Source organism: Mycobacterium celatum (assembly GCF_002101595.1).
Classification (GTDB): Bacteria; Actinomycetota; Actinomycetes; order Mycobacteriales; family Mycobacteriaceae; genus Mycobacterium; species Mycobacterium celatum.
Map to the genome: position 1 here is coordinate 1 of NZ_LQOM01000047.1, position 57,671 is coordinate 57,671.

Annotated in this window: 17 protein-coding genes and 1 pseudogene (1 of these 18 running past the window's edge); 7 read left to right on the forward strand and 11 right to left on the reverse strand. The window is 67.4% G+C overall.

The genetic code is table 11. The annotated features are described in order from the left end of the window. Together AWB95_RS20330 and AWB95_RS20335 are read left to right on the forward strand one after the other, a co-directional pair. Window positions 1-13,017: non-ribosomal peptide synthetase (locus AWB95_RS20330; RefSeq protein ID WP_085168572.1), on the forward strand; the 13,017-nt coding region annotated here is incomplete at its 5' end. Between the two features lie 16 nt (window positions 13,018-13,033). Then, window positions 13,034-13,990, forward strand: a complete 957-nt coding sequence (locus AWB95_RS20335; protein WP_084707051.1) for a TauD/TfdA family dioxygenase — start codon at window positions 13,034-13,036, stop codon at window positions 13,988-13,990. Between the two features lie 20 nt (window positions 13,991-14,010). On the opposite strand, the gene pks2 is transcribed toward AWB95_RS20335, so the two are convergent. Both pks2 and htpG read right to left on the reverse strand, forming a co-directional pair. After that, window positions 14,011-20,349 carry a sulfolipid-1 biosynthesis phthioceranic/hydroxyphthioceranic acid synthase gene (gene pks2 / locus AWB95_RS20340; RefSeq protein WP_085168573.1) on the reverse strand — a complete coding sequence of 2,113 codons (6,339 nt, stop codon included), beginning with the start codon at window positions 20,347-20,349 and terminating at the stop codon, window positions 14,011-14,013. 249 nt (window positions 20,350-20,598) lie between these two features. Then, window positions 20,599-22,527, reverse strand: a complete 1,929-nt coding sequence (gene htpG, locus AWB95_RS20345) for a molecular chaperone HtpG (RefSeq protein WP_062538994.1) — start codon at window positions 22,525-22,527, stop codon at window positions 20,599-20,601. A gap of 167 nt (window positions 22,528-22,694) precedes the next feature. On the opposite strand from htpG, the gene AWB95_RS20350 reads away from it, so the two are divergent. After that, window positions 22,695-24,440, forward strand: coding sequence for an AMP-binding protein (locus AWB95_RS20350; RefSeq protein ID WP_373280751.1), 1,746 nt, complete (start codon window positions 22,695-22,697; stop codon window positions 24,438-24,440). Between the two features lies 1 nt (window position 24,441). Here AWB95_RS20350 and AWB95_RS20355 read toward each other — a convergent pair whose 3' ends face one another. Together AWB95_RS20355 and AWB95_RS20360 are read right to left on the reverse strand one after the other, a co-directional pair. After that, on the reverse strand, window positions 24,442-25,899 hold the full coding sequence (locus tag AWB95_RS20355) for a class I adenylate-forming enzyme family protein (protein WP_062538993.1): 1,458 nt from the start codon (window positions 25,897-25,899) through the stop codon (window positions 24,442-24,444). Then, on the reverse strand, window positions 25,896-26,825 hold the full coding sequence (locus tag AWB95_RS20360) for an acyl-CoA dehydrogenase family protein (RefSeq protein ID WP_062538992.1): 930 nt from the start codon (window positions 26,823-26,825) through the stop codon (window positions 25,896-25,898). The genes AWB95_RS20355 and AWB95_RS20360 overlap by 4 nt, the downstream gene beginning before the upstream one ends. A 239-nt stretch (window positions 26,826-27,064) precedes the next feature. On the opposite strand from AWB95_RS20360, the gene AWB95_RS20365 reads away from it, so the two are divergent. Next, complete coding sequence (locus tag AWB95_RS20365) at window positions 27,065-28,255, forward strand: RNA-guided endonuclease InsQ/TnpB family protein (protein WP_062538991.1); 1,191 nt, start codon at window positions 27,065-27,067, stop codon at window positions 28,253-28,255. A gap of 74 nt (window positions 28,256-28,329) precedes the next feature. Here the strand turns inward: AWB95_RS20365 and AWB95_RS20370 are convergent, their stop codons facing one another. From AWB95_RS20370 to AWB95_RS20380, 4 genes and pseudogenes are all read right to left on the reverse strand, one after another. Continuing rightward, on the reverse strand, window positions 28,330-29,481 hold the full coding sequence (locus AWB95_RS20370) for an acyl-CoA dehydrogenase family protein (RefSeq protein ID WP_085168574.1): 1,152 nt from the start codon (window positions 29,479-29,481) through the stop codon (window positions 28,330-28,332). 2 nt (window positions 29,482-29,483) lie between these two features. Continuing rightward, window positions 29,484-29,954, reverse strand: a complete 471-nt coding sequence (locus tag AWB95_RS24185) for an acyl-CoA dehydrogenase family protein (RefSeq protein ID WP_428838836.1) — start codon at window positions 29,952-29,954, stop codon at window positions 29,484-29,486. A 9-nt stretch (window positions 29,955-29,963) separates the two neighbouring features. Beyond that, a pseudogene (locus AWB95_RS24190) lies at window positions 29,964-30,587 on the reverse strand (acyl-CoA dehydrogenase family protein); the annotation flags it as partial. Then, window positions 30,584-31,645 carry an acyl-CoA dehydrogenase family protein gene (locus AWB95_RS20380; RefSeq protein ID WP_085168575.1) on the reverse strand — a complete coding sequence of 354 codons (1,062 nt, stop codon included), beginning with the start codon at window positions 31,643-31,645 and terminating at the stop codon, window positions 30,584-30,586. The pseudogene AWB95_RS24190 and the gene AWB95_RS20380, both read right to left, overlap by 4 nt. A 68-nt stretch (window positions 31,646-31,713) precedes the next feature. Here AWB95_RS20380 and AWB95_RS20385 point away from each other — a divergent pair, with 68 nt between their 5' ends. Beyond that, complete coding sequence (locus tag AWB95_RS20385; RefSeq protein ID WP_062540726.1) at window positions 31,714-32,535, forward strand: LLM class flavin-dependent oxidoreductase; 822 nt, start codon at window positions 31,714-31,716, stop codon at window positions 32,533-32,535. 57 nt (window positions 32,536-32,592) lie between these two features. Here the strand turns inward: AWB95_RS20385 and AWB95_RS20390 are convergent, their stop codons facing one another. After that, a complete protein-coding gene (locus AWB95_RS20390; protein WP_062540725.1) occupies window positions 32,593-33,306 on the reverse strand; it encodes an SDR family oxidoreductase in 714 nt (237 codons plus the stop codon). Continuing rightward, window positions 33,303-34,118, reverse strand: coding sequence for a FadR/GntR family transcriptional regulator (locus AWB95_RS20395; RefSeq protein WP_062540724.1), 816 nt, complete (start codon window positions 34,116-34,118; stop codon window positions 33,303-33,305). The genes AWB95_RS20390 and AWB95_RS20395 overlap by 4 nt, the downstream gene beginning before the upstream one ends. 103 nt (window positions 34,119-34,221) lie before the next feature. Between AWB95_RS20395 and AWB95_RS20400 the strand changes: the two genes are divergently transcribed. Further along, window positions 34,222-36,561 carry a CaiB/BaiF CoA-transferase family protein gene (locus AWB95_RS20400; protein WP_085168578.1) on the forward strand — a complete coding sequence of 780 codons (2,340 nt, stop codon included), beginning with the start codon at window positions 34,222-34,224 and terminating at the stop codon, window positions 36,559-36,561. A gap of 12 nt (window positions 36,562-36,573) precedes the next feature. On the opposite strand, the gene AWB95_RS20405 is transcribed toward AWB95_RS20400, so the two are convergent. Further along, window positions 36,574-37,308, reverse strand: a complete 735-nt coding sequence (locus AWB95_RS20405; RefSeq protein WP_085168576.1) for a GAP family protein — start codon at window positions 37,306-37,308, stop codon at window positions 36,574-36,576. Between the two features lie 807 nt (window positions 37,309-38,115). Here AWB95_RS20405 and AWB95_RS20410 point away from each other — a divergent pair. Beyond that, on the forward strand, window positions 38,116-57,671 hold part of the coding region annotated (locus AWB95_RS20410; RefSeq protein WP_085168577.1) for a non-ribosomal peptide synthetase (this coding region is incomplete at its 3' end). The annotated region continues 96 nt past the right edge of the window; 19,556 of 19,652 annotated nt are visible.

Consider the following 57,671-nt stretch of genomic DNA (forward strand, 5'->3'; position numbering starts at 1 on the left):
CTGTTGGAGGACCTCAACACGGCCTGGGCCCAGCACCGCGGCGGGCAGCCGGTGCTGTTGCCGCCGTGGGGCACGTCGTTTGCCCGCTGGGCGGCGCTGCTCACCGAGTACGCGCACCGCCCCGACGTGGTGGAACAGGCCGAGGCGTGGAAGCAGGTGGCGGCGGCCCCGAACGCGCTGCCCGCGGTGCGTCCGGACGTGGACACGCTGGAAAGCGCGGGACTCCTGTCGGTGTCGCTGGATCCCGAGACCACCGCCATGCTGCTCGGCGAGGCGTCGGCGGCGTTTCACGCCGGGGTGCACGAAATCCTGTTGATCGCATTGGCTTTCGCGGTTGCGGAGTTTGTGAGCGACGACAGTGCGCCGATCGGCATCGACGTGGAAGGTCACGGCCGTCACGAGGAACTGAGCCCCGACGTCGACTTGTCCCGCACCGTCGGTTGGTTCACCACCAAATACCCGGTGTCGGTGACGGTTGGCCGGCTGGACTGGACGCAGGTGGCCGAGGGTGACGCCGCGCTGGGGGAGCTGATCAAGGACGCCAAGGAGCAACTGCGGGCCCTGCCGCACCCGTTGACCTACGGCCTGCTGCGCTATCTGAACCCCGACATCGACCTGGCCGGGCCGGATCCGCTGATCGGGTTCAACTATCTGGGGCGGCTGGACGCCACGGCGGGCGACGGCTTCGACGACTTGTGGCGGATCTCCCCGGACGGTTGGGCACTGGCCGGCGTCGCCGCGGCCGTTCCCATGCCGCTGGTGCACACCGTCGCGGTCAATGCCGGCACCGTCGACACCGGCACCGGCCCGCAGCTGTACGCCGACTGGAGATGGGCGCCGTCGGCGCTGGACCGCACACAGGTCGGCCGGCTGAGCAGCCTGTGGTTCGAGGCCCTGGCCGGTATCTGCGCGCACGTGCGCGGCGGCGGCGGCGGGCTGACACCGTCGGACATCGCGCCCGCGCGACTGACTCAGCAGCAGATCGACGAACTGCAGCGGCAATACCAGATCGCCGATGTGTTGCCGCTGACCCCGCTGCAGCAGGGTCTGCTGTTCCTGGCCGGCACCGCCCAAGGCAGCGACGACGTGTATGCGGTGCAGTTGGCGATCACGTTGAGCGGTCCGCTCGATCGTCATCGTCTGCGCAACGCGGTGCAAACGGTGGTCAACCGGCATCCGAACCTGGTGGCCAGATTCTGCGACCAGTTCGACGAGCCGGTGCAGATCATCCCCGCCGACCCCGTCGCGCCGTGGCGCTATGTCGAGCTGGACGGCGTCGACGTCGAGGACCGGGTCCAGCAGCTGTGCGCCGCCGAGCGTGCCGCGGTCTGCGATCTGGCCGGCCAGCCGGCCTTCCGGGCGGCGTTGATCCGCACCGCCCCCGATCGCCACCGGTTCGTGCTGACCAATCACCACATCGTGTCCGACGGCTGGTCCCTGCCCGTGCTGTTGCGGGAGATTTTCGCCGGCTTCAGCGGGCAGCGACTGCCCGCGCCCGGGTCCTATCGCAGCTTCCTCACCTGGCTGGCCGATCGTGACCTCGACGCTGCCCGCGCTGCGTGGAGCGACGTGCTCGCCGGCTTTGACACCCCGACGCTGGTGGGCCCTGCGCACAAGATGGGGCTGGGTACCCGGGGGGTCAAGTCGTTCCAGGCGCCCGAGGAGACCACGCGTGCGGTCAACGAGCTGGCACGGTCCTGCCACACCACCGTCAACGTGGTGCTGCAGGCCGCTTGGGCGCAGCTGCTGATGTGGCTGACCGGCCAGCACGATGTCGCCTTCGGCACCACCGTCTCGGGCCGGCCGACCGAGCTGGTCGGCGCGGACTCGATGGTCGGCCTGTTCATCAACACCGTCCCGGTGCGGGCGCGCATCACCGCGGCGACCACCACCGCCGAGCTACTCGACCAACTGCAACACGCCCACAACCACACACTCGAGCACCAGCACTTGGCGCTCAACGAGATTCACCGCATCACCGGTAAAGACCAACTGTTCGACACCATCTACGCCTACGAGAACTACCCGATCGACACCGGCGCATTGGCGGGCGAGCACGAGTTGGCCGTCACCGGCTTCACCAGCCGCGAATACAACCACTACCCGCTGACGATGCAAGCCCTGCCGGGCCACGAACTGGCCTTCCGCCTGGAATACGACACCGACGTCTTCGACGCGGCCGGCATCGAGGCGCTGGTCGGCCGGTTGCAGCGGGTGTTGGCGGCCATGACCGTCGACCCGGGGCGGCGGTTGTCGGCGATGGATCTGCTCGCCGACGGTGAGCGCGCACTGCTGAACGGCTGGGGCAACCAGGCCGCACTGGCCCGGCCGGCGACGGGCTCGTCGGTCCCCGAGTTGTTCGCCGAGCAGGTAAACCGTCATCCCGAAGCGGTGGCGATCAGCTGCCAAGGCCGCATGATGACCTATCGCGAGCTCGACGAGGCGGCTAATCGCCTGGCGCACTTGATGATTGGTCACGGCGCGGTTCCGGGTGCCTGTGTGGGGCTGTTGTTGTCGCGGTCGGTCGAGGCGGTCGTGGCGATCGTGGCGGCGCTCAAGACCGGGGCGGCGTACTTGCCGATCGACCCCGAGCACCCACGGACCCGGATCGGCTTCATGATCGAGGACGCCGCGCCTGCGGCGGTGCTCACCACTGCGGAGGTGGCCGACCGGCTCGAGGGGTTTGATGTGGCAGTCGTCGACGTCGACGATCCGCGTGTCGACGCCCAGCCGAGCACCGCGTTGCCGGCGCCCGGCCCGGACTCCGTCGCGTACCTGATCTACACCTCGGGTACCACCGGGGTGCCCAAAGGCGTTGCAGTGACGCACCGCAACGTCACCCAGCTGCTCGCCTCGCTGGATGCGGGGCTACCGGCGGCGGGCGTGTGGTCGCACGGCCACTCGCTGGCATTCGACGTGTCGGTGTGGGAGATCTTCGGCGCGCTGCTGCGCGGCGGGCGCGTGGTGGTGGTGCCCGACGAGGTGGCCGGCTCGCCAGACGACTTGTGCGCCTTGCTGACTGGTGAGCACGTCGATGTCCTCACCCAGACCCCGTCGGCCGTGCGGATGCTTTCCCCCGAGGCGTTGGACGCGGCGGCGCTGGTGACGGTCGGCGAGGCCTGCCCGGCCGAGGTGGTGGACCAATGGGCACCCGGGCGGGTGATGGTCAACGCCTACGGCCCGACCGAGACCACGATGTGCGTGGCGATCAGCGCGCCGCTGACAGTCGGCTCCGGCGTGCCGCCGATCGGGTCGCCGGTTGCCGGGGCGGCACTGTTCGTGCTCGACGCCTGGCTGCGCCCGGTGGCGGCCGGGGTGGTCGGCGAGCTGTATGTGGGCGGCGCCGGAGTGGCAGCGGGTTACGTGCGCCGGCCAGGGCTGACCGCATCCCGGTTTGTCGCCTGCCCGTTCGGCGGTGCAGCAGTATCGGGCACACGGATGTATCGCACGGGGGACTTGGTGCGCTGGCGCGCCGACGGGCAGCTGGACTACCTGGGCCGCGTCGACGAGCAGGTCAAGATCCGCGGTTATCGCATCGAGCTCGGCGAAATCCAGGCGGCGCTGGCCAAGCTGGACGGCGTGGAGCAGGCGGTGGTGATCGCCCGCGAGGACCGCCCGGGCGACAAGCGGCTGGTCGCCTACGTCACCGGCACCGCAGACCCGGTCGAGCTCCGCGCGCGGCTGGGTGAACGGTTGCCGGCCTACATGGTTCCGGCGGCGGTCGTCCCACTCGACGCAATGCCGTTGACCCCCAACGGCAAACTCGACATCCGCGCCCTGCCGGCGCCGGAATACAGCGCCGGGCGGTATCGCGCCCCGAGCAACGCGGTCGAGGAAGTGTTGGCCGGCATCTACGCCCAGGTGCTCGGGCTCGAGCGCGTCGGTGTCGACGACTCCTTCTTCGACCTTGGCGGGGACAGCATTTCGTCGATGCAAGTGGCGGCGCGGGCACGTGCCGCGGGCTTGATCTGCCGGCCGCGCGACGTTTTCGTCGAGCAGACCGTGGCCCGGCTGGCCGGGGTGGTCGCCACCGCCGATGGCGAGGGCGGCCCGGTCGACGAGGGCATCGGGCGGCTGCCTGCGACGCCAATCATGCGCTGGCTGAACAGCATTGACGGCCCGGTGGACCAGTTCAACCAGACGATGCTGGTGCAGGCCCCGGCGGGGACCACCGAAGCCGACGTCGTAGTGCTGGTGCAGGCGTTGCTGGATCGGCACGCCATGCTGCGGGCCCAAGCGGGTGACGGGTTCCTGACCGTGCCCGAGGCGGGGTCGGTCGCTGCCCGCGACTGCCTGCGCACCGTGGACGTGCTCTCCGACGAGGCGTTGATCGAGGCGCGGTCACGGCTGAATCCCGCCGACGGGGTGATGCTGCGCGCGCTGTGGGTGAGCTCGACCAGTCGGCTCGCGCTGGTCGTTCACCACCTGGCCGTCGATGCGGTGTCGTGGCGAATCGTGTTGGAGGACCTCAACATTGCGTGGGCCCAGCACCGTGGCGGGCAGCCGGTAGCGTTGCCGGCGTGGGGAACCTCGTTCGCCCGCTGGGCATCGCTGCTCACCGAGTATGCGCACCGGCCCGACGTGGTGGAGCAAGCCGATGCCTGGAAGCAGGTGGCGGCGGCCCCGAGCGCACTGCCCGCGGTCAGACCGGACGTCGACACCTACGAGAGCGCCGGACATTTGTCGCTGTCGGTCGATGCCGACACCACCGAGATGCTGCTCGACGATGTGTCGGCGGCGTTTCACGCCGGCGTGCATGAAATCCTTTTGATCGCACTGGCTTTGGCGGTGGCGGAATTCGTCGGCAACGGCAGCGCGCCGATCGGCATCGATGTGGAAGGCCACGGGCGTCACGAAGAGCTGGGCGCCGACGTCGACCTATCGCGCACGGTGGGGTGGTTCACCACCAAATACCCGGTGTCGCTAACGGTCGGCGGGCTGTCCTGGGCCCAGGTCGCGGCCGGTGAGACGGCACTGGGGGCACTGATCAAGGACGCCAAAGAGCAGCTTCGCGCCCTGCCACACCCGTTGAGCTATGGCGTGCTTCGCTATCTGAACGACGACGTCGACCTGGACGGGTCGGATCCGCCGATCGGGTTCAACTACCTGGGCCGCCTGAACTCCGCCGGCGACATGGTCGGGGAGAGCTGGCTGCCCTGCCAGGACGCGTTGTCGTCCATCGGCGCCAGCGCGGCGATACCGATGCCGTTGGCCCACACCGTGGAGCTCAACGCCGGCACGCTCGACACCGATGGCGGCCCCCGGCTGCACGCCGACTGGCGTTGGGCGCCTTCGGCTCTCGACCAGGAAGCGATCGGCGAACTCAGCGGCCTGTGGCTGCAGGCCCTGGATGGCATCTGCGCCCATGTGCGAGCCGGCGGCGGCGGGCTGACCCCGTCGGACGTCGCACCGGCGCCGGTAACCCAGCAGCAGATCGACCTGCTGCAGCGGCAATACGACATCGCCGACCTGTTGCCGCTGACCCCGGTGCAGCACGGCCTGCTCTTCCACGCGAGCACCGGGCACCACAGCGACGACGACGTCTACGCGCTGCAGCTGGATTTCACCATCGTCGGCCCGCTCGACCCGCACCGGCTGCACGAGTCCCTGCAAACGGTGGTCAACCGGCATCCCAACCTGGTTGCGCGATTCTGCGACGAGTTCGACGAGCCGGTGCAGGTCATCCCCGCGAATCCCGTTGCGCCGTGGCGCTATGTCGAGCTGGACGGCGGCGATGTCGAGGACAATATGGACCAGCTGCGCGCCGCCGAGCGCGCCGCGGTATGCGAAGTGCACGGCGGTCCGGTGTTCCGGGCGGCGCTGGTCCGCACCGCAGAAGATCGGCACCGGTTCGTGCTGACCAATCACCACATCGTGCTCGACGGCTGGTCGATACAGATCCTGCTGCGGGAGATGTTCGTTTGCTACTACGGCCAGCCGCTGCCTGCACCCGCGCCGTATCGCAGCTTCCTTACCTGGCTGGCCGGCCGTGACCTCGACGCCGCGCGCGCCGCATGGCGTGACGTGTTCGCCGACTTCGACACCCCCACACTGGTCGGGCCCGCGCAACGGTTGGAGCTGGGCACTCGGGGCGTCAAGTCGTTCCAGATCGCCGAGGACACCACGCGGGCCGTCAGCGAGCTGGCACGCTCCTGCCACACCACCGTCAACGTCGTGCTGCAAGCAGCATGGGCGCAACTGCTCTGCTCGCTGACGGGTCAGCACGACGTCGCCTTCGGCACCACGGTCGCGGGCCGGCCCGCCGATGTCGCCGGTGCGGAGTCGATGGTGGGCCTGTTCATCAACACGGTGCCGGTACGGGCCCGCATCACCGGGACAACCAGCGCCGCCGACCTGCTGGACCAACTGCAACGCGCCCACAACCACACGATCGACCACGAGCACCTGGCGCTCAGCGAGATCCACCGGGTCACCGGCCAGGAGCAGATGTTCGACACCCTGCTGGGCTACGAAAACTACCCCCTGGACGCGGCCGCGCTGTCCGGGGACTACGAACTGGCCGTCACCGAGATCACCAGCCGCGACTACAACCACTATCCGATCGCGATCCGGGCCATGCCGGGCCGCGAACTCGGGCTGCGCGTCCAATTCGACACCGACGTGTTCGACCCGAACAGCATCGAGGCGTTGCTCGGTCGGTTGCAGCGAGTGTTGGTGGCTATGACCGAGAACCCCACGCGGGCACTGTCGTTGATGGATCTGCTCGACGCCGACGAGCACGCCCGGTTGGACGGCTGGGGTAACCGGGCGGTGCTGACTCGGCCCGCGACCGGAGCGTCGGTTCCTGAGCTGTTTGCCGCCCAGGTGGCGCGCACCCCGGACACGGTGGCGCTGTGCTGCGAAGGCCGCACGATGACCTACCGCGAGCTCGACGAGGCCGCGAACCGCTTGGCGCACTTGTTGACCGAGCAGGGTGCGGGCCCGGGACAGCGTGTGGCACTGCTGTTTTCCCGGTCGGCCGAGGCGATCGTGGCGATGCTGGCGGTGCTCAAGACCGGCGCGGCGTACCTGCCGATCGACCCGGCGCTGCCCGCGGCGCGGATCGGGTTCATGCTCGGCGACGCCGCGCCGAACGCCGCGGTCACCACCGCCGAGCTCGCCGGGCGACTCGACGGCGCAGACATGGCGGTCATCGACGTCGCCGACGCTCGAATCCAGACCTATCCGACCACCGCTCCGCCGACGCCGGCTCCCGACGACATCGCCTACGTCATCTACACCTCGGGCACCACCGGTGTGCCCAAAGGCGTTGCAATTACCCATCACAACGTCACGCAGCTGATGGCGGCACTGGATGCGAGCATGACCGCGCCGGGACCGGCGAAGGTTTCGACGCAGTGGCACTCCTACGTTTTCGACGCCTCGGTCCGGGAAATCTGGGGTGCGCTGCTGCACGGCGGACGACTTATCGTGGTGCCCGAGTCGGTGACACGCTCGCCGGACGACTTCCACGATCTGCTGGTCACCGAACACGTCGACGTCGTCAGCCAAACCCCGTCTGCGGTGGCGGTGCTGTCGCCCGAGGGCTTGGGATCGGCGGCATTGCTGGTCGGCGGCGAGGCCTGCCCGGCCGAGCTAGTCGACCGGTGGGCGCCCGGGCGGGTGATGATCAATGCCTACGGTCCCACCGAGACCACGGTGGACGTGACCGTCAGTGCGCCGCTGACGCCGGGCTCGGGTACGCCCCCGATCGGCTCACCGGTGCCGGAGGCCGCGTTGTTCGTACTCGACGGGTGGTTGCGGCCGGTGCCGACCGGTATCGTCGGCGAGTTGTACGTGGCCGGCCGCGGAGTCGCGTGCGGCTATCTGGACCGAACGGGCTTGACCGCATCGCGGTTCGTGGCCTGCCCGTTCGGAAGCCCCGGAACACGGATGTATCGCACCGGCGATCTGGTGCGCTGGCGCGACGACGGCCAGCTGGACTATCTGGGCCGCGCCGACGAGCAGGTCAAGATCCGCGGGTACCGCATCGAACTCGGCGAAATCCAAGTGGCACTGGCCAATTGCGACGGTGTGGAGCAGGCGGCGGTGATCGCCCGCGAAGACCGCCCCGGCGACAAGCGCCTGGTGGGTTATGTGACCGGGACGGCAGACCCGGTCGTGCTGCGCGGCCAGCTGGCCGACCGGTTGCCCGACTACATGGTCCCTGCCGCGGTGGTGGCGCTTGAGCAGCTGCCGCGGACGGTCAACGGCAAACTCGACATTCGCGCGTTGCCGGCGCCGGAGTATCTGGACACCGATCGTCACCGCGCCCCGGCCAACGCGGTCGAGGAGATCTTGGCGAGCATTTACGGTCGGGTCCTGGGTGTCGAGCACGTCGGCGTGGACCAGTCGTTCTTCGACCTGGGCGGGGATTCGCTGTCCGCGATGCGGATGGTCGCCACGATCAACTCCAGCCTGAACGTCCGCCTGTCGGTGCGCACGGTGTTCGAGGCGCCGACGATCGCCGAGTTGGCGCTGCGGATCGGTGGCGACGAGGGCCGGCTCGAGCCGTTGGTGGCGGTGGAGCGCCCGGCGGTGATTCCGTTGTCGTACGCGCAGAGCCGGTTGTGGTTCCTGGACCAGTTGCACGGGCCGTCCCCGGTGTACAACATGTCGGCCGCCTTGCGGCTGCGCGGGCCGCTGGATGCCGATGCATTCGGCGCGGCGCTCGCCGACGTGGTGGGCCGCCACGAAACCCTGCGCACGCGGTTCGCGGCGCCCGACGGGATACCTCAGCAGCTGGTGGTGCCCGCCGAGCAAATCGACCTGGACTGGCAGGTCATCGATGCCGGCGGCTGGCCGGCGGACCGGCTGAGTGAGGCCATGGAAGCCGCGGCGCGTCACCCGTTTGATTTGGCAACCGAGATCCCGTTCGTGGCAAGGCTTTTCCGTATCGCCGAACACGAGCACGTGCTGGTGGCCGTCGTGCACCACATCGCCGCCGACGGCTGGTCGATCACTCCGCTGGTGCGTGACCTCGGCGTGGCCTATGCCAGCCGGCGGGCGGGACGGGCGCCCGCGTGGGCGCCGCTGCCCGTGCAGTACGCCGACTACACGCTGTGGCAGCGCGCGCAGTTCGGTGATCTCGACGACACCGACGGCCCGCTGGCCGCGCAGCTGGCCTACTGGGAGGACACTCTGGCCGGGATGCCTGAGCAGCTGCAGCTGCCGACCGATCGGCCTTACCCGCCGGTTGCCGATCAGCGCGGCGCGATCGCGCTGGTGGACTGGCCGGCCGAGCTTCAGCAGCGGGTGCGTGCGGTGGCCCGCGAGCACAATGCGACCAGCTTCATGGTCATCCAGGCCGCCTTTGCGGCGCTGCTGTCGAAGATCTGCGCCACCAGTGATGTGGCCGTCGGGTTCCCGATCGCCGGGCGGCGCGACGCGGCGCTCGACGACTTGGTGGGCTTTTTCGTCAACACCTTGGTGCTGCGTGTCGACCTGACCGGCGATCCGACCGTCGCCGAACTGCTGGCCCGGGTGAGGCGGCGCAGCCTGGCCGCCTACGAGCATCAGGACGTGCCTTTCGAGGCGCTTGTCGAGCGGCTCAACCCGACCCGAAGCCTTACCCATCATCCGCTGGTCCAGGTGTCGTTGGCCTGGCAGAACCTGCCCTGGCATGCCGGTGGCGCCGACGCCGGGCTGGCGCTGGGTGACCTGGAGGTCACGCCGCTGCCGACGAACGCCGACACCGCGCGGATGGACCTGACGTTCTCTCTGGCCGAACGCTGGACCGACGCCGGTGAGCCGGCCGGGATCAGCGGGGCGGTCGAATTTCGCACCGACGTGTTCGACGCGGCCAGCATCGAGTCGCTGATCTGGCGGTTCGAGCGGGTGTTGGCGGCGATGACCGCCGATCCGGGGCGGCGGTTGTCGTCGGTGGATCTGGTCGACGAGACCGAGCAGACCCGGCTGCACGGCTGGGGTAACCGGGCGGTGCTCTCCCAGCCTGCGACTGCCGTGTCGGTCCCGGAGTTGTTCGCCGCGCAGGTGACCCGCGCGCCGGAGGCGGTGGCGATCAGCGGCGCGGGTGGCACGATGACCTATCGCGAACTCGACGAGGCGTCAAACCGCTTGGTGCACTTGCTGATTGGGCAGGGTATCGGTCCGGCTGCATGCGTCGGATTGATGTTCACCCGGTCGGTCGAGGCGATCGTGGCAATCCTGGCGGTACTGAAGAGCGGGGCTGCCTATCTGCCGATCGACCCGGTGATGCCGGCGGCCCGGATCGGGTTCATGCTCGACGACGCCGCACCTGCCGTGGTGATCACCACGGCCGATCTGGCCGGCCGGCTCGACGGGTTCGACGTGACGGTCGTCGACGTCAACGACGTTGGCGCCCAACCGAATACGGCACTGCCGCTGCCGGATCCCGACGCCATCGCCTACCTGATCTACACCTCGGGTACCACTGGGGTGCCCAAAGGCGTCGCCATCAGCCACCGCAACGTCACCCAGCTACTGGGATCCCTGGATGCCGGCCTGCCGGCGGCGGGAGTGTGGTCGCACTCGCACTCGCTGGCGTTCGACGTGTCGGTGTGGGAGATCTTCGGTGCGCTGCTGCGCGGTGGCCGGGTGGTGGTGGTGCCCGAGTCGGTGGTGGCTTCGCCTGAGGACTTCCACGACCTGCTGGTCACCGAACGGGTCAGCATGCTGACCCAAACCCCGTCGGCGGTCAAAGCCCTTGCCCCGGAGGGGTTGGAGTCGGTGGCGCTGGCGACGGTCGGTGAGGCGTGTCCGGCCGAGGTGGTGGACCGTTGGGCGCCGGGGCGGGTGATGGTCAACGCCTACGGCCCGACCGAGACCACGATGTGCGTGGCGATCAGCGCGCCGCTGGCAGCGGGATCCGGCGCGCCGCCGATCGGCTCGCCGGTGCCCGGGGCGGCGTTGTTCGTCCTCGACGGGTCGTTGCGGCCGGCGCCGGCCGGCGTGGTCGGCGAGTTGTACGTGGCCGGCCGCGGCATCTCGTATGGCTATGTCGGCCGCGCCGGATTGACCGGGTCGCGGTTTGTGGCCTGCCCGTTCGGCGAGTCCGGCTCCCGGATGTATCGCACCGGGGACTTGGTGCGCTGGCGCGCCGACGGGCAGCTGGATTATCTGGGCCGGGCCGACGAGCAGGTCAAGGTCCGCGGGTATCGCATCGAGCTCGGTGAAATCCAGGCCGCCCTAACCGCTTTGGACGGGGTCGAGCAGGCGGTGGTGATCGCCCGCGAGGACCGCGCCGGCGACAAGCGTCTGGTGGGCTATGTGACCGGCACCGCCGACACTGCCGGGCTGCGCACTCAACTGGCCGAGCGGCTGCCGGCCTACATGGTGCCGGCCGCCGTCGTCGCACTCGACGCAATGCCGTTGACACCCAACGGCAAACTCGACACCCGCGCCCTGCCCGCGCCGGAATACCTCGACGGCGAGCATTACCGGCCCCCGTCCAACGCCATCGAGGAAATTGTGGCCGGCATTTACGCCGAGGCGCTCGGACTCGAACGCGTGGGCGTCGACGACTCGTTCTTCGACCTGGGTGGGGACTCGATGTCCGCGGTGCGGGTGATCGCCGCGATCAACAAAGCCTTCGACATTCACCTCACCGTGCGTGCCCTGTTCGACGCGCCGTCCGTGAGCACCCTGAGCCGGGTGCTGGTGCGCAAGCCCAAGGCCAACGGGCCCAGCTTTGCCTCCGTGCACGGCTCCGCGAACGTCACCGAGGTGCACGCCCGCGACCTGACGCTGGACAAGTTCATCGACGCCGCCACGCTGGCCGCTGCCCCCGCGCTGCCCGGCCCCAGCCCCGAGGTGCGGACGGTCCTGCTGACCGGGGCGACCGGTTTCCTGGGCCGCTACCTGGCCCTGGAATGGCTCGAGCGCATGGAGTTGGTCGACGGCACGCTGATCTGCCTGGTCCGGGCTAAATCTGATGAAGATGCGAGGGCTCGACTCGACAAGACCTTCGGCTGCGGCGACCCTCAAGGCGACCCCGAGCTGCTGCTGCACTACCAGGAACTGGCCGAGGACCATCTGGAAGTCATCGCCGGCGACAAGGACGAGGCCGACCTCGGCCTGGACGAGCGCACCTGGCAGCGGCTGGCCGACACCGTCGATCTGATCGTCGACCCCGCGGCACTGGTCAGCGGTGTCCTGCCGTATAGCGAGCTGTTCGGGCCCAACGTCGTGGGCACCGCCGAGCTGATCCGGCTCGCGCTGACCACGAAGATGAAGCCGTACACGTACGTGTCGACCGCCAACGTGGGCGACCAGATCGAGCCCGGCAAGTTCACCGAGGACGCCGACATCCGGGTCGTCAGCCCCACCCGCACCATCGACGACACGCGCGCCAACGGGTACGGCAACAGCAAGTGGGCCGGCGAGGTGCTGCTGCGGGAGGCCAACGATCTGTGCGGGCTGCCGGTCGCGGTGTTCCGCTGCGACATGATCCTGGCCGACCCCACCTACGCCGGTCAGCTCAACGTCGCCGACCTGTTCAGCCGGATGGCGCTGAGCCTGGTCGCCACCGGCATCGCGCCCACCTCGTTCTACCGGCTCGACGCCGACGGCAACCGGCAACGCGCGCACTTCGACGGGCTGCCCGTCGGGTTCGTCGCCGAGGCGATCGCCACCCTGGGCGCCCAGGTGTTCGACGGCTTCGAGACCTACCACGTGATGAACCCGCACGACGACGGGATCGGGCTCGACGAGTACGTCGACTGGCTGATCGAAGCCGGTTACCCGATCGAGCGCGTCGCCGACTTCGGGGAGTGGTTGCGGCGCTTCGAGACCGCTCTGCGAAACCTGCCCGAACGGCAGCGCGAGCACTCGGTGCTGCAGATGGTGCAGTCCGTGGTGCGCAATTCCACGGACGTGCAGCCGCCGGAGCCGACCAACGGTCCGCTGGCTCCCGCCGACCGGTTCCGCGCCGCCGTGCAAGAAGCGAAAGTCGGTCCTGACAACGACATTCCGCACGTTTCCGCGCCCGTCATCGTCAAATACGTCACCGACTTGCAACTGCTCGGATTGATCTGACCAAGGAGGATGCAGCGTGAGCGAGACGCAGACACGGACCCTGCCGCGCGTCATGCGCGCGGAGCACATCGGGCAGGATCTGCTGCGATGGCTCACCGACAACCGTGAGACCTGGGAACCGGCGTTGCGCGACAGCGGTGCCCTGCTGTTTCGCGGCTTCGGGGTGGACAGCCCCGAGGCACTGCGCAGCTGCATCGAGGCGACCTCCACGGAGTGGGCCAGCTACCGCGAGCGTGCCACCCCCAGGACTGCGGTCGGGGATAACATCTTCACCTCGACGGAGTATCCGCCCAAAGAAGTTATCCCGTTGCACAACGAGAACTCCCACTGCACGTCGTGGCCGCAGAAGCTGTACTTCTGCTGCGTGACACCGGCCGACACGGGCGGGGAGACGCCGCTCGCGGACTGCCGCGAGGTGCTTGCCGCGATTCCGGCGGCAATCCGCGACGAGTTCGCCGAGCGCGGGTGGCGGTACCGACGGCACTTCGGGCTACTCGGGTTCAGTTGGCAGGACGTGTTCGGGTCGGGCGACCGGGATCAGGTGGAGGCCTACTGCCGGGAAAACGCGATGGACGTCGAATGGGGCGCCGACGATTCGCTGACGGTTACCTACCTACGCCCGGCGATCCACGAACACCCCACCACGGGAGAACCGGTGTGGTTCAACCACGGGTTGTTCTTCAACCCGTTCTCGCTGGATCCCGAGATACGCGAGGTGCTCATCGATTCCGTCGGCGTGGAAGGCCTGCCCTACAACACGACCTACGGCGACGGGGAGACCGTGCCCGAATCAGTGCTGCAGGAAATCGCCCAGGCATACCGCGCCCACACCCGAACTTTCCCCTGGCAGCAGGGCGATTTGTTGTTCGTCGACAACATGCTCGTCGCGCACGGGCGCAGGCCGTTCACCGGGAACCGGCGCATCCTGGTCGGGATGGCCGACCCCTGGCCGCCCGACGCCGTGTCTGCGTAAAGCACACGGCAGCAACGGTTTCAGACGGCGTCTGCCGGGGCCAGCTTTTCGCGGAGCAGTTCCGCCAGGCCACGAATAGTGCCGATGGCGGTGAGGTCGGCGGGATTGATCCGGATGCCGGTTTCGGTCTCGATACGGGTACGTAGTTCGAGGGCGCCCAGCGAATCCAGGCCGTACTCGGGCAGCGGACGGTCCGGGTCGATGCTGCGGCGCAGGATCAGGCTGACCTGATCGGAGATCAGCCGCCGCAGCCGGGTCGGCCACTCGTCTGGCGGCAGCTCCTCGAGTTCGGCAAGCAATTTGCTTGTGCCCGCTGCGTTTTGACCGACGGAACGGAACGCTTCGGCGAACGGGGTGCGTTCGGCGAACGCGGCTAGCCACGGTGCGCCGGTGATGGGCGCGTACCCGCTGTAGGTGCGGTCGTGGCGCAGCAGGGCTTCCAGCGCGTAGGCGCCCTCGTCGGGAGCGATGGCAATGCCGCCCTCTGCCAGGTCGGTGGCGCGCCCGATCTGGGCCCAGGCACCCCAGGCGATGGCGGTCGCCGGCAAGCCCTGAGCCCGGCGCCAGCGGGTGAATGCGTCCAACCAGCTGTTGGCCGCGGCGTAGGCGCCCTGCCCCGGCGAGCCGACCAGCGCGGCCGCCGAGGAGAACGAGCAGAACCAGTCCAGCGGCTGCTGGGCGGTGGCGGTGTGCAAGTTCCACGCACCATAAACCTTTGGCGCCCAGTCACGCTCGACGAGCTCATCGGTGATGTTGGTCAGGGTGGCGTCCTCGATCACCGCCGCCAGATGCAGCACGCCGCGCACCGGCAGCCCGGTAGCGGTCGCCGTGGCGACCAACCGCTGCGCCGTCGCGGCCTCGGCGATGTCGCCGTTTTCCACCACGACATCGGCACCGTGTATGCGGATGCGCTCGATGGTTTGCTCCGCTTCGGGCGTGGGCTGCGAGCGCGACGACAACACGATGCGCCCGCAGCCGGCTGCGGCCATCTTCTCGGCCAGGAACAAGCCCAGGCCGCCGAGCCCGCCGGTGACGATGTAGGCGCCGTCGCCGCGGAACACCGGCACTTGCTCCGGCGGCACCACCACCCGGCTGTGCCCGGTGTGCGGGACGTCGAGCACCAGCTTCCCGGTGTGTTCGGCGGCGCTCATCACCCGAATGGCAGTGGGCGCTTCGGCCAGCGGGTAGTGCGTGCTCTCTGGCATCGGCAACGTGCCGTCAGCAGTGAGCCGGTACACCTTTTCCAGCACTTCGCGCAGTTGGTCCGGGTGGGTGACGGTCATCAGCGCCAGGTCGACGCCGTAGAACGCGAGGTTGCGCCGGAACGGGAAAAGCCCCAGCCGGGTGTCGCCGTAGATGTCACGTTTGCCGATCTCGATGAACCGCCCCCCGTAGGCCAGCAGTTCCAGCCCCGCGCGCTGCGCGGCGCCGGTGACCGAGTTGAGCACGATATCCACCCCGTATCCATCGGTGTCGCGGCGGATGCCTTCGGCGAACTCCAGGCTTCGCGAGTCGTAAACATGCTCAATTCCCATGTCGCGCAACAACTGCCGGCGCTGCTCACTGCCGGCGGTGGCGAAGATCTCGGCACCTGCGGCGCGGGCGATCGCGATGGCCGCCTGCCCCACGCCGCCCGTTCCGGAATGGATCAACACCTTATCGCCGCTCTTGATGCGGGCCAGGTCGTGCAGGCCGTACCAAGCGGTGGCGTGCGCGGTGGTCACTGCCGCCGCCTGCGCGTCGGAAAGCCCGGCGGGCAGCGTGACGGCCAGGCGCGCGTCGCAGGTGACGAACGTGCCCCAGCAGCCGTCGGGGGACAGACCCCCGACACGGTCGCCCACCTTGTGGTCGGTCACGTCGGGTCCGACCGCGGTCACCACCCCGGCGAAGTCGGTGCCCAGCTGCGGCAGATGGCCCTCGATGGCGGGGTAACGGCCGAATGCCACCAGCACGTCGGCGAAGTTGATGCTCGACGCGCTGACCGCGACCTCGATTTTCCCAGGCCCCGGCGGAACCCGATCGCGCGCAACAAGTTCCATCGACTCCAGATCGCCGGGCGTGCGGATCTGCAGGTGCATTCCGTCGCATTCGTGGTTGGCGACGGTGGTTTTGCGGTCCTCGGGAAGCAGCGGTGCCGCGGACAACCGGGCCGTATACCACGCGCCGTTGCGCCAGGCGGTTTCGTCCTCGTCCAAGTCGCCCAGCAGTTGGCGCGCCAACTGCTCGGCGTCGACGGCTTCGTCCACGTCGATCTGGCTGGCGCGCACGTGCGGATGCTCTGTGCCGATCACTCGCATCAACCCGCGCAGCCCGGCCTGCTCGAGGTTGGGTTGGTCGCCGGCCAGCACGACCTGGGCGTTGCGGGTCACCAGGTACACCCGAGGCGACTCGCCCGGAGCCTCCGTCAATTCGCGGGCGATCCGCACCAGATGCTGGACATACTCGCGGCCCGCCAGCGGGGAGTGGTCCTCGGCGTCGCCGTTTTTCGGTCCCGTCAGGATCACCACACCGGTGAAGGCGCCGGCACTCAAATGATTTGCCAGCTGTTCGCGGTTGGATTCATGGTCGGCGTGCGGCGGCCAGCACATGGTCGTGCATTGCGCGCCATAGTTTTTCAGAGCGTCGGTCAGCCTGGTCGCCACCACGTCCGAGGTGGTCGTGGTGCTGATCAGCAGGCAGCTTCTCGCATCGTCTTGGTCGGCCTCGGGCAACTCCCGCAGCCGCCACTCCAGGCTCAGCAGCCGCTCGTTCAACGTCCGATCTTTCTGAACGTTTCCCGAGACCCTGGCGCCCCACCGCGCCCCGTGCAGGGTGAGCAGGACTGCTCCGTTTTCGTCGAGCAGTTCGAAGTCGGCCTCGACCCCGGTCGAATCGGCTTTGTTCACCCGGGTGTAGCAGTAGCGGGCATTGCGAACCGGGCCGTAGACGCGTATACGGCGGGCACCTTGCGGCAATCCCAGCACTTCTTCGCTCAGGGCCTTGACCCCCGGATGCGACTCGATGCACTGGAAGCAGGTATCCAGCAGCGCGGGGTGCACGCCGTATGCGTCTTGCTGCGAACGGATTTGACGGGGCAGCGCGACTTCCGCGAGCACGGTGTCGGCCCCCTCGTCGCCGGTGTGCACGACGCCCAGAGCGGCGAACGAGGGACCGAACTGAACACCACGGCGGTCCAGCCGCGCGCGCACGTCGGCGCCGTCTTCGCGACCCGGGTGCGCGGCAAGCAGCGCCGGGATATCCCGCGCGGGCGGCTGCTCGTCGTTAACGGCGTGCAGGGCCGCGGTGGCGTGCCGCACCTGATGACCGCCGGGGTTCGTCTCCACGGAGAAGTCGAGCACGCCTGGCGACGACACCGATGCGGAGGCGCCGACCGTGGTCTCCTCGTCCAGCCGCAGCGCCTGCTCGAAGCGGATGTCGCGGACCTCGGCAGCCTCACCGAGCACCTCACGCGCGGCCGCCAGCGCCATCTCGCAATACGCCGCCCCCGGAAGCACCGGAATATCGCGGATCCGGTGATCGCCCAGCCAGGGCTGAGCCGCGGTACCGACCTCCCCTTGCCACACGTGGCGCTCCGGCTCCTCGTGCAGACGCACATGCGGGCCCAACAGCGGATGCACCGAGACGGTGCAGCCGCCGTGGATCTGGGTCTCCTGACCGTCGCGGCTCCACATCAGCGGACGGTGCGTCCAGGTCGGCAGCGGCGCATCCACCAGCTGTCCACTGGGATACAGCACCGAGAAGTCCACCGCGGCGCCCGCACTGTGCAGATCGGCCACGAAACTGCGCAGCCCGTGCGGCAAAACCTGCTCGCGGCGCATGCCGGCCAGCGCAGCCAGCGGCATGTCGAGGTTACGGGCGGTCTGCTCTAGAGCGTGGGTGAGCAGCGGGTGCGGCGCCACCTCGGCGAACACCCGGTAGCCGTCCTCCAAGGCGGCCTGCACCGCCGCCGAGAACCGCACCATGCGGCGCATGTTGCTGGCCCAGTAGCGGGCGTCGCAGACCGGCTGCTCGCGCGGGTCGAACAGGGTCGCCGAGTAGAACGGAACCTCCGGCGTCATCGGTTTGAGGTCTGCCAGTGCCTGGGTCAGATCGTCGAGGATCGGGTCGACCTGCGGCGAATGGAAGGCGACGTCGGTGGGGACCTCGCGGGCCATCACGTCGCGCTGCTCCCAAGCCGCGACCAGGTCGCGAACCGTCTGCGCGGCGCCGGCGATCACCGTGGACTGCGGCGAAGCGACGATCGCCACCACGACGTCGTTGATGCCGCGGGCGGTCAGCTCCGAAAGTACTTGCTGGGCAGGCAGTTCCACCGTTGCGGTGGCGCCGGTGCCGGCCACGCGGGACATCAGTTGCGAGCGGCGGCAGATCACCCGCAGTCCGTCTTCCAGCGACCGCGCGCCCGCGGCCACAGCGGCTGCGGCCTCGCCGAGGGAGTGCCCGATGACCGCCCCCGGGCGCACCCCGTAGGCCTTCAGCGTCGCGGCCAGGGCGACCTGCATCGTGAACAGCGTCGGCTGAATCCGTTCTTGACCGGTGACGACCTGTGGCGCCGAGATCGCTTCGGTCACCGAGAATCCCGACTCGCGGGCGATCAGCGGCTCGGCCTGCGCGACGGTGGCGGCGAACACCGGTTCGTCGGCCAGCAGCTGCGCGCCCATGCCCGCCCACTGCGAACCCTGCCCGGAGAACACCCACACCGCTCCCCGGTCGTCTTGTCCGACCGCGGCCTGATACGGCGTGTCGCCGTCGGCAACCTCGCGCAATGCTTGGGTGAGTACCGCCTGGCTGCTCGCAATGACGGTGGTGCGTACCGGGCGGTGCGCGCGCCGGCGCGCCAGCGTGTAGGCCAGATCCGGCAATGACACGTCGTCGTGTGCTTGCACCCAGTCGGCCAGCCGGCCTGCCGTGCGGCGCAGTTCGTCGGCGGAGGTGGACGACACCGGGAACAGCAGCGGCTCGGTTGCCGCTTGCCCGTTGTGTTGCGCTGCGGTTTCGCGCGGCTCGGGGGGTTGCTCCACGATGGCGTGGGCGTTGGTGCCCGAAAATCCGTACGCCGACACAGCCGCCCGCCGGGGTGCCCCGCCGTTGCGTGGCCACGGCGTATTCTCCTGCGGCACAAAAAGGTTGGTTTCTATTTGGGTGAGCTCGTCGGGCAGCTGAGTGAAGTGCAGATTGCGTGGAATAACGCCGTGCTGCAAGGCGAGGACGGTCTTGATCAACCCCAGCGTCCCGGCGGTGGACTGGTTGTGCCCGAAGTTGGTCTTCGCAGCACCGAGCGCGCAGGGCCCGTCGGTGCCGTAAACCTCGGCCAGGCTGGCGAATTCGACCGGGTCACCGGTGGGGGTACCGGTGCCGTGCGTCTCCACCATGGCCACGCTGCCCGCGTCGACGCCCGCCACAGCCAACGCGGCCCGATAGGCCGCGGCCTGCGCCGCCCGCGACGGCGAGGTGATGGTGGCCGTGCGGCCGTCGTTGTTCAGCGCCGTGCCGCGCACCACCGCCAAGATCCGGTCGCCGTCGCGCAGCGCATCCGGTAACCGCTTGAGCACCACCACGGCAGTGCCCTCGCCCGGCACAAACCCGTCGGCGGTGACGTCGAACGCGTGGCAGCGACCGGTGGGCGACAGCATGCCGCCCGCCGAGCCCGCGGAGAACTTCCGCGGATCCAGCGCCACCGCCGAACCGCCCGCCAGGGCAAGGTCGCATTCGCCGTCGTGCAAGCTGCGGCACGCCATGTGCACGGTGACCAGGCCGGCCGAGCATGCTGTGTCCACCGTCAGTGCGGGACCATGCAAACCCAGGGCATAGGAGATTCGCCCGGAGGCCATGCAGTAGCCGTTGCCCAGGAACCCGTAGGGACCCTCCAGCGCGTGGGCGTCGGCGGCCAGCAGCTGGTAGTCGTTATGCCCCAACGCCACGTACACGCCGGTGCGTGAGCCGGCCAGCTTTGCCGGGTTGAGCCCCGCGTGCTCCACTGCTTCCCACGAGGTCTCCAGCAACAGCCGGTGCTGCGGGTCGATCGCGGTCGCCTCCGCCTCGCTGATCCCGAAGAAATCGGCGTCGAAGCCGGCAACGTCGTCGAGGAACGCCCCCCATTTCGAGACCGAGCGGCCCGGTACCCCCGGCTCGGGGTCGTAGTGTTCGTCGACGTCCCAGCGGTCTGGGGGAACCTCGGTGACCAAGTCGTCGCCGCGCAGCAACGCCTCCCACAGCAGCTCGGGGGAGTCGATACCGCCGGGAAGCCGGCACGCCATGCCGATGATGGCAACGGGAGTGGCCGCCGTGGTGCTCATTGTGGGGGAAGAATCCGCCGTCGCCGCTCCGGGTGCACCATCATCGATCGCTCCGTACGAAACCATTCCGCCTCCTGCAACGACTGGGGTGGCTTTGTCCGCCGCGTGACTCAGACCGTGGCGCTCCTCGACCCCCCGGGGTGCCAACGTCATGTGTCAATTGATGCCTTTTCCCGTCTTACGGGCTTTCATGCACGTCAGCGACGTAAGTGGCAGACGCGACGGTATTACGCACCTGCCAAAGATGTAGGTATTCGATGGAACCGTTACCCAGCCGTGATATTTGCTCTGGTACGCCGAATTCGCGGACATGCCCTATACGGTGCGAGTCAGGCGGTCCGCCAGTAGGGCGGCGAACTTTGCCGGGTCCTCGGGTATGTCGCCTTCGGCGAGAAGGGCCGCGCCGTAGAGCAATTCGGCGGTTTGGGCCAGTGAAGGATCCTCCCCGCCACGCTCCTTGTGGGCCTGCTGCAGACCGGTGACGAGCGGATGGTGGGGATTGAGTTCCAGAATGCGTTTGCTGACCGGTACCACTTGCCCGGAGGCCCGGTAGAGGCGAGCGAGCGCCGGGGTGATGCCGAAGGCGTCGGTGATCAGGCAGGCCGGCGATTCGGTCAGCCGGGTGGACAACCGCACCTGCTTGACGTGATCACTGAGAGTTTCGGTCAACCAGGCCAGCAGGCCGGCGAACTCCTTCTCCTGCTCCTCGCGCTCGGCCTCGCTCTTTTCATCGTCGGAGTCGAGGTCCACCTCGCCCTTGGCCACCGACTGCAGCGGTTTGCCGTCGAACTCGCTCACCGATCCGACCCAGAGCTCGTCGACGGGGTCGGTGAGCAGCAGCACCTCGTAGCCCTTGGCCTTGAACGCCTCCAGGTGCGGGGACTTCAGCAGTTGCTCACGCGATGTGCCGGTCGCGTAGAAGATTTGCTCCTGACCGTCCTTCATGCGTTCGGCGTACTCGGCCAGGGTGGTCAGCTGCTCGTCGCTGTGGGTCGAGGCGAACGACGAGATGCGCAGCAGGGTGTCCTGGTTGTCGAAGTCCGACATCATGCCCTCTTTGAGCACCCGGCCGAACTGGGCCCACAGCGTGCGGTAGTCGTCCGGCCGCTGCGACTGCATGTCCTGGATTGCCGATAGGACCTTCTTGGTGAGCCGGCGACGGATCGCGGCGATTTGCCGGTCCTGCTGCAGGATTTCGCGGGAAACGTTGAGCGACAAGTCCTGTGCGTCGACGACGCCCTTGACGAAGCGCAGGTAGTGCGGCAGCAGCTGGTCGCAGTCGCCCATCACGAAGACCCGCTTGACGTACAGCTGCACTCCGACCTTGGCGTCGCGGTTGAACAGGTCGAACGGGGCGTGCGTGGGGATGAACAGCAGCGCCTGGTATTCGAAGGTGCCCTCGGCCTTCATCGCGATGACCTCGAGCGGGTCATCCCAGGCGTGCGCGACGTGCTTGTAGAACTCCTTGTACTCCTCGTCGGAGACCTCGTCCTTGGACTTGGCCCACAGCGCCTTCATCGAGTTCAGCGTCTGCGTTTCGACGCTGACCTGCTCCTCGCCGCCTTCCTCTTCGGCGGGGGTGCGTTTTTCGACGTCCATCCGGATGGGCCAGGCGATGAAGTCGGAGTACTTCTTGACCAGCTCCTTGATCTTCCATTCCGAGGTGTAGTCGTGTAGGCCGTCCTCGGCGTCTTCGGGCTTGAGGTGCAGCGTCACTGACGTTCCCTGCGGGGCGTCCTCGACGGATTCGATGCTGTAGGTGCCGTCACCGCTGGACACCCACCGGGTGGCCGCGCTCTCGCCGGCCTTGCGGGTGAGCAGTTCGACCTTGTCGGCCACCATGAACGTCGAGTAGAACCCGATCCCGAACTGGCCGATCAGCTCCTCGGAGGCGGCCGCGTTCTTGGCCTCACGCAGCTTCTGGCGCAGCTCGGCGGTGCCCGATTTGGCCAGTGTGCCGATCAGATCCACCACCTCGTCGCGCGTCATACCGATGCCGTTGTCACGCACGGTCAGGGTGCGCGCAGCCTTGTCGGTCTCGATCTCGATGTGAAGGTCGGACGTGTCGACATCGAGGTCCTTGTTGCGCAGTGATTCTAGCCGCAGCTTGTCCAGCGCGTCTGAGGCGTTGGAGACCAACTCCCGCAGAAACGAGTCCTTGTTGGAGTACACCGAGTGGACCAGCAGATCCAGCAGCTGGCGTGCTTCGGCCTGAAACTCCAACTGCTCCACGTGTGCAGTCATCTGACTTCCGTTCTACAACACAACTTTCCACTACAGATGCCAGCGAAAATAATACCGAGGACGACGCGGCCTTGGCCGTCTGACCTGGAGAGGCGTCAGCACCTGCGCCGAACGCGTGTCAACTGAGATGAACTTTTCGACCGTATGGCGGCGACGGTCGCGGTAACGTGACGCCCGTGGTGGATACCATTTTGGGCTTGCTGCGCGAGCGCGCCGGTCTGCAGGCCGATGACACGGCGGTGACGTATATCGACTACGACCAGGACTGGTCCGGGGTTGCGGAAAGCCTGACGTGGGCGCAGCTGTATCGGCGAACCCTCAATGTTGCGGCCGAACTCGAACCTCTCGGGTCGACGGGTGACCGCGCACTCGTCATCGCGCCGCAGGGACTTGAGTATGTCGTCGCGTTTCTCGGCGCATTGCAGGCCGGACAGATCGCGGTTCCCCTTTCGGTTCCGCTCGGCGGCGTCAGCGACGAGCGGGTGAGTTCGGTTCTGCGCGACGCGTCGCCGTCGGTCATTCTCACGACGTCCGCTATCGCAGGCACCGTCGCCCAGTACGTCAAGTCGGAGTCCGGCGGATCCGCACCGTCGATTGTGCAAGTCGACAAGCTGGATCTTGACGCCCGGGGCTCGTCCAGCTCGGGCCTCGAAAACCTCCCGAGCACAGCGTATTTGCAATACACATCCGGGTCGACTCGCGTACCGGCGGGCGTAGTGATGTCGCACCGCAACATCCTGTCCAATTTCGAACAGATTATGGCCGACTACTTTCCGCAGTACGGAGGATTCCCCCCGTCGGACACCACGATTGTGTCGTGGCTGCCCTTCTATCACGACATGGGTTTGTATCTGGGGATCTGCGCGCCGATCATGACCGGAAAGCCCGCTGTGCTGATGAGTCCGGTGGCCTTCCTGCAGCGGCCGGCCCGGTGGATGCAGTTGGTAGCAAGCAACTCCCGCGCATATTCGGCGGCACCGAACTTTGCGTTCGAACTGGCGGCGCGCAAGACGTCGGACGAGGACATGGCCGGGTTCGATCTCTCCGACGTGCTTGTCATCGCCACCGGCAGCGAACGGGTACACCCGGCCACGCTGCGGCGCTTCACACAACGCTTCGCCAAGTTCAACCTGCGCGAAGAAGTGATCCGCCCGTCGTACGGACTCGCGGAAGCCACTGTGTACGTGGCGACTCCCACGGCTACTGAGCCGGCGACCATCGTGCGGTTCGAATCCGAAAAGCTGACCGCCGGCAAGGCGGAGCGCTGCGAAAGTGGAGGCGGCACACCGCTGGTCAGCTACGGGGTGCCGCGCTCACCGATGGTCCGCATCGTCGACCCCGACGCACGTGTCGAGTGCCCTGCGGGAACGGTCGGTGAGATCTGGGTGCATGGCGACAACGTCGCGATGGGCTACTGGCAGAAACCCCAGGAGACCGAAAACACTTTCGGCGCAAGGCTTGTCGCTCCCTCAGAGGGTACGCCCGAGGGGCCCTGGCTGCGGACCGGCGACTCAGGCTTCCTCTTCGACGACGAGCTGTTCATCATCGGCCGCATCAAGGACCTCCTGATCGTCTACGGGCGCAACCACTCTCCCGACGACATCGAAGCGACCGTCCAGGAGATCAGCGGCGGTCGCTGCGCCGCCATCGCGGTTCCGGACGAGCACACCGAAAAGCTGGTGGTGATCATCGAGACCAAGAAGCGCGGCGACTCTGCGGAGGAGGCGGCGGCGAAGCTCTCCGCCGTCAAGGGCGAAGTCACCTCGGCGATCTCCAACGTGCACGGCCTCGCGGTCGCGGATCTGGTTCTGGTGCCGCCCGGTTCGATCCCGATCACCACCAGCGGCAAGGTTCGGCGGTCGACGTGTGTCGAGCAGTACCGGCAGGGTCAGTTCGCCCGGGTGGACGCATAGCTCATCCGCCGCGGGCTTCGATCATCGCCGAGCGGTTGATTTTGGTGGCCGCTGTGCGGGGGATCTGGTCGACGAACTCGACCGTCTTGGGCACCTTGTAGGCGGCGAGCCGGGTCTTCGCGAAGTCGATCACCTGCTGCTCGGACAGCGGCGCCGTGGCTTGCACGACGGCGTGCACCCGTCGGCCCCACTGCGGATCGGAGAGCCCGATGACGACGACGTCGGCGATCTGATCGTGTTCGGCGAGTGCGCATTCCACTTCTGCCGGAAAGACATTGGCGCCTCCGGTGATGATCATGTCGGCGCGGCGGTCGGCGACGTAGAGGTAGCCGTCGGCGTCGAGGTGCCCGATGTCGCCGGCGGACCGGAACCCGTCGGGTGTCGACGGCAGCGGCGGCGCCCCGCCCAGGTACCGGTATCCGGCGCTCATCGGGGCACGCAGGTAGATCTCGCCGAGCTCGCCGGGCGGCAGCGGATTGCCCTGCGGGTCGAGGATCCGAATCTCGGTGTCGCGGAAGCGCCGGCCGACACTGCCGGGGTGGGCCAGCCACTCGTCGCCGCGCAACGCGGTGAGCCCGAGGTTCTCGGTCATCCCGTAGGCCATCACGATCTGTTCGGGGGACAGCAGGTGAAACCACGTGTGCATCAGCGCGTGCGGCATCACCGCGGCGCCCACCAAAATCCATACCACGCTGGACAGGTCGCGGGTTTCTATGCCGGGTAGCGCGGCGATGCGGCTCAGCATCGTCGGCGTGGCGGTGAAGTTGGTGATCCGATAGCGCTCGATCGCGTCGACAACCATTGCGGCGTCGAACTTTTCCAGGACCACCAGCCGGTCGCCGCCCAGCAGGTTGTTCAGCGGGGCGAAGCCGTTGGTGTGATACATCGGCCCGGGCACCAGGATCGTCTGCGGTAGATCCACCGAGGTCCAGGCCGCCAGAAACGGTGTCGACAGCAGCGGCGTCCACAGCGCCGGCGCCAGGTTGAGGATCACCTTGGGCAGGCCGGTCGACCCGCTGCTGCAGATGCCGTTGACGGTGGGGGAGACGACGATCGGCAGCGGCTCGTCGGATTGGTCTTTGGCTTTGGACGCCAGCTTCTCCGTGGTTTGTTCGTCGACAACGACGGCCGCGTCGATCACGCCGAGCACGCGGGAGCGTTCCCAGTCGGGCAGATCCCAGCGCATCGGCACCGGAACCGCGCCGACCTTCCAGCAGCCCAGCGCCGCCAGAATCAGCTCCTGGGAATTGGGAATGGCCAGCGCCACAAGCGAACCGGCGTCGGCGCGGGCGGCCGCCAACGCCCGGCCCCACTGGTTGGCCCGCACCTCGAGATCGGCGAAGCTCAGCGTGCGCGCGGCCCCGTCGGGCGCCAGCGTGGTCACGGCGGGCTGGTCGCCGAGTCCCTGCGCGAGCTGCTGCAGCCGCAGCCCGAACGGCACTCCCTCTTCGGGGCTCATGCTGGCACTGTGAACAGCGTTTCCAGGGAACCGCTGCGCACGTCGGGGATCAACCGCAGCGCAAGCACTTCGGTGCTCACCGGCAACCGGAGGAGCGGCTGGGTGTGCCGGTCGAGCACGCTGACGTCGGATTCGTCGCAGAAACCCAGCGCACCGAGTAGCTGGTGCGAGGTGCGCAACATTTGACGGGCGGTGTCGGCGGCTTTGAGACGTAGCATCGTTGCATCCGCCGAGCGTACCTGCGCCGGCACCGAATTGACCCGCCAGATCGTGTATTTGGCGAGTTCGTCGAGCCCGCGCGCGGCGACGGACGCGTCCGCGACCGCGAACCGGACGGCCTGGAAGTCGGCCAGCGGCTTGCCGAACTGAATACGGCTGCGGACGTGCTCGCACGTGATCTGCAGTAGCTGCTGTACGGCGCCGAGGATTCGCCACGACCCGAGCACCAGGTGCAGGTCGACGTCGACGGCCGGCACGGTGCCGTCGGGTTCGCTGAGTGTGGCCGGGACCAGAAACGGCCCGAGCTTGGCGTTGGTCCGCGATTCCGCCCGCGGCCGGTAGCGGATCCCGTCCAGGTCGGCGGCGATCCACTCGCCGGGCAGATCGCCGTGATCGATCCGGGGTGCCTGCGGGTTGACCAGCGCCAGCCGTGCGCCGTCGACGGCCAGCAGCTCCTCGACCAGCGGGTAGGGCAACGCCGTGGCGCCGGCGGCGCGACAGAGCACCGCGGCGGCCAGCAGGTCGTCGGGTCCGTAGCGGACGTCGAGGTCGAACGCGCCGACGTCGGCCAATGCTTTTCTTGCTTGGCCGCGGATTTCGTCATCGGTCTCGGCGCGCAGCGCCGCCTGCGGTCCGCCGAAGCGGGCCAACCGCTTGGCCGCGACGGTGGCGAACTCGTTAACGTCTTCCGGCAGAGCGGTATTCACCGTATCCTTCTTCGTAACTTGCCTGACAATTTGCGACCGGGCGAAAACCAACAGTGCCCCTGCAGTCGCCGCGGCAGGTCGTGCGGTCCCAAAAGCAGGTGGGCGTTATGGACAGCGCGGGTTAGTGGCCGAGGACGCACGTTTGGTTTCCACCAGGCCATGCTGCGACGGTCTAAATGCGTACGGTACGCGGTCGTGGTGTGGGCAAGTTGTCGGTGGCACTCGCTAGCGTTCGCAATATGAAACGAGTTGTCAAAGTACGCATACTGCCGACTGAATTGCAGGGCATTGCGCTGGATGCCACATTGAGACAATGCAACAGTGCGGCGTCGTGGTTGTCGGGCAGGATGCATGCTGAGCGAATTTTCCACAAACGAGATGCGCAAAAGCACTTCTACGTCGAGTTGCGGCAACGGTTCGGGCTGTCGGCACAGCCAGCGATCCGTGTAATCGGCAAGGTGTCCGACGCCTATACCACTCTGCGAGCCAACGTGGTTGCCGGCAACTATGGTCCACCAGGTTCGCGGCGCCGCATGAAGGTACAGTCCACGCCCATTCGCTTCCGTGAGCGTGCCGCCCAACCGTTCGATGCGCGATGTTTGTCCTGGCAGATCCCGGACATCGTCGGCAGCCGCGACGCAACCGTCTCGATCTTGACTGTGCAGGGTCGGCTGCGGAGTGTCCGAATTCTCGCCGCTCCACAGAATTTGGTTTTGCTTCGCACCCGGCCTATCGGTGAGACCGATCTGATCAACCGGGATGGTAAGTGGTTTCTCTACGCCACAGTGAATGCCCCTGAGGCCCCGCTGACCGATCCCGTCAATGGCTTCATCGGAATCGATATGGGTATCGTAAACATCGCGACCACTAGCGACGGCAATCGTGTGGCGGGTAAACGATTGAACCGGTACCGGAAACGACAGCAGCGAATCCGGCGGCGGCTGCAAGCTAAAAAAACCAGTTCGGCGCGCCGACTGCTCAAAAAGCGGCGACGAAAGGAGGCGCGCTTCGCGGCCGACATCAACCACCAAATAAGTAAACGCATCGTGGTCGAGGCTCAACGCATCGAGCGCGGTATCGCCGTTGAAAACCTGACGGGGATCCGCGAGCGGGTACGGTTTCGCAAGCCCCAACGGACCACGCTGCATTCGTGGGCGTTCAGCAGACTCGGCTTGTTTCTGGCCTACAAGGCGCAGGCGGCCGGCGTGGCGTTCGTTCAGGTCAATCCTGCCCATACCTCGCAAACTTGTCATGAGTGCGGGTGGGTGGACAAACGAAACCGATTCTCGCAAAGCGAGTTTAAGTGTGGCCGGTGTGGCTTCGTTGGGCACGCTGACCACAACGCAGCGATCAACATTGCAGTACGCGGTGTCGAGCGCTGGGGCGAAGTCATGCGTCCGCACGCAGCGCCCACCCTGACAGCCAGTTAGGGCGGCAGCAGCGAGCCTAAAGGCGCCCCGAACCGCAAGGGAACAGCGTCGTATCTGTTCCATCGGCCAGGGGTTCATGACCGGTGTTCTCCCAATACCTCGCGTGCGACCAGCATGCGCTGGACCTCGATGGTGCCCGACGCCACGGTGGCCGCCTGGGCGTAGCGCCAGTGGTCTTCGGCGGCGCCGTGCAGCGGCGCTTTCGTGCCGCTGTCCAGCGCCGTCGGCCCCAGCACGTCGAACAGCAACTCGGCAACCTGCTGGTCGCACGTCGTGGTGGCGATGCGGGCTGCACTGGCCGCCGCGCCCGCCGCGGGGTCGTCCTGCAGCGACACCGCCCGGTAGGCCAGCAGCCGGGCGACCCGCAGGTCGGTCAGCGCCCGCACCCAGCGGGTGCGGATGGACTCGGGTAGCCGGTCCCAGTCGTCGCCGAGTTCGGTCTGCATCCGCATCAGCAGCGATTCGCACCGGGCGTACCGCGCGATGCCCACCCGCTCGAACGCGAGCGCCTCGCGCATTACGCGCCAGCCGTCGCCGACCTCGCCGAGAACCTCGTCGGGGAATACCTCAACGTCGTCGAGGAAGACTTCGTTGAGGTGGTGCGGTCCGAGCATCGAGCGGATCGGCCGCACGGTGATGCCGGGCCGGTCCATCGGAACCAGAAACAGGGTGAGCCGCTTGGGTTTCGGCGCGTCGGGGTCGGTGCACGCCGCCAGCACGCACCACGACGCCATCTGCGCGTACGAGGTCCACACCTTCTGCCCGGTGACGCGCCACCCGTCACCGTCGGGCACCGCCCGAGTGCGCAGTGACGCCAGGTCGGTGCCGGCTTCGGGTTCGGAAAAGCCTTGGCACCAGATCACTTCGCCAGCCGCGATCGCCGACAGATGGCGGGCCTTCTGCTCCGGCGTCCCGTAACGCATCAGCGCCGGCCCGACCCAGTTGATCCCCATGTACTGCGCGCCGCGCGGCTCGTGGTGGGCCCACATCTCCTCGCGCAGCACGGTCTGCTGCCAGATCGAACCGCCGCCGCCGCCGTGCTCTTTCGGCCAGGCCAACGCCAGCAGCCCGTCGGTGGCCAGCAGCTTGCAGAACGATTCGGTGGTCGCCAGATCGCGCGGGTCGTCGGTGCAGGCACCCAGAAAACCTTCGGGGATATGCGTGGAAATCAACTCGCGCAAGCGCTTTCGCAAGTCGGCGGCGTCGGGGCCGAGGTCGTAATCCATCCTTATCCCTTCGGCAGTCCGAGCAGCCGCTCGGCGATGATGTTGCGCTGGATTTCGGAGGTTCCGCCGTAGATCGTCGCCGCCAGGGCGTCCTGGCGCTCGAACAGCAGGTCGGGATTGGCGCTCGAGGCGGGGCCGGCGGCCGCCGCACTCAGTTCCCAGACCCGTTGCAGTGTAACGGATCCCAGCAGTTTGAGGATGTCTGCTTCCGGGCTGGGCCGGCCGTCGAGCTCGTTGTGCAGGGCCCGGTAGCCGGTGGCCCGCAAGGCCTCGGCGTCGGCGAGCAGCGAGCCCAGTTCGGTGTAGATGTCCTCTTGCTCGGCGTTGGTGGCTGCGCGGACCGAGTCCAGGCCGCGCTGGATCTCGACCCAGTTCATGATCCAGATCATTCGGCGCTCATGGTGCAGCGACGCCAGCGCGACGTCCCAGCCGCCGTTGTACGGGCCCAACAGGTTGGCCGCCGGCACCTCCACGTCGTCGAGGAAGACCTCGCAGAACGTCTCGTCGGACATTGACGCCATCCGGATGGGTTCGATGCGCACGCCGGGGGACTGCAAATCGAGGATGAGGCAGGAGATGCCGCGATGTTTAGCGGCGGTCGGGTCGGTGCGCGCATAGAGCGTGCACCACCGCGACAGGTGCGCCTGGGTGGTCCAAATCTTGTGCCCGTTGACCCGGAACACGTCGCCGTCCCGCTCGGCGCGGGTGCGCAGTCCCGCGAAGTCCGAACCGGCTTCCGGCTCCGACATGCCCAGCGCCCACCACTCGTCGCCGCGCAGCAGCGGAACCAGTAGCCGGTCGATCTGCTCGGGCGTGCCGAACTGGCGAATCGCCGGGGCCGCGACGTTGGGGCCGGCGATGTTGGGCAGTTTGGGCGCCGACCGCATCGCTGCCTCGAGCCGGATCTCCATCGCGTCACGAAGGCCCAGCGAGCGGCCGCCGTGCTCGCGCGGCCAGGTCGGCTGCAGCCAACCGGCCTCGAAGCAGGCCCGCTGATAGTAGCGCCGCAGCCCCAGATCCCAGCGGTACTCGCGATACCGGGTGTAGTAGTCGTCCGGCAGGAAATCGGTCAACCATGTGCCGAACTCCGTGACCACGTCACTCATGCGACGCCTCGTGCGAATCGGCGGCCCAAGGCGTGGTAGAGCGCGCGGCTGTCGCCCAGCGCGGCAGCGCCCTGCCAGGCGTGCCGCAGAAATAGGTGGATGTCGTGCTCCCAGGTCTGGGCGAGCGCGCCGTGAACCTGAACGGCCGTGCGGCAGCAGCCGACCGCCGCGTCGGCGGCGGCGGCCTTGGCCAGCGCGGCGGCGGTCCAGCCGGCGGCGGGGGTGGTCGTCGGATCGTGGAGGCGGGCGGCGGCGGCGTAGGCGAGGCTGCGGGCCCGCTCGAGGGCGACGTAGTTGTCGGCCAGCGCGTGCTTGACACCCTGGAAGGCGCCGATCGGCTTGCCGAACTGCTGCCGTGATTTCGCGTGCTCGACGGAGCGGGTCAGCGCTGCGCCGGCAACGCCGACCAGATCGGCGGCCACAGCCAGAAGCGATGCGGCTAAGGCGGATTCGACGTCCACCTTTGCGGCGGCCAGTGGCGCGGCGTCGATCTCGACGTCGCCGACGGGCTGGGCGGGATCAGTGCACTCGCCCGGCGTGACGGTGACGCCGTCACCGATGCGCGCGACCGCGGCCACCACCGCATCGGGGGATTCGGCCAGCGTGACCACCAGCTCCGCGGCCGACGCCCACGGCACGGCGACCGCGCGCCCACGCAGGCGCCCGTCGCAGAGCGTCATCGGCACACCGGGCAGCCGATGCCCGGGCGGGTGCACGGCCAGCGTCGCGACCACGCCGCCGCTGACGTCGCGCAGAACGCCGTCGAGACCAGCGGCGCGCAGCACGCCCGCGGCGAGGCCAACGCCCGAGAGAAGCGGAATCGGCGCGATCGCCGCTCCGCACTCTTCCAGTACTACGGCCACGTCCAGGTAGCCGAAGTCGGAATCGGGTGCGGCGAGATCGGTCCAGCCCAGGTCGACGACCGTCTTCCATACCGTGCGCCAGCGCTCCGGATCGGTCATCGCCTGTCGGGCAACCTCGGGCGGACACTCGGCGCGCAGCACGTCACGCACGCTGTCACGCAGCGCCAGCTGGCCAGGATTCAGCCCCACATCCATAACACGCCTAACATAGCAAAGATAGCAATCTAGGCACGACGAGCGCCCCCTCCGTATGGTGGTCAGCCATGACCGAGTGGTATCTCTTCCTGCCGCAGGTGCGGTTGCCGATCACCGACATCGTCGAACGCGCACGGCATGCCGAGGCCAGCGGATTCGACGGGATCGCATTCATCGACCATCTCGAGGCGCCTGGGCAACCAGATGAAAACATCTGGGAGGCAATGGGTATCGCCACCTGGGTGGCCGCCCAAACCGAGCGGTTGCGAATCGGCCACCTGGTGCTCTGCGACGCATTCCGTCATCCCGCGGTGCTGGCCAAGCAAGCCGTCACACTGTCGGCGGCCTGCGGCGGGCGATTCGAGCTCGGTCTGGGGTCCGGCTCGTGGCCCGCCGAGTTCGCCAGATTCGCGGTCGGGCAGCAGGATGCGGTCGCCCGGGTCGAGCAGCTCGGGCGTCATCTCGACCTGCTCAAGCAGTATTGGTCCAGTCAGCAGCCGCGGCCGGCGCATCCGATACCGCTGATCCTCGGTGGCACCGGCCGCCGCACCATGGAACTTGTTCGCCGACACGCCGATTGGTGGAACGTGCCCGCTAACCACCTCGATCGGCTGCCCCGGCTGATCCCGTCCGCCGGATCGGCGCGGGTCTCGGTGCAACAGATGGTGGGTTTCGTGCGGCGCGGCGCCGACCCGGACGCGGTGCGCGAGGTGAGCACCCGGCGATTCGGCCATCTGGGCACGGGGCTGGTCTGCGCCGACGCCGGCCAGCTCGGGGCGCACTTCGCGGGTCTGGCGGGTCAGGGCGTCGAGCGGTTCTATGTGTGGTTTGCCGACTTCGCCGCCCCGGAATCGCTGCACGAATTCGGCGAAACGGTGATCACCAGGTAGCGCGAGCAGACGCAGAATCGCACATTCGGGGACCGAATCGTGCGATTCTGCGTCTGCTCACCGTTGCCGGCGTCGGCGGGCCGCGGTAGGCACCACCGGGTCGCGGGCGAAGGGGCCGCGGTGCACGGCGTTCAGCCGGATCTCCGGCAGATCCACTGACGGGTCCACGGTGTCCAGCCACGCCACCGTCTCGGCAACGTCGGAGACCTGGATCGCGTACATCTCGAACGGAACATCTTGCAGCATCTCGGTTTCCACCGGGCCCGGTGTCACGACATGCACGGCGATGCCGTCGCGGTCGACTTCCAAAGCCAGCGCTCTGGCGAACGCGTTCATCCCGGCCTTGGACGCCGAGTAGGCGGTGCGGGCCATCATCGGCTCGTGCGCCGCCGACGAGGAGATGAACACCAGCCGCGAACCGGCGGGCATCCGCGGCAGCACCGCCGCGGTCACCACGAAGCACGAGTCCAGGTTCGCCGAGATGATCGCCCGCCACTGTTCGAACGACTGCTTGCGCGCGTAGGTGCCGCCGAGCGTCCCGGCCGCGTGCACGACGAGATCGATGGTCTCCAGGGGCCTTATCGCCCGTTCGAACCCGGCCGGATCCGACGCATCGGCCACCAGGTAATGGGCGCCGATCTGCTCGGCTGCCGCCCGTAGCGGGGCTTCGCGCCGGGCCGAGAGCACCACGTCGTAGCCGCGTTCGTGAAGCTTGGCCGCACATGCCTTGCCGATTCCACCGCTACCGCCGGTGACGAGGGCGGTTCTCACGGCCCGGGCCGCGGGCGCGACAACGCCTGCGGTGACAGCGCATAGATGCGTTGACCGGTCCGGCCGGCCAGCACGTGGCTTTGGGTGTCGGCGAGATGACGCGCGGAGATGCGACGGGCCCGATCGACGTCGCCGGCCTCGATCATCTCGGTGAGTTTGACGTGGGTTTTGAGCACCGCGCGCCGCTCGGTCAGCGACGGATAGGTGCCGCGCGCGGCGCTCTCGTCGGCCCATTGCTGTTCGTGACTGCTCCACAGCGTCTCGAGTGTGCCGACGACGGCGATGATGGTGCGGTTTCCGCAGCCACGCACGACGAGATCGTGGAAACGGCGCCCGATTTCGGTGAACTCGGGCCCGTCGTCCAGATGCTCGGCCATCGCCTCGTTGACCTGCTTGAGCTCGGGCACCAACGTGTCGGCGCGGTCGGGCCGTTGCGCGGCCAGCGCGGCGCACGCGGGTTCGAGTTCCAGCAGTGCCGCGCCCAGATCGGCCACGCCGACCGACTCGCTTTGCAGCAGCAGACCCAGCATATAGGCGGCGCTGGTCTTGGCCGGCGCGTGCACGACGGCGCCGCCCCGGTTGCCGCGTCGCACCGACACCAGGCCTTCGGTCTCGAGGATTCGCAGCGCTTCGCGCAGCGAGACGAGACTGACGTTGAACTGCTCGACGAGAACTTCCTGCCGAGGCAGTAGGTCGCCGTCGGCCAATTCGCCGTCGATGATCTGACGACGCAACTCGTCGGCGACGATTTCGGCAATCCGCGGCGCCGACAACCGGCGTCGTGCCTCCGGCCCAATTCCCAAAGCGGTCATCCGATCTCGGCAGCGACGCAGGACACAGCGGCGATCATCCGGCTATTTTAGCAGTAATGGCACAATAGTCAGGGTGAACGGCGGACCGACACCGTTGCAGGACATGCGCGTCGTCGAGATCAGCGACCGCATTGCCGGCAGTTACTGCGGCAAGCTGCTGGTCGACGCCGGCGCGGAAGTCCGGAAAATCGAGCCGCCACAAGGGGATCCGTTGCGGCGGTTTACCGCAAGCTGCTCGCCGGCAGCTACGGATTCACCACTGTTCTGCTATCTCAACGCCGGCAAGCGCAGCCTGACGTGTACGCCGGACGACGAGCGGTACGACGCCGAACTGGCCGGTGCGGACGTGGTGGTGGTCACCGCCAACCGGTCGCGAGCCGCCGAACTGGCGATAGACCCACAGGTTTTGCTCACGCGGTGTCCGCAAGCCATCGTCGTGACGATCTCCGACTTCGGCTGGACGGGGCCCTACGCCGACCGCGCTGCAAGCGAATTCACCTTGCAGGCCTGGGCCGGGTCGACGGGTTTCCGGGGCGATCCGGCCGGGCCGCCGATCGCGATCGGCGGTGATCTCGGGGAGTACATGGGCGGCGCGTTCGCGGCGTTCGGCGCGCTGGCGATGCGCCGCCGTGTCGAGGGCGGCGGACCCGGTGAGCACCTCGACCTGTCGATGCTCGAGGCGATGACCCTGATGCAGAGCAGCGAATGGCTGCATTCGCAGCTGTTGCAGGTTCCGCCGGTCTCCCGCACCGTCGAGGTGCCCTCGATCGAGCCGGCCAAGGACGGCTACGTCGGGATCACGATGGTCACCGGCCAGCAGTGGCTGGACTTCGCCGCGATGGTCGAATGCCCCGAGCTGACCGAGATCCCCCAGCTGCGGTTCCAGATCGGCCGTTGGGAATACCGCGATTTCATCCGTGAGCGAATCGGCCCATGGCTGGCCGAACGCACCGTCGACGAGATCGTCGAACTCGGCCAGCTGTTCCGGCTACCGATCGCGGCGCTGGGTAACGGCTCGACGATCCGCGACATGGCTTACATGAGGCAGCGTGGCGTGTTCATCCGCAACCCAGCCGGTTTTCATCAGCCCCGGACCCCGTGGCTGATGTCGCGATGCCGTCCCGCGCCGTTGCGCAGCGCACCGAGACTGGGCGAAGCTAACAGCGAAACATCATGGAGCAGAAGAGAATCCGCGATCGGGAAGCAGGACCGTCGGCTGCCCCTCGATGGTGTGCGCATCATCGACCTGACCGCGTTCTGGGCGGGCCCGGCCGCCACGCATCTGCTTGCCGCATTCGGCGCAGACGTCGTCAAGGTCGAGTCCATCCAGCGCCCCGACGGCATCCGCTATTCGGGCGGCATGCGCACCGACGTCGACGACTGGTGGGAGTACGGCTGGGTGTTTCACGCCATGAACACCAACAAGCGCTCGGTGACCCTGGACCTGGGATCAGACGACGGCCGCCGTCTCTTCATGTCGCTGGTGGCCGGTGCCGACGTGGTCATCGAGAACTTCTCGCCGCGGGTGATGGAGCACTTCGGGCTTACGGCGGATGCGCTGCTGGCGGTGAACCCGCGACTGGTGGTGGCGCGCATGCCGGCGTTCGGGCTGGAAGGCCCGTGGCGCGACCGGGTCGGTTTCGCGCCGACCATGGAACAGATCGCCGGACTGGCCTGGGTGACCGGGCTGCCGGACGGCCCGCCGGTCGCCCCGCGGGGCGCCTGCGACCCGCTGGCCGGAGTTCACGCCGCCTTCGCCGTGCTGGCGGCGCTGGACCACACCGGGCGCACTGGGGAAGGCCAACTCGTGGAGCTACCGATGATCGAAACGGTGTTGAACGCCACCGCAATTCAGCCTATGGAAGCCGAGGCCTTCGGCCTGACGCTGAGCCGGCGGGGTAACCGCGGACATGGTTCGGCCATCCAGAATCTCTACCGCTGCGCCGGTGACGACGATTGGATCGCCGTGACAGTGGCCACCGACGAGCAGTGGCGTGCGTTGGTTGCGCTGATGGGCCGGCCGTCGTGGTGCGACGACGGGCGTCTTGACACGGTCGCGGGCCGACGGGACTACGCCGACGACATCGATCGCCGGCTGGCCGACTGGTTCGCAGGCCAAGAGCTGGCCTCTGCGGTGGAAAGCCTTGCTGCAGTGGGGATTCCCGCTGCGCCGGTGGTGTCGCCGTCGCTGGTGACGGACAACCCGCAACTGAACGACCGCGGGTTCTTCGAGTCGCTTGAACATCCCCGAATCGGCACGGCGTTGTATCCGCGTCCGCCGTTTGCTCCGCTCACCGGACACTCGCGGTGGCTGCTGCGCCCGTCGCCCACCCTCGGCGAGCACAATGCAGAAGTACTTCGCGGCTTGTGCGGGTTGAACGACGCCGACCTCACCCGGCTGGCATCGGCCGACGTGATCGGCACCAGACCCAAGGGCGTATGACCGAGCGCAACGTCAGACGATGCCGGTGCCCTGGGCCAGCTGGGAAACCCCGACCACTGCGAAGATCGCAATGAGCACCTGGTGACGATGAGCCGACGCCCAGTCATGCAACCGTCGCAGCACCGCTTGTGTTTTCGCCGGCGTGGCCAGATACGCGACGAGGATGACTTCGACGACCGCATATAGCAGGACGAGGTAGGCGGCAGCTGCGCTGACCTGCGTGCTGATCGCGGCTCCCGAGGCCACGATGATTGCGGCGACGAAGAGCACCCCGTCGACTGACACCGATACAAACCCGATCACCCACGCGACCCACAACGACCCGTTCTCCCACGCATCCTGAGCGCGGACGAGCAGCCGCCGGATTGCGATCGGTGTATCGGAGCCGGCCATGCTGGACGGGTTGTTTTCCGGTGTCACCACGCGCGCTCGCTGCCGGGCCAAGTGGCGCACCGTCATCAGCGCGGCGATCGACAGGGCAAACACACCTATCCCGAGTTGGATGTGCCGGACGGTGGAACTCGCGGCCGCGGTGCCCGACTCGTGCGTAACAGATTTGAACATCGGTGTGGAGTGCACGACGACGAGCGGGACAAGCAGGACGGGAACACTCAACGTCAGTCCGCCAAGCCAGTAGGCGAGCAAGTTCAGCACGGGCCGTGGCCGAGAGATGATCAGGAGAGTCAGACCGAGACGCACCGGATGGAGTGCCCCCAGGAGCGCCAGCCCCAATACGGAGCTCCACATGGCCCGAACACTACCTTGTTGCCTCTGTGTTCTCCGTCGGGAGTTTTGAGGTTGGAGTGCTGCGCGGTGCAAAAGGGAGGCGTGAGGAAATTGCGCAATCAGAGCACAACAGATTCACAAGAAATGCTCATTTAGGGTGCGCAACGGTCGCCGATTAGGGTTATCCGACACGCGACGAATTGCTTGGTATCTGACACGCGGCGAATTAACGCGAACGGAGGGCGATATTTTCGTCAAAAGCACATGTTTATCCCGATGTCCAGGGGGTAGCCTCGGGACATGCCGACCAGCAGTACCGCGGTGCGGTCGTCGCTGTTCAGCTTGTTGGGGGGGCGCTGGGGACAACCAACTCGCTCGAGTTCGGTGCCTACTTCTTGCCGGCTGGTCGACGGCGTGCTGCCAGCAGATAGCCAGCGCCGCAGTATCTTTCGTGCGTATGCCGTGGGCGACTCGAGGGTCGCGTCGGTAGGCCCGAGAGGGTGGGTAGGTTCGCCCGGGGCACTGCGGAATTTCCTCTTCGGCGACATTTCCGTTCGGTTATTAGCTAAACGAACGTCAAATAACTTGACGACGAGGAACGGCGCTGCTTATGAGCGGCCTTCGCTCATGTTTTGGTGGTCGACTGGCGGGTGGTTAACGCCGAGGGGCTGTGCGCTGAGTATCTGGACTATGTGGAACACAATTTGGCCCGATATAGGGCCGAACTGTTTTGCATGAAAGGCCGGCGCGGGTTCGCGTATGTGATACATAGATGGGGTTCTCCCTCGCAGGGAGCCCTTCAATGGGGGATGGTACAGGAGCACTTCAATGGAGTTTTCTGGCCGATACTTTCCGCTGACGCGGGGACAGCTCGACATATGGCTTGCGGCTGAAACCGGGCAGTCCGGTGCGAAGTGGCAACTGGGGATGCTTGGGCGGATCGAGGGCACGCTTGAGCCTGATTTGGTTGAGCGTGCAGTCCGGGAAGTGGTGCGCGAGGCCGAACCGCTGAGAGCTGTCTTTTTCGAGGAGGACGGGCGGGTTTTCCAGCGGGCGGTTGATTACCCGGAGGTTGTGCTTGCCCGCTATGACCTCACCGGTTCGCAGGATCCGGCTCGGGACGCCTATCGGCTTTCGGCGTCTATTCAGCGCACGCCAATGCCGCTGACTGGTCCGCTGTTTAAATTTGCGTTGTTCCAGGCAGCGGTCGACGAATTTTATTTGTTCGTGTGCTGCCACCACATCGTCATCGACGGGATCGGCATCGCCCTTGTCTGCCACCGGATCGCGGCGGTCTATTCTGCACTGGCTTCCGGCACGCCGGTTCCGCCGGCTTTCTTTGGCTCGCTGCAAGATCTGGTTGAGTGCGAATCACAATACGAACGCTCCAGCGATTACCTTGACGATCAAGCCTATTGGGCGAGGAACCTTCCCGCGGAAAACCCATCACGCTACCGGTTGGCCCCCATGCCTTCCAGTGATCCGGCCGAGTCTTCAGTACCGGTTCAACTTGACCCAGTCGTCGTTGCCGAACTGCGCCGGCTATCGCAGGCGTTGGGGGTGCGTCGGGCGTCGGTAATTACCGCGGCCTGCGCACTTTTGGTTCGCGGCGGTGACGTCGAGGGCTCGCAGGCGGTGCTCGATTTCCCGGTCAGCCGCCGGGTGCGCCCGGAAACAGCGACGGTGCCCGGCATGTTGTCCGGGACGGTGCCGCTGGTGTTGGCGACGTCCCCGCAGTCTTCGGTCGCGGAGTTTTGCCGGCACGTCGATACGCGGATGCGAGAAGCGCTGCAGCATCAGCGGTTCCCCGTGCATGTTCTGGAGAAAAAGGCGCGCCTCGGCGTTGCTGGGAAGGCGTCGGACCGGGTCATCGTTAACTTCATCCCGACGACGCGGTTAGCGGATTTCAATGGTGCTGCCGGGTCGGGGGCCGTCACCCATTCTGGTTTCGAGGATCAGCTCGAACTATGGTTCATCCGGGCCGGTGAGGAGCTTTTCCTCGACACCGCCGGTCCTCGGCAATTGTTCTGCAATTGTGAAACCCGCGATCTAGTTGAGCGGTTGCAGCGGGTGTTGGTGGCGATGACCGCCGATCCCGGCCGGTCGTTGTCGTCGATCGATGTGCTCGACACCGGTGAGCGCGACCGCCTCGACGAGTGGGGCAACCGGGCGGTGTTGACTCAGCCCGCGACCGCGTCGGCATCGGTTCCGGTGTTGTTCGCCGAGCAGGTAGCCCGCACCCCGGATGCGGTCGCGCTGATGTGCGAAGGCCGCTCACTGACCTACCGGGAACTAGACGAGGCCGCAAACCGGTTGGCGCACCTGCTGGCCGGCCATGGTGCGGGTCCGGGATGGTGTGTGGCACTGCTGTTTTCGCGTTCGGCCGAGGCGATCGTGGCGATCCTGGCGGTTTTGAAGACCGGCGCCGCTTATCTGCCTATCGACCCGGCAGTGCCGGCGGCGCGCATCGCGTTCATGCTCGACGACGCCGCGCCCGTCGCCGCGGTGACCACCGCGGACCTGCGCTCACGACTCGGCGGGTACCACGTGGCGGTCATCGACGTCGACAACGCCGCTATTGACACGGAACCCAGCACACCACTACCCGCGTCGTCCCCCGAGGACATCGCCCACATCATCTACACGTCGGGCACCACCGGCACCCCCAAAGGGGTGGCGGTCACCCACCACAACATCACCCGGCTGTTCGACTCACCCGATGCCGTCTTGCAACCGGAGCCGGGACAGGTGTGGACGCAGTGTCATTCGTATGCCTTCGACTACTCGGTGTGGGAGATCTGGGGTGCCCTGCTGCACGGCGGCCGGCTGCTGGTGGTTCCGGAGCAGGTGACTCGCTCCCCGCGAGATTTCCACGAGCTGCTAGTCAGCCAACGGGTCGGCGTGTTGAGCCAAACCCCTTCGGCGGTAGGTGTTTTAGCGTCCGAGGGGTTGGAGTCGACGACGTTGGTGGTCGCCGCAGAGGCGTGCCCGGCCGAGCTGGTCGACCGGTGGGCGCCCGGGCGGGTGATGGTCAACGCTTACGGCCCCACCGAGACCACGGTGTATGCGTCGATGAGTGCGCCGCTGAGGCCGGGGTCGGGGTCGCCGCCGATCGGGTCGCCGGTGCCCGGGGCGGCCTTGTTTGTGCTCGATTCCTGGCTGCGCCCGGTGCCGGTCGGTGCGGTCGGCGAGTTGTATGTGGCCGGCACGGGGGTGGGGGTTGGGTATGTGGGCCGGACGCCGTTGACGGCGTCGCGGTTTGTGGCGTGCCCGTTCGGTGGCGCAGGAACGCGGATGTATCGCACCGGAGATCTGGTGCGCTGGCGGGTCGACGGTCAGCTGGACTATCTGGGGCGCGCCGACGAGCAGGTCAAGATCCGCGGGTATCGCATCGAACTCGGCGAAATCCAGTCGGTGCTCAGCGGTTTGGAAGGGGTGCAGCAGGCGGCGGTGATCGTCCGGGAGGACCGACCTGGCGGCAAACGCCTGGTGGGCTATGTCATCGGCACCGCCGACCCCGCCCAGGTCCGTGAGGAGCTGGCGCAGCGGCTGCCGGACTACATGGTCCCCGCTGCGGTGGTGGCCGTCGAGTCGTTGCCGCTCACGCCCAACGGCAAGCTCGACAAGCGGGCCCTGCCGGCACCCGAATACACCGGCGGTGCATACCGCACCCCGGCCAACGCTATCGAGGAGATCTTGGCGGGCATCTACGCCCAAGTTCTCGGGCTTGAGCGCGTCGGGGTCGACGACTCCTTCTTCGATTTGGGTGGGGATTCGCTGTCGGCCATGCGGGTGATCGCCGCCGTCAACACCAGCCTGGACGCCGGCCTTGCAGTGCGCGCGGTGTTCGAGGCGCCGACGGTGGCTCAGTTGGCTTCCCGTATCGGTGTGGGCGCGGGCCGGCTCGAATCGTTGCGGCCGGCGGAGCGACCTGCGGTGGTGCCGTTGTCGTTTGCCCAGCAGCGGTTGTGGTTCATCGACCAGTTGCAAGGTCCCTCACCGGTCTACAACATCGCGGCGGCGTTGCGGCTGCGCGGCAACCTGGATACCGACGCGCTGCACCAAGCATTGGGCGACGTGGTCGCTCGCCACGAGAGCCTGCGCACGCTGTTCGTGGCACCTGAGGGGATTCCACGACAGGTGGTCATCCCGGTTGAGCGGGCCGAATTCGGCTGGGATGTCATTGATGCCGTCGGGTGGCCGGTGAGTCGGCTGCAGGATGCCGTTACGTCAGCAGTTTGCCACACGTTCGACCTGGCGACTGCGATCCCTTTGCGTGCAACTCTTTTCCGCGTCAGGGAAGACGAGCATGTGCTGGTGGTAGTGGTTCACCATATCGCCGCCGACGGCTGGTCGCTGAGGCCGCTGGCCGCTGACCTGAGTGCGGCCTATCACAGCAGGTGCGCCGGCCGGGCCCCCGGGTGGGCCGAGTTGCCCGTGCAGTATGTCGATTACACGCTGTGGCAGCGGGCGCAGTTCGGTGAGTTCGACGATCCCGACAGCCCTATCGCCGCGCAACTGGCCTACTGGGAACAGGCCCTGGCCGGGATGCCCGAGCGGCTGGAGCTGCCGACCGATCGGCCTTATCCGCCGGTTGCCGATCACCGCGGCGCCAGTGTGACGCTGGAGTGGCCGGCCGAGCTGCAGCAGCGGGTGCGCAATGTGGCTCGTGAGCACGACGCGAGCAGTTTCATGGTGGTTCAGACCGCCCTGGCAGTGCTACTGGCCAAGTTGAGCGCTAGTTCCGATGTGGCCGTGGGGTTTCCGATCGCCGGCCGTCGCGACCCGGTGCTCGACGAGCTGGTGGGATTTTTCGTCAACACCTTGGTGCTGCGCGTCGACCTGGCCGGCGATCCCACCGTCGCCGAGTTGCTGGCCCAGGTGCGGCGGCGCAGCCTGGCCGCCTACGAGCACCAAGACGTGCCCTTCGAAGTGCTCGTCGAGCGGCTCAACCCGACCCGCAGCCTGACCCATCACCCCTTGGTGCAGGTGCTGTTGACATGGCAGAACTTCCCCGGGTACACGAGCGGACCCGCAGCCGGATTGAATCTCAGGGATCTGCAGGTGACGCCGCTGCCGGTCGACACCCAAACGGCCCGCATGGATTTGGTGATTTCGCTTGCCGAACAGTGGACCGAAACCGGCGAGCCCGCCGGGATCGGCGGTAACGTGGAGTTTCGCACCGACGTGTTCGACGCCTCCAGCATCGAAACGCTGATCGCGCGGTTCGAGCGGGTGTTGGCGGCCATGACCGCCGATCCGGGGCGGTCGTTGTCGTCGGTCGATGTGCTCGACGAGGCCGAGCGCGCCCGGTTGGACCAGGTAGGTAACCGCGCGGTGTTGACCGCAGCGGCACCCGCCACCGTGTCGATCCCGGAGTTGTTCGCCGCGCGGGTGGCCCAGGCCCCGGATGCGGTGGCGTTGGTGTGTGGTGAGCGGTCCTGGACCTATCGGGAGCTCGACGAGGCGGCCAACCGGTTGGCGCACCTACTGGCCGCTCACCGTGCGGGCCCGGGAGAGTCTGTGGCCCTTATGTTTTCGCGGTCGGCCGAGGCGATCGTGGCGATGTTGGCGGTGCTCAAGAGCGGGGCGGCGTACCTGCCGATGGACCCCGCGCTGCCGGCCGCCCGGATTGCGGTCATCCTTGCCGACGCCGCACCAATTGCCGCGATCACCACGGCGGACCTGCGCTCGCGGCTGGACGGGTTGGATGTGACCGTCGTCGACGTCGACGATCCCGCCGTCGCAGCACAATCGGGCACGGCGCTGCCGTCGCCGCGCCCGGACAACGTCTCCCACATCATCTACACCTCGGGCACCACCGGTGTTCCCAAGGGCGTGGCCGTCGGCCACCACCACGTGACCCAGCTGTTCGATTCACTCGACGTCGGCCTGCCCGCGGCGGGGGTGTGGTCGCAGTGGCATTCCTACGGCTTCGACGTCTCGGTGTTCGAGATCTGGGGTGCGCTGCTGCAAGGCGGGCGGCTGGTGATGGTGCCCGAGTCGGTGGCCCGCTCACCGGAAGATTTCCACGCCTTGCTCGTCCACGAGCAAGTCAGCGTTTTGAATCAGACGCCCTCGGCTGTGGCCATGTTGTCGCCGCGGGATTTGGACGGGGTGGCCTTGCTGGTGGGCGGTGAGCCCTGTCCGCCCGAGGTGGTGGATCGTTGGGCGCCGGGGCGGGTGATGATCAACGCCTACGGGCCGAGCGAGACGTGGTATACGGCGTTGAGCGCGCCGCTGAAGCCCGGGTCGGGTGCACCGCCCATCGGATCGCCGGTGCCCGGGGCGGCCTTGTTCGTGCTGGACAGGTTGTTGCGCCCGGTGCCCGCCGGGGTGACGGGCGAGTTGTATGTCGCCGGTCGCGGTGTCACGTATGGGTATTGGCGACGAGCATCTTTGACCGGTTCGCGGTTTGTGGCGTGCCCGTTCGGGGCTGCGGGGCAGAGGATGTATCGCACCGGCGATCTGGTGCGCTGGCGCGCCGACGGGCAACTGGACTATGTGGGCCGCGCCGACGGGCAGGTCAAGATCCGCGGGTATCGCATCGAACTCGGCGACGTGCAAACCGCCCTGGCCGACTGCGATGGGGTGGAGCACGCGGCGGCGGTTGCCCGCGAGGACCGCCCCGGGAACAAGCGCCTGGTCGGTTATGTCACTGGGACGGCGGACCCGGCCGAGATCCGCGCCCAGCTGGGGCAGCGGCTGCCCGCCTACATGATCCCGTCCGCGGTGGTGGTGTTGGAAGCGCTGCCGCTGACGGTCAACGGCAAGCTCGACATCCGCGCCCTGCCGGTACCCGAGTACTCCGGCGCTCGGTATACCGCCCCTACCAACGCTATTGAGGAAATCCTGGCGGGCATATACGCCCAAGTGCTGAGTGTCGAGCAGGTCGGGATCGACGACTCGTTCTTCGACCTCGGTGGGGATTCGCTGTCGGCGATGCGTCTGATCGCTGCGATCAATACCTCGCTGGATGCCGGTCTGTCGGTGCGTGCCGTGTTCGAGGCGCCCACGGTAGCCCAATTGTCGTCCCGCATCGGCGTGGGTGCCGGCCGCCTCGAGCCGTTGCGGCCGGTGGAACGGCCCGCCATCGTGCCGTTGTCGTTCGCCCAGAACCGGTTGTGGATTCTGGACCAATTGCAAGGCCCCTCACCGGTTTACAACATGGCCGCAGCTTTGCGGATGCGTGGCCGGCTCGACGCCGACGCGTTGGGTGCGGCCCTGGCCGATGTGGTGGACCGCCATGAAAGCCTGCGCACGGTCTTCGCGGCTCCCGACGGGATACCTCAGCAGGTGGTGATCCCAGCAGAGCGCGCCGATTTCGGCTGGGACGTCGTCGACGCCGGCGACTGGCCGCAAGGCCGGCTGGACGAGGCCATCAGTCAGGCAGCCTGCTACACGTTCGACCTGGCCAACGAGATCCCCTTGCGAGCAATGCTTTTCCGGATCAGCGACGACGAGCATGTGCTGGTGGCGGTGGTGCATCATATCGCCGCCGACGGTTGGTCTATCACCCCGCTCGTGCGTGATCTGGGAGTGGCCTATGCCAGCCGATGTGGTGGGCGGGCCCCGCAGTGGGCACCGTTGCCCGTGCAATACGCCGATTACACGTTGTGGCAGCGCGCCCAGTTCGGTGAGCTTGACGATCCCGACAGTCCCATCGCCGCGCAATTGGCCTATTGGGAAGAAGCGTTGGCCGGGATGCCCGAGCGGCTACAGTTGCCCACCGACCGGCCCTATCCGGCGGTTGCCGATTACCGCGGGGCCAGTATGCCGGTGGAGTGGCCGGCCGAACTGCAGGAGCAGGTGGCGCGGGTGGCCCGCGAGCAGAATGCGACGAGCTTCATGGTGGTTCAAGCTGCCTTGGCGGTGCTGTTGTCCAAGCTCAGCGCCAGTTCCGATGTGGCGCTGGGCTTTCCGATCGCCGGGCGTCGCGATCCGGCGCTCGACGAGCTGGTCGGATTTTTCGTCAACACCTTGGTGTTGCGGGTCGATCTGGCCGGTGATCCCACGGTCGCCGAGCTGCTGGCCCAGGTGCGGGCCCGCAGCCTGGCCGCCTACGAGCACCAAGACGTCCCGTTTGAGGTGTTGGTTGAGCGGCTCAACCCGACCCGCAGCATGACGCATCACCCCTTGGTCCAAGTGGCGTCGACATGGCAGAACAACGAGCGCGCGAAGCTGGCATTGGGTGACCTCGAGGTTATGCCGCTGCCCACAGAGACCCGCAGCGCCCGCATGGACCTCACATTTTCGGTACGTGAGTGTTTCACCGAGGCGGGTGAGCCCGCCGGGATTGGTGGGGCGGTGGAGTTTCGCACTGATGTGTTCGATGCCGAGAGCATCGAGGTGTTGGTTGCGCGGTTGGAGCGGGTGTTGGTGGCCATGACCGCCGCGCCGTTGCGGCGGTTGTCGTCGGTGGATGTGCTCGACGACGGCGAGCGGGCTCGTCTGGATGAGATCGGCAACCGGGCCGCGTTGGCCCGGTCCATCGCTGCGGCATCGGTTCCGGGGTTGTTCGCCGCACAGGCGGCTCGGACCCCGGACGCGGTGGCGCTCAGCTGCGGTGAGGTCTCGTGGACGTACCGGGAGCTTGATGAGGCTGCGAACCGGCTGGCGCACCTGCTGGCCGGCCACGGTGTAGGCCCGGGACAGTCTGTGGCGCTGCTGTTGTCGCGGTCAGCCGAGGCGATCGTGGCGATTTTGGCGGTGCTCAAAACCGGGGCGGCCTATCTGCCGATCGACCCGTCGCTGCCGACCGCCCGTCTCGGGTTCTTGCTCGACGACGCCGCGCCGATCGTAGCGGTCACCACCGGCCAGCTGCGCTCCCGGCTCGGCGGGTTCGGCGTGGTGGTTGTTGACGTCGACGACCCCCGCATCGATGCCCAGCCCAGCACCGCATTGCCCACGCCCGACCCCGATGACATGGCGTACCTGATCTACACCTCGGGCACCACCGGCATGCCCAAAGGTGTTGCGGTCACGCATCGCAACGTCACCCAGTTGTTGGGGTCGCTGGATGCCGGTTTGCCGGTGTCGGGGGTATGGTCGCACACTCACTCGCTGGCCTTCGATGTGTCGGTGTGGGAGATCTTCGGGGCGCTGCTGCGCGGCGGCATGCTGGTGGTGATACCTGAGGAGGTGACCGGCTCCCCGGAAGACTTGCATGCCTTACTGATTCGTGAGCATGTCGATGTGCTGACTCAAACCCCGTCGGCGGTGAGCGTTTTGGCGCCGGAGGGGTTGGGGTCGGCGGCGTTGGTGGCGGCCGGCGAGGCATGCCCGGCCTCCGTCGTGGATCGCTGGGCGCCGGGGCGGGTGATGGTCAATGCCTACGGGCCGACCGAGACGACGATGTGCGTGGCGATCAGCGCCCCGCTGACACCCGGTTCGGGGGTACCGCCGATCGGGTTGCCGGTGGCGGGGGCGGCGTTTTTTGTGCTCGACGCCGGGTTGCGTCCGGTGCCGCCCGGGGTGATCGGCGAGCTGTATATCGCCGGTGCCGGACTGGGTGTGGGCTATTGGCGGCGGGCTGGTTTGACGGCGTCGCGGTTTGTGGCGTGCCCGTTCGGCCACAGCGGGACACGCATGTATCGCACCGGGGATGTGGTGCGCTGGCGCGCCGACGGGCAGCTCGATTATGTGGGCCGCGCTGATGAGCAGGTCAAGATCCGCGGGTATCGCATCGAACTCGGCGAAATCCAGGCCGCGCTCAGCGCACTCGACGGTGTAAAGCAGGCGGCGGTGATCGCCCGTGAGGATCGCCCCGGCGACAAGCGGCTGGTCGGTTATGTCACCGGCGCCGCCGACCCGACGCAGGTGCGCGAGAAGCTGGCGCAGCGCCTGCCGGGCTACATGGTGCCCGCCGCGGTGGTAGTGCTTGACGCGTTGCCGTTGACGCCCAACGGCAAACTGGACACCCGGGCGCTGCCGGCGCCGGAATACACCGCGGGTGAGTATCGCGCCCCGACCAACGCCGTCGAGGAGATCCTGTCCGGCATCTACGCCCAAGTCCTCGGCCTGGACCGCGTCGGGGTTGACGAGTCGTTCTTCGATCTGGGCGGGGACAGCATTTCGGCGATGCAGGTGGTCGCCCGCGCGCGCGCCGCGGGTTTGATGTGTCGGCCGCGGGATGTGTTCGTCGAACAAAGCGTGGCCCGGTTGGCCCGGGTGGTCAGCACCGCGGGTGCGAGCGGCCCGGTCGACGAGGGGCTGGGCGAGGTCACCGCTACCCCGATCATGCGCTGGCTGGCAGGTATTGACGGGGCGGTGGATCAGTTCAACCAGACCGTTGCGCTGCAAGCCCCCGCGGAAGTCACCGAGGCCGACGTGCTGGTGCTGGTGCAGGCATTGCTGGACCGCCATGGCATGCTGCGAGCCCGCCTCGACGACGACGGCCGCTCGCTTCAGGTGCCTGAGGCCGGCTCGGTCGGTGCCCGCGATTGTCTGCACAGCGTCGACGAGCTGCGCGACGAGGCGCTCATCGAGGCGCGCTCGCAGCTCAACCCGGCCGCCGGGGTGATGCTTCGCGCGCTATGGGTGGCCGACAGCCGCCAGCTGGTGTTGATCATCCACCATCTGGTCATCGACGCGGTCTCCTGGCGAATCCTCTTGGAAGACCTCAACATCGCCTGGACACAGCACCGCAACGGTCAGCCGGTGGCGTTGCCGGCCTGGGGCACTTCGTTTGCGCGGTGGGCATCGCTACTCACCGAGTACGCCCGCCGCCCCGAGGTCGTGGAGTTGGCAGACGCCTGGAAGCAGGCGGCGGGGGCCTGGACCGCGTTGCCGGCGGTGCGCCCCGAGACCGACACCTACCAAACCGCGGGACATTTCTCGGTCTCGCTGGACGCCGAGACCACCCGGACACTCCTGGACGAGGTACCCCCGGCCTTCCACGCCGGAGTGCACGAGATCCTATTGATCGCTTTCGGTTTGGCAGTTGCGCGGTTTGTAGGTAACGGCAGCGCACCGATCGCCATCGACGTGGAGGGCCACGGCCGCCACGAGGAACTGGGCCCGGATGTAGACCTGTCCCGCACCGTGGGCTGGTTCACCACCAAATACCCGGTGGCGTTCGCGGTAGGCCGACTGGACTGGGCGCAGGTGCTTTCCGGTGGAGCGGATCTTGGGGCGATACTCAAGTACGCCAAAGAGCAGCTTCGCGCCCTACCGCACCCGCTGAGCTATGGGGCGCTGCGTTATCTGAATCCCGATATTGGTCTGGACGGGTCGGAGCCGTCGATCGCGTTCAACTACTTGGGCCGGCTGGGCGCCTCGGATGAGGTGTCCGGCGAGGCGTGGCGGATCTGCCCTGACGACATGTCGGCCACCGCGGCCGCCGCGGCAATACCGATGCCGCTCGCGCACGCCGTTGAGCTCAATGCCGGCACCGTCGAAACCGACACCGGTCCGCGACTGCACGCCGACTGGAGGTGGGCGCCGTCGGTCCTCGATGAAACGCATGTAAATCGATTGAGCCGGTTGTGGTTTGAGGCGCTGGCCGGCATCTGCGCCCATGTGCGAGCCGGTGGCGGCGGGTTGACCCCGTCAGATATCGCGCCCGCCACGCTGAACCAGCAGCAGATCGACGAGCTGCAGCGGCAATATGAGATCGCCGACATCTTGTCGTTGACTCCCTTGCAGCGGGGCCTGCTCTTTCACGCCGGCACCGCCCAAGGCAGCGACGACGACATCTATGCGGTGCAGCTGGCAATCACGTTAAGTGGCAGGCTCGATACTCACCGGCTGCGCGATGCCGTGCAGACCGTGGTCGAACGGCATCCGAATCTGTTGGCCCGCTTCTGCGACCGGTTCGACGAGCCGGTGCAGATCATCCCCGCCGATCCGGTAGTGCCTTGGCGCTACGTCGAGCTTGACGGCGACGACCCGCACGAGATGCAGCGGCTGTGTGCCGCCGAACGCGCCGCGGTCTGCGACCTCGCGCACGAGCCGGCGTTCCGGGCGGCGCTGATCCGCACCGCACCTGATCGGCACCGATTTGTGCTGACCAATCACCACATCGTGCTCGACGGCTGGTCACTGGCAATCCTGATGCGGGAAATAATCGCCGGCTACGGCGGACAGCCGCTACCCGCCGCCACGCCGTATCGGACATATGTTGCTTGGCTGGCCGACCGTGACCTCGACGCCGCCCGCGCCGCCTGGCGCGAGGTACTGGCCGGCTTCGACAGTCCGACGCTGTTCGCCCCGCCGGACCGGTTGTCGCTGGGCACCCGTAGCGTTGAATCGTTTTGGGTGTCAGCCCAAACCACAGCGGCCGTCAGCGAGCTGGCGCGCTCGAGTCACACCACAGTCAGCACCGTGCTGCAGGGCGCCTGGGCGCAGCTGCTGTGCTGGCTGACCGGTCAACACGACGTCGCCTTCGGTGCTGCCGTCTCGGGCCGGCCGGCCGAGCTGATGGGCGCCGACACGATGGTCGGCCTGTTCATCAACACGGTGCCGGTGCGGGCGCGCATCACGGCGGCGACCACCACCGCAGAACTGCTCGAGCAGCTGCAGAACATCCACAACGACACACTCGAGCATGAGCACTTGGCGCTCAACGAGATTCACCGCATCACCGGTCAGGACACACTGTTCGACACCGTTTTCGCCTACGAAAACTATCCGCTGGACGCTGCCGCGTTGGCAGGCAACGAGTTGGGCATCGGTGATATCAGCGTTCGCGAATACACCCACTACCCGCTGACAGTGCAAGCTCTGCCTGGCCGTGAAATCGGTTTCCGGGTGGCATACGACACCGATGTGTTCGAGGCGGACACCATCGCATCACTCATCGGGCGATTCGAGCGGGTGTTGGCGGCGATGGCCGCCGAGCCGGCTCGCCGGTTGTCGTCGATCGACCTGCTCGGCACGGCCGAGCACGCCCGCCTGGATGGCTTCTGTCACCGGGCCGAATTGAGCCGGCCGGCGAGCACACCGATGTCGCTTCCGGCGTTGTTCGCCGCGCAGGTGGCCCGCACCCCGGACGCCGCGGCGATCACCTGCGCAGGCCGCTCACTGACCTACCGCGAGCTGGACGAGGCCGCGAACCGGTTGGCGCACCTGCTCACCGAAAACGGTGCGGGTCCCGGACAGGCTGTGGCGCTGCTGTTTTCGCGGTCGGCCGAAGCGATCGTCGCGATGCTGGCAGTGCTCAAGACCGGAGCGGCCTACCTGCCGATCGACCCGGCACTACCGGCGACCCGAATCGGGTTCATGCTCACCGATGCCGCACCGATCGCCGCGGTCACCGCCAGCGGACTGGCCAACCGGCTCGACGGGCATGATATCGCGGGCATCGACATCGACGACCCCGCTGCGCACACCCGGCCCAGCACAGCACTGCCTGCGCCGGCCCCCGATGACATCGCCCACATCATCTATACGTCCGGCACCACCGGGATCCCCAAAGGCGTGGCGGTCACCCATCGCAACGTCGCTCGGCTTTTCGAGTCTCCCTGTGACGGTTTGGAATTGGGACCTGGCCAGGTGTGGACACAGTGTCATTCCTATGCCTTCGACTTCTCGGTCTGGGAGATCTGGGGCGCCCTGCTGCACGGCGGGCGGCTGGTGGTGGTGCCCGAGTCGGTGGCCGGGTCACCGGACGACTTCCACACCTTGCTGGTCGCTGAAGAAGTCAGTGTCTTAAGCCAAACCCCGTCTGCGGTGGCGGCGCTGTCACCGCACGGGTTGGATTCGACGGCGTTGGTGGTGGCCGGGGAGGCGTGCCCGGCCGAGGTGGTGGATCGGTGGGCGCCCGGGCGGCTGATGGTCAACGCCTACGGCCCCACCGAGACGACGGTGTACGCGGCGATCAGCGCGCCGCTGACACGGGGCTCGGGGGCGCCGCCGATCGGGTCGCCGGTGCCGGGAGCGGCATTGTTTGTCCTTGACGGGTGGTTGCGGCCGGTGTCCGTGGGTGTGGTCGGGGAGTTGTATGTGGCCGGCAGCGGGGTGGGGGTCGGTTATGTGCGCCGTGCATGTTTGACCGCGTCGCGGTTTGTGGCGTGCCCGTTCGGCGGCGCGGGGACACGGATGTATCGCACCGGGGATTTGGTGCGCTGGCGCGCCGACGGGCAACTGGATTATCTGGGCCGCGCCGACGAGCAGGTCAAGATCCGCGGGTATCGCATCGAACTGGGCGAAATCCAGTCGGCGCTCAGCGGTTTGGATGGCGTAGCACAGGCGGCGGTGATCGCGCGCGAGGACCGTCCCGGCGACAAACGCCTGGTCGGCTACATCACTGGCACCGCCGACCCGGCGCAGATACGCGACCAGTTGGCCGAGCGGCTGCCCGCCTACATGGTGCCCGCCGCCGTGGTGACACTCGATGCATTGCCGCTCACACCCAACGGGAAACTCGACAGACGTGCCCTGCCGGCACCCGAGTACGCCGGCGCCGACCCTTACCGCGCCCCAGCCACCGCGGTGGAGGAGATCGTGGCCGGCATCTACGCTCAGGTGCTCGGCGTCGAACGCGTCGGGGTCGACGACTCGTTCTTCGACCTGGGTGGGGATTCGCTGTCGGCGATGCGCCTGATCGCCGCGCTCAATAGTGGCCTGGACGCCGACCTCTCGGTGCGCACCTTGTTCGAGGCGCCCACCGTGGCCCTGCTGGCATCTCTTATCGGTGTGGGTGCGGGGCGGCTGGAGCCGTTGCGGCCGATGGAACGGCCACCAGTGGTGCCCCTATCGTTTGCCCAGCAACGGTTGTGGATCCTCGACCAATTCCAGGGACCCTCACCGGTTTACAACATGGCGGTGGCGTTGCGGCTGCGCGGGCGCCTTGATGCCGACGCCCTCGGTGCCGCGCTTGCCGACGTGGTGGACCGCCACGAAAGCCTGCGCACCGTGTTCGGCAGCATCGAGGGGATACCCCGGCAGATCGTTATCCCGTTTGAGCGAGCCGATTTCGGGTGGGACATTGTCGATGCCGCCGAGTGGGCGGAAAGCCGGCTGGATGAGGCTGTCGATGAGGTGGCCCGTCACACCTTTGACCTGTCAGCCGAGATTCCCTTGAGGGCCCGACTTTTCCGGATCGGCGTCGACGAGCACGTACTGGTTGCGGTGGTGCACCATATCGCGGCCGACGGCTGGTCAATCGCGCCGCTGGTGCGCGATCTGAGCGCGGCCTATGCCAGCCGTTCCGCGGGGCGGGCCCCGGACTGGGCGCCGTTGGCGGTCCAGTACGTCGATTACACGCTGTGGCAGCGTAGTCAGTTTGGTGACCTCGACGACAGTGACAGCCCGATCGCCGCGCAGCTGGCCTATTGGGAGGATGCGCTCGCCGACATGCCTGAGCGCCTTGACCTTCCGACCGATCGGCCCTACCCGGCGGTCGCTGATCACCGCGGCGCAAGTCTGGTGGTGGATTGGCCGGCCGAGCTGCAGCAGCGGGTGGCTCAGGTTGCCCGTGAGCACAATGCGACGAGTTTCATGGTGATCCAGGCGGCCCTGGCTGTGTTGTTGTCCAAGCTCGGTGCCAGTTCTGATGTGGCCGTGGGGTTTCCGATCGCCGGGCGCCGCGACCCCGCACTCGATGAGCTGGTCGGGTTTTTCGTCAACACTCTCGTGCTGCGAGTCGACCTCACCGGGGACCCAACCTTCGCCGATCTGCTGGCCCAGGTGCGGCGGCGCAGCCTGGCCGCCTACGAGCACCAGGACGTGCCCTTCGAGGTGCTGGTCGAGCGGCTCAACCCGACCCGCAGCCTGTCCCATCACCCCCTCATCCAGGTGGTGCTGGACTGGCAGAACCTTCCCGAGGGCGGCAACTCGGCCGCGGGGTTGGCCCTGGGGGATCTGCAGGTCACGCCGCTGACCATCGAAACCCGCACGGCCCGCATAGATTTGGCGTTTCACTTGACGGAACGCTGGAACGAGTCCGGTGAGCCCGCCGGGATCGGCGGGGACGTGGAGTTTCGCACCGACGTCTTCGACACGGCCACCATCGGGGCGCTGACCGAGCGGCTGGAGCGGGTGTTGGCGGCGATGACAGCCGACCCCGTCCGGCGGTGGTCGTCGGTGGATGTGCTCGTCGAGGATGAACATACCCTGTTGGACGAGGTCGGCAATCGGGCGGTATTGACCAAACCGGCGACGATGCCGGTGTCGGTCCCGGTGTTGTTCGCCGACCAGGTGGCCCGCACCCCGGATGCCGTGGCGATCAGCTGCCAAGGCCGTTCACTGACCTACCGCCAGCTCGACGAGGCGGCGAACCGGTTGGCGCACCTGCTGGCCGGCCGCGGTGTAGGCCCGGGACAGTCTGTGGCGCTGCTGTTTTGGCGTTCAGCCGAGGCGATCGCGGCGATCCTGGCGGTGCTCAAAGCCGGAGCGGCGTATCTGCCGATCGACCCGGTGTTGCCCGACTCCCGTATCAGGTTCATGCTCGACGATGCCGGGCCGATCGCCGCTATAACGACCGCAGACCTGGCCGGGCGGTTAGAGGGCCACGACGTGCTGGTCGTCGATGCCAACGACCCCGCCGTTGACACCCAACCCAGCACCCCGCTCCCAGCGCCGACACCCGATGACATCGCCTACCTGATCTACACCTCGGGCACCACTGGGGTGCCCAAAGGCGTTGCCATCACCCATCGCAACGTCACTCAGCTGATGGCGTCCCTGGATGCGGGTCTGCCGGCCGCGGGGGTGTGGGCGCATTCTCACTCGCTGGCGTTCGACGTGTCGGTGTGGGAAATTTTCGGCGCGCTGCTGCGCGGCGGCCGCGTGGTGGTGGTGCCCGAAGCGGTGGCCCGCTCGCCGGTGCACTTCCACGACGTGCTTGTCGCCGAACAGGTCGGTGTGCTCACCCAGACCCCATCCGGGACAGGGGTATTGGCTCCGGAGGGGTTGAAATCGACGGCGTTGGTGGTGGTCGGTGAGGCGTGCCCGGCCGAGGTGGTGGACCGGTGGGCGCCGGGGCGGGTGATGGTCAACGCCTACGGGCCGACCGAGACCACGATGTGCGTGGCGATCAGCGCCCCGCTGACAGCGGGATCGGGTTCGCCGCCGATCGGGTCGCCGGTGGCCGGGGCGGCGTTGTTCGTGCTCGACGCCGGGTTGCGCCCGGTGCCGCCCGGGGTGGTCGGGGAGTTGTATGTGGCTGGCGCAGGCCTGGCGTGCGCGTACGTGGGACGCCCTGGGCTGACGGCGTCGCGGTTTGTGGCGTGCCCGTTCGGTGGGCCCGCGACACGGATGTATCGCACCGGGGATTTGGTGCGCTGGCGCGCCGACGGGCAGTTGGATTATCTGGGCCGCGCCGACGAGCAGGTCAAGATCCGCGGGTACCGCATCGAGCTCGGCGAGATCCGTTCCGCACTAACCGGTTTGGACGGTGTCGAGCAGGCGGCGGTGATCGCGCGCGAGGGCCTTCCCGGCGACAAACGCCTGGTCGGCTACATCACCGGCACCGCCGACCCGACCCAGATACGCGACCAGTTGGCTGAGCGGCTACCGGAGTACATGGTCCCGGCGGCGGTAGTGGCGTTGGAGGCATTGCCGTTGACCCCCAACGGCAAACTCGACACCCGCGCCCTGCCGCCACCCGAGTACACCGCGGGTGAATATCGCGCTCCCACCAATCCCGTCGAGGAAATCGTGGCGGGCATCTACGCGCAGGTGTTCGGACTCGAACGCGTCGGCGTCGACGAGTCGTTTACCGACCTCGGCGGAGATTCGCTATCGGCGATGCGGGTCGTCGCCGCGATCAACAGCAGCCTGGGCGCCGATCTTTCGGTGCGCAACGTGTTCGAGGCGCCGACGGTTGCCCAGCTGGCGTCCCGTATCGGCGCAGGCGCAGGTCGGGTCGAACCGTTGACCCCGGTCGAACGGCCCGCGGTGATTCCGTTGTCGTTTGCCCAGCAGCGGTTGTGGTTCATCGACCAGTTGCAAGGTCCCTCACCGGTTTACAACATCGCCGTCGCATTGCGGTTAAGTGGACGACTCGACGCCGATGCCCTGCGTGCGGCGCTGGCCGATGTGGTGGGCCGGCATGAAACCCTACGCACCTTGTTCCTCGCGCCCGAGGGCAACCCTGCACAGGTGGTGCTACCTGCAGAGCAGAGCGATTTCGGGTGGGATGTTGTCGATGCGACCGGTTGGTCGGCAGACCGGCTGGATCCGGCCATCGGCGCAGCCGTGCGTCACACGTTTAACCTGTCAACGGACGTGCCTTTGTGGACAAGGCTTTTCAAGGAAAGCGCTGACGAGCACGTGCTGGTGGCAGTGGTACACCATATCGCCGCCGACGGATGGTCGATCGCGCCGCTGGTGCGTGATCTCGGACTGGCCTATGCCGGCCGGTGTGCGGGGCAAGCCCCGAACTGGGACCCGCTGGCCCTGCAGTACGCCGATTACACGCTGTGGCAACGCGAACAGCTTGGCGATCTCGACGATCCCGACAGCCCCATCGCCGCGCAGGTGGCCTATTGGCAAGATGCCCTGGCCGGAATGCCCGAGCGCCTCGAGCTTCCCACCGATCGGCCCTATCCACCGGTCGCCGATCAGCGGGGTGCCAGCATCGCGGTCGACTGGCCGGCCGAACTGCAGCAACAGGTGACGCGGGTTGCCCGCCAGCACAAGGCGACCAGCTTCATGGTCATGCAGGCCGCCCTGGCGATGCTGCTGTCCAAGCTCAGCGCCAGTTCCGATGTGGCCGTGGGGTTCCCGATCGCCGGGCGCCGAGGCCCCGCACTCGACGAGCTGGTCGGGTTCTTCGTCAACACCTTGGTACTCCGGGTCGATCTGGCCGGCGATCCTACTGTGGCCGAATTGCTGGCCCAGGTGCGCCGCCGCAGCCTGGGCGCCTACGAGCACCAGGACGTGCCGTTCGAGGTGCTGGTCGAGCGGCTCAACCCGACCCGCAGCCTGACCCATCACCCGCTGGTGCAGGTGTTGTTGGCCTGGCAGAACCTGCCCTGGCAGCAGACCAACGCCGCCATCGAGCTGGCCTTGGGCGACCTGGACGTCACGCCGCTGCCCGTCGAAACACAGTCCGCCCGCATGGATCTGGTGGTTTCACTAGCTGAGCGCTGGAACCCGGACGGCGAGCCCGCCGGGATCAACGGGATGGTGGAGTTTCGCACCGACGTGTTCGACGCGCCCAGCATCGAGGCGCTGGTCGAGCGGTTGCGGCGGGTATTGGTGGCGATGGCCGGCGACCCGGCCCAGTCATTGTCGTCGATTGATCTGCTCGACGAACCCGAACACGCCCGCCTGGATGAGTGGGGCAACAGGGCGGCGTTGACCACACCGACGACTGCGCCGGTGTCCGTTCCGGAGTTGTTCGCCACTCAGGTAGCGCAGACACCGGATGCGGTGGCATTGGTGTGTGGGAAGCGTACGTGGACGTATCGGGAGCTTGACGAGGCGGCCAACCGGTTGGCGCACCTGCTGGCCGACCTCGGCGCGGGCCCGGGACAGTCGGTGGCCCTGCTGTTTTCGCGGTCGGCCGAAGCAATCGTCGCGATCCTCGCGGTGCTCAAGACCGGGGCGACCTATCTGCCGATCGACCCGGCGCTGCCCGCGGCGCGAATCGGGTTCATGCTCGACGATGCCGCGCCCGTCGCCGCTGTCACCACCGCAGAACTGCGGTCGCGGCTCGACGGGTTTGCATTGCCGGTTGTCGATATCGATGACCCCCGCATCGAGGACCAGTCCGGAACAGCGTTGCCGCCGCCGGCCCACGATGACATCGCCTACCTGATCTACACCTCGGGCACCACCGGTGTGCCCAAGGGCGTGGCGCTCACCCACCGCAATGTCACCGGGCTGCTCGGATCGCTGGATGCGGATCTGCCGACGACGGGCGTGTGGTCGCATAGTCACTCCCTGGCTTTCGACGTGTCGGTGTGGGAAATTTTCGGCGCGCTGCTGCACGGCGGGCGGTTGGTTGTGATACCGGAGTCGGTGGCCGGCTCACCCGAGGATTTCCACAGTGTGTTGGTTGCCGAGCAGGTTGGTGTGCTCACCGAAACACCTTCTGCGGTAAGTGTTTTATCGCCTGACGGGTTGCAGGCGACGGCGTTGGTGGTGGCCGGTGAGGCGTGTCCGGCCGAGCTGGTGGATCGCTGGGCGCCGGGGCGGGTGATGGTCAACGCCTACGGGCCGACCGAGACGACGATGTGTGTGGCGATCAGCGCACCCCTGACGCCGGGGCAGGGGGCGGTGCCGATCGGGTCTCCGGTGCCCGGTGCGGCGTTGTTCGTGCTCGACGGCTGGTTGCGCCCGGTGCCTGCGGGTGTCGTCGGGGAGTTGTATGTGGCCGGCACCGGTGTGGGAGTCGGGTACGTGCGCCGCGCGCCTTTGACGGCGTCGCGGTTTGTGGCGTGTCCGTTCGGGGCTGGCGGGCAGAGGATGTATCGCACCGGGGATCTGGTGCG

Coding starts and splice junctions, on each gene's coding strand:
- pks2 (WP_085168573.1), bottom strand. CDS start 20,349: ATGGTTTCGTACGGAGCGATCGATGATGGTGCACCCGGAGCGGCGACG.
- htpG (WP_062538994.1), bottom strand. CDS start 22,527: ATGACTGCACACGTGGAGCAGTTGGAGTTTCAGGCCGAAGCACGCCAG.
- AWB95_RS20355 (WP_062538993.1), bottom strand. CDS start 25,899: ATGAGCCCCGAAGAGGGAGTGCCGTTCGGGCTGCGGCTGCAGCAGCTC.
- AWB95_RS20365 (WP_062538991.1), top strand. CDS start 27,065: ATGAAACGAGTTGTCAAAGTACGCATACTGCCGACTGAATTGCAGGGC.
- AWB95_RS20370 (WP_085168574.1), bottom strand. CDS start 29,481: ATGGATTACGACCTCGGCCCCGACGCCGCCGACTTGCGAAAGCGCTTG.
- AWB95_RS20380 (WP_085168575.1), bottom strand. CDS start 31,645: ATGGATGTGGGGCTGAATCCTGGCCAGCTGGCGCTGCGTGACAGCGTG.
- AWB95_RS20385 (WP_062540726.1), top strand. CDS start 31,714: ATGACCGAGTGGTATCTCTTCCTGCCGCAGGTGCGGTTGCCGATCACC.
- AWB95_RS20395 (WP_062540724.1), bottom strand. CDS start 34,118: ATGACCGCTTTGGGAATTGGGCCGGAGGCACGACGCCGGTTGTCGGCG.
- AWB95_RS20400 (WP_085168578.1), top strand. CDS start 34,222: ATGCGCGTCGTCGAGATCAGCGACCGCATTGCCGGCAGTTACTGCGGC.
- AWB95_RS20405 (WP_085168576.1), bottom strand. CDS start 37,308: ATGTGGAGCTCCGTATTGGGGCTGGCGCTCCTGGGGGCACTCCATCCG.